The organism is Streptomyces akebiae (genome assembly GCF_019599145.1).
Lineage (GTDB): Bacteria > Actinomycetota > Actinomycetes > Streptomycetales > Streptomycetaceae > Streptomyces > Streptomyces akebiae.
Genome location: NZ_CP080647.1, coordinates 7,059,556 through 7,115,527, shown reverse-complemented (window position 1 = coordinate 7,115,527; position 55,972 = coordinate 7,059,556). Strand labels below are relative to the sequence as shown.

The window sequence follows — 55,972 nt, the reverse complement described above, 5'->3', positions numbered from 1 at the left end:
CGGACCTTGCGGGCGGGCACCGAGTAGAGGTTTCCGCCGAACGCGACCAGGCAGTCCTTGCCGACCGGCCGCAGATGCCGCTCGGCCACCAGATAGGGCGAGGGCGGCAACGGCTTGAGGGCGGCGTGATCCCGGGCGGCGCGGTGTCCGATGACCTCGTGGTGGGTGGCGTGGGTGCGGGCGCGTCGCTGCGGCACCCACGCCATGAAGGCGGCATCCAGCTCCTCGAGCGAGGAGAACGCCCGGCCGGCCAGCACGTGATCACGCACGATCAACACCTGGCGTTCGACCCGGCCCTTGCCGGTGGGCCGGTAGGCGGCCAGCACGTCGATATCGAAGTCGTAGTGGCCGGCGAAGCCGACCGCTTCCGGATGCAGCAGCACCGCCTCGCCCGGGGCGACGTGCCGGCGCACGACGGTCTTGGTCCGGTCGTAGACGATCGACATCGGCACCCCGCCGAAGTGCGCAAACGCCCGCCGGTGGCAGTCGAAGAAGGTCTGCAGGTCCTGGCTCGTGGTGAAGCAGCAGAACGGATCGCGCGAGTACGACAGCACCATATGGAACGAGTAGACCTTCGGGATTCCCAGGTGGGCGAGGATCTTGCCTTCGTCGCCCCAGTCGACCTGAGCCTGGGCCCCGGGAACCACCTCGAAGCGGCGGTGCATACCCGCCAACTCCCGCGGCTCGATGCCCAGTTCACCCGCGATCCGCGGCCGTGCCTCCTGCAGATAGAGCTTGACCCGCTGATAGTTGATCGTCGAGCCGTACTCCTTCACCAGACGCTCGTGCACCACGGCGCCCTTGATGAGGATCTCTGCCCGCAGCATCGCGTCGATCAACGGGGCAACCTCGTCGACCACTTTCTTCCGGGGCCGGCCGTTCGACGTCCGCCTCGGCGGCACCGACGCCGCCGTGCTCGACAGATACTTGCGGACCGTCTTGCGGTCCAGCCCAGTCTCCTTGGCCACCTCCGTCAGACTGACCGCTCCTAACTCGACCAGAGCACGGAACCGCCGCAGTTCCAGCCAGCGCTGCGGGTCCAAAACCACCGCGTCACCGCCCTCCGCCACCCTTCACCGGACGAGCAGCAGACTGCCGGGCACCACGATTCACCGCACCATCAAACGGCCCTTTTCACTCGTACGCGACCGGGGACGATCGTGTGTACGCCGACACGCCGGCCGACTGCCTTCCAGAACTACCTCGACCAGCGCGAGATCCCTCGCCCGAAGTCCTGGCGAACCCTGGGCAGTTGACTCCGCCGAGTCCAAGATTCCCGACAGAGTCAAGCTCAGAAGCTGTTGTCTTTTCGATCTTGCGGGATGCGCGTCGAACGGGAGTCCCGATCGGGTGGTCGCGGGACGCTGGGCGCATACGGACAGGGCCTCCTGAACAGCTCGTTGGTGTCGAATCACCGAGCAGCAGGAGGCCCTGGTGCAGCAGTCTTGCGTGCCGATGGCCGGGCAGTCCAGCGCGGTCACCTGGGAGTGTGACTGCCTGGCTCACCGGTTCGGAAACGCCGCCGACAACGGGACGCGGCAGCCTCGCTATCCGACGGACATGACGGACGGGGAGTGGGCCGTCATCCGCCCGCTGCTGCCGGTGCCGGGCTGGATGCGTGGCCGGGGCGGCCGGCCGGAGGCGTACTGCCACCGGGTGATGCTCGATGCGATCCGGTATCTCGTGGACAACGGGATCAAGTGGCGAGCGATGCCCGTCGACTTTCCGCCGTGGGACCGCATTTACGCATTCTTCCGCCGCTGGCGCGACAACTTGCTGGTCAAGGAGTTCCACGACCGGTTGCGCGCGAGGGTGCGCGAGGAGTTGGGGCGGGATGCGGAGCCGACGGCCGCAGTGATCGATTCGCAGTCCGTCAAGGCGGACGCCGTCGTCGGTGGGGACAGTCGGGGCTTCGACGGCGGCAAGCTGATCAACGGCCGCAAGCGGCACGTCGTGGTCGACACGCTCGGTCTGCTGCTGGGCGTAATGGTCACCGCCGCGGACACCGGCGACCGCATCGCCGCCCAGGTCCTGCTCGGGCAGCTCGCCGACGTGCACCACCGCCTCGAACTGGTCTGGGCCGACGACGGCTACACCGGCAGCCTCGTCGAGTACTGCCTGGCCACGTTCACCCTGGTCCTGGCGATCGTCAAACGCAGCGACGACCAGAAGGGGTTCGTGGTGCTGCCAAAGCGGTGGATCGTCGAGCGCCTCTTCGCCCACCTGATGCGAAGCCGCCGTCTGGTGCGCGACTTCGAGCGGCGCACCACCAGCGCCGAGGCGATGATCTACTGGTCGATGACCCTGCTCATGACGCGCCGCCTGGCCCGGTCACGCCTGCCGCGAGGTGAACCGGCCCGGCTGCCGCTCGGCCAGCCAACCCCGCGCGACCAGGCGTTTCGCCTTCGACCGCAGTGCCTCCACCCGCGCCGGCACCACGTCCATGCCGAACAACGCGGCCATCTCCTGGCAGGTCAGCGGCCCTTGATGGAGCCGGTCCCGGTCTGCGAGCGCCGTGAGGATGCGCTGGTAGTCGACCGACAGCGCCGACCAGGCCAGCCCCTGGCGCCACGCCGACACCTGCGACTTCGGCTTCGCCGCGTCCCGGGGTTCCGTCGGCGCGTCCGCATCCCGCCGATCGCCGGTGGCCTCCGTGCCGGCGGTGTCGCCGCTATCCGGAGCCAGCACCGTGTCGACCCGCCTGCGGGCAATCGCCCACTCCTGCCATTCCTGCTCAGCCGCAGCCAGCTCGGCCTGGATGCGGCCGGCCTCCTCCCGCAGCCCGTCGACTCGACGGCGAGCTGCGAGCTCGTGCTGTTCCAGCAGTCCGACAACCGACGGCATCCGTGACCTCCCGGGGAACGACGACCCGACAGGCCACGACTCCCACGGAATCACCACTGCTATCCCCGACCAGCGGAAATGCACCCATCACGCCCGAAAAGACAACAGCTTCTCATCTATGCCTGTGGCCCCCCTCCTCGCAGCAACGCGGCTGGACAAGGACGGGCTGCTGCCGCCGGACACCACGGTCTGGCTGCACCGCGACTGACGGACCCGTGACAGGGGTCGGCGCCCGACGTCCGCCCGCGCCCCCAGACCCCCAGTATCCACCAGGGCCTGTCCGGTGTTCCTCCCCGCCCACCTGGTGGGCCCTGGTCCAACCGCGCAAAGCGAAACTCACAGCTCCGCCGCCGGGACGGTGCTCCGGCGCGAGCGCCAAGTCAATCGTCCGCACCGGCTCGTCCGGACAAAGCAGCACATCGCGCAACTCGAGCAAGGTGGCGACCGAGCCTGCGGCGGAGATGATGCGGTCGTGCCCTCCGGGGAGTTCGACGAACCTCCAGTCGGCTCGGCTTCGCGCATAGGCGGCGTACAGTTCGACACCGGGGAACGCGGCATGGCGTACGACGTTGCCGACGAGCTCGCTGACCAGGAGTTCGGTGTGGTGACGAGGTCGTCCGAGCCCCACGACGCCAGTTTCTCGCGGACGTATTCGCGTGCCTGCCCTGCCGCCCGGAGATCGCTGGGAAGACTGCATGTCGCCACGTCATCGGGAGCGGTGGGCCGGGTATGGGCGATGAGCAGGACCGCGTCGTCGTCAGTCTGCCCTACGCCGCCGGATCTTCCCGCTGTGCGCGGCCAGAGCGGTGGACTCGGCGTAAGAGGTCCTAACAAAGGCGTTGGACGTGGCGGTGGGTGATCAGGCAGGTGGCGAGGCCGAGGAAGGCTTCGTGGATGTCGTCGCGTCGTTCCCAGCGGATCCGTAGGCGGCGGAAGCCGTGCAGCCAGGCGATCGTGCGCTCGACCACGTAGCGGAAGATGCCCAGGCCGGAGCCGTGTGGCTGGCCTCGCTCGGCGATGACCGGGCGGATGCCGCGCGCCCACAGCAGCCGGCGGTACTTGTCGTGGTCGTAGCCGCGGTCGGCGAGGAGTGCGTTGGGCCGGCGTCGGAGCCGGCCGACGACGCCGGCCACGGCGGGGACCTTGTCGAGCAGCGGCAGGAGTTGGGTGACGTCGTTGCGGTTGCCGCCGGTCAGGGAGGCTGCGAGCGGGATGCCTTGGCCGTCGGTGAGGACGTGGTGCTTGCTGCCCGGCCGTGCGCGGTCGACCGGGCTGGGCCCGCTTTTGGGCCCCTTCGGGCCGCCCTGACGTGGGAGGAGTCGATCACCGCCCGCGACCAGTCCAGCTTCTTCGCCGCCCGCAGCTTCTTCAGTAGCACCAGGTGCAGTTTGTCCCACACGCCTGCTTCGTTCCACGCGGCCAGGCGCCGCCAGCACGTCATGCCGGAGCCGAAGCCCAGCTCCTGCGGCAGGTACTCCCACTGGATACCGGTGTGCAGCACGAACAGGATCCCGCACAACGCCTGCCGGTCCGGCACCCGAGGCCGGCCCTCCACCAGCTTCGGACCCGGCTCGGGCAACAACGGCTCGATCAGCGACCACAGTTCATCCGACACGATCCATGGCCGCGACTGTCGCTTTCCCACGACCAGACCAACGACCACCCACACCGAAAGTCACTTGATCAACAACTTCTGTTAGGGCCTCTAAGTCCGGCTCTCCCTACGTTGCTTGCGGGCGCGCGGGCGACAGGGACGCCCGAGGCAGCATCCGTGTTCCTGCGTCGGGTCACCCGGTGAGGCGCGCCCCAGACGACCACACGTGGCGGGATACTTCCCCCATGAGCCCTTCCCCTGCCTCGCCGATGCCGGGGCGCAGGGGCGCGCACTTTCGCGTGCTCGTCGTCTGCACGGGAAATCTGCACCGCTCCCCACTGGCCGAGCGCCTGCTGACGGCCCGGCTCGCCGCGTCTCCAGAAACATCGGAGAGTTTCCGGGTGAGCAGCGCCGGCACCGCAGCCATGGCGGGAACGCCCATGGACCCGGCCGCGGCAACCCTCCTCGTCGAGTTGGGCGGGGATCCGTGCGGCGCGCTCGCTCGCCGGCTGACGGCAGCACTGGTGGAGGACGCCGACCTGGTGCTGGGGGCTGCCACGGAGCACCGCGAGGCGGCCGTGCGACTGTCTCCGCTGTGGGCCTTGCAGCGGGCTTTCACCTTGCGTGAGTTCGGCCGGTTGCTGAGTCCGGAGGACGCCGCGGGTGCGACGGACCCTGCCGAGCGAGCCTCAGCGCTGGTCAGGGGCGCCGCGGCACGGCGTGGAACTGACGGCAACGGTGCGGACGACGATGACGTGGCTGATCCCTACGGTGCCCCCATGCGGGTGGCGCGGGAGACCGCGGCACGCATCGCCGAGCCGGTGGAGCGGATCGCCGCAGCTGTACTGGGCCTGCCCCTTGACGGTGAGCACCTCACGCTCGAATCCCGAGCCTGAGGGATCCCCGAGGCGGCAAGGCGGCTGGAAGCCAAGAGCGAGGAACAAGCCGAGCAGTCAGTCACCACACGCCGGGTACGGCCGCACCGTGGCCCGCAAGGGCCGCACCATCGGCTGGCGCAGCAGCAACGGAGGACGGCTTGAGGGGCTCTCCAGCAGGCGCAATTCCAGGGTGCGGGTGGAACCTGCGGGCAGCTCCAGGTCAAGGGTGTAGACCGGGTGACCGCGCTCGGCAGCTTGGTTCACCATGACCGGTCGCCCGTCCAGAGCCGCCTTGGCCAGCCTCGCCCCCTTACTCGCGTAGTACGAAACCAGCAGACGGTTGTCGCCGGGCCGGGTCCGGTAAGAAGGGGCGTCCACTCGCTGGGTGACATACAGGGGGAGTCCGGAGGCCGGTGCTCTGTTGGTGAGGTCCACGGTCACGGTGACCTCACGACCGGCCGCGGCGCACCGGCCAGGAGCCCACTCCAGACGCCGGTCCAGGTAGTAGTCCAGCTTGGTGCCGGCCGCGTTGTTGACGACCAGTCCGGCGAGCGGGTCGGCGGTGTCGGGCAGGGTACCGCCGAACGGGCGTCGCCGGAGTTCACGCTGCTCGGACGGGTGAGCACTCCACATCTTGACCCGTCCCGACCTCATCTGCCCGCTCAGGGCGGCGAACAACGCGGTCCGTCGCGGCGAATCGTTCGCAACCCCCAGCAGCCTCCCCGCGACGGCGCGAGCCACGTTGAGGAAGAATGCCTTGCGCTCCCGAGTGTCCGCGTAGGCCGCGTAACTGCTGCGCTCGGTGAGATCCACGACATTGGCTGCGGTGACCGCGGTACCGTCGGGCAGACGGGCGGGGCCGGATGCGGTGAGCAGCCCTGCCAGAGCACTGGGATCGAGGGCGAAGGCGCCGTCCACCTTCTGACCTGTGTGATCCTCCCATGCGGCCGTCCAGATGCGGGCGGCGTACGGGAAGTGCGGACTGAGGTTGGAGTTGACCCAGGTAGTAGTGGGTGCGTTGTGCCCGTGCGACGCGGCGTACTCGTCGCCCGGGTCGACTGCCGCGACGGCGTCCGCCATCTCGGTGTCGTTGCCGAAGTATTCGAACGCCAGACGGCCCCGGTCCGCGGTGAGGACCGCGAACGCTCCGGGCAGCCCGCCGGTGCCACGCGCCTCGGCCGTGTTCTCGAACACCACCACGTACCGCCGTGGGCTCCGCTCTCCCAGCATCGACGGCAGCACACGCGCCGCCGCGGCGGCGTCGCCCGTGGCAGGGACGATCCGGTCGAGTTTCCGGGCAAGCTGGGCTCGCGCCCGGTCGACGGCGGGCAGCCAGGTATCGCGAGGCAACTCGTTGACCTCGCGACGCACATCGGAGGCGCTGCGCGAGGCCTGATCGAGGACCGGAGCGGCGCGGCGGAGCGCGGGGAGACTCAGGTGACCACCGTCTTTGGCCGTGTCGGCGGTGAGTTGGGGGGCGGTGTCCGCCAGCGGGGAGAGCACCTCGCGGGTCAACCGCTCAGCAGCCTCCGCGGCCCCGCGCACGGTGCGGACGGGACCACCGAGGACAGGCACGTGCGCGGCGGAGTACCAGGCCGGACCGGTGGTGAGACTGTGTGCTCGCGCAGCATGTGCGGCGGCTGCGCGCACGGCGGCGTCGGGCTTCTGCTTCACCGGCACGGCACCTCCCGCGGACACTTCCGCGAGGGGACCTGCTGCAATCTGTTGCCGCAGCGAGTTCAAGGCCTGTTGAGAGGCCAGCAGCTCGTCATGGGCGAGCAGGCCGGTGACGACGATCCACCCGGCGCCGGCCAGAGGCAGGCCCGCGAGGGCGGCCACGAGCAGCCCGGCACGACGGTGACGGAGCCACCGGACCAGGCTGTCGGCATAGTTCGGCTCGGTGGTTCTCCTGAGGCGCGGCATTCGCATGCTGCAGGCCGGCTCAGCCCTGTTCGGTGCGAGTGTGACGGCGCCGTACGACCGTGACCGCCTTGACAGCGATGGCGGCCAGCCCGGCAGCTCCGCCCGCCAGCGCCCAGCTCGTACCCGGGCCGGTCTCCGCCGGCACCGTGCTGCCACTCACCGGACTGGTCGCGCCGTAGCCGGCCAGAGCAAGGTCTCCCTGCTGACTCGTCGTCCCGACGGAGCCGGGCTGCTCCCCGGCGGCACCGGTACTCAGGGCGAGGGTCTTTCCGTTGCCGACGACCTTGACGGTGCCGGGTCGACCTTCGGCGCCACCTTCCAGGGGGAGGCTCGCCCCGTCCGCGCTTCCCTCCCGGGGGCCGTGCCCGTTCCCGGGGCCGTTCCCGTGCTCATTCCCGGCCCCGTTCTTTGCCGTCACCGTCACGGGTGCGGAGACGCTTCCCGACTCCTCGCCGGTGAGCGTGAACAGGTAGGGTCCGGGAGGAGTGTTCTTGGGCACCTGGAAGCACCCGAACACCGTGCCCCTCGCGTTGGCCTGGTAGGTCGCGTCCTGGTCCTTGCACTTGCCCCCGCCGCCCCCGCCGCCTTCACCGTCCCCGCTGCGGGGCGATCCGCTGAGGGTGGTCGAGGACTGCGGGACGAGCGCTGCGGTGACCACCTCGCCGGACTCGAACCCCTCTGCGACGAAGTAGATCACTCCGCCCGCGGGCACCGTGGTAGTGCTCAACTCCGGTGGGTAGGGCTGGTAGACACTCGTGGGCGCATCGGCATACGCGGCCTGGGCGGTCGCCAGCGGTACGGCGGCAACGAAAGTGACGGCTGTGGCAGCCAGGGCGGCCCGCCACGGCGAGGACTTGATCATCTTGCACCAATCTCCCAGCTGATCTCGCGTCCGGATGGCGGCGCCGCCAATAAATGCCAACATTCTTCCATATGTCCATATCCCCTCGGGAATTAACGTGAGACGCCTCAAGTTCCCCCCAATGGCGCACTCCCAAGATCCACGCGGCCACACCGGATGCGGCGGCGGCTCGGCGCCGGCGGTGTCAGTACGCACCGTCGCCGCGCAGTACGACAGGCAGCGTCCTCGCAAGGATGACCAGGTCCTTCCGGATCGACCAGGTGTCGACGTATTCCAGGTCCAGGCGCAGGGCCTCCTCCCATGCGAGGTCGGACCGGCCGCTGATCTGCCACAAGCCGGTGAGCCCCGGCCGGACCAGCAGGCGACGCCGGGCCTCCCCAGTGAACACCGAGTCCTCGACCGGCAACGGCCGAGGGCCGACCAACGACATATGCCCCATCAGCACGTTGAGCAGCTGCGGCAGCTCGTCCAGGGAGTAACGACGCAGCCAACGCCCCACAGGGGTGACACGGGGGTCCTCGCGAATCTTGAACAGTTGCCCGCCGGCTTCGTTTCGGTCGGCCAGCGCCACCCGCAATCCCTCGGAGCCGACCTGCATGGTGCGCAGCTTGAGGAGCTTGAACTCCTTGCCGCGCCAACCCGTGCGCCACTGACGGAACAGTGCGGGCCCCGGAGTGTCGGCCCGCACGGCGACGACGGCCGCGAGGAGCACCGGCGCTGCCAGCACGAGCAGCACTACGGCCCCCACCACGTCGATGGTCCGTTTGGCCGCCCGCCCCGCCCATCGCCGCAGGCGGCACGCGTTTGACCAGCAGCGAGTCGTCTCCGCAGCGGGTGCCGACATTCCGCGACCCTTCTCCTAGTGCGACAGACGAGTGAAAGGTGCTCCACCGCGAGGTGTTTCCACGCACTTGTCGTCTCATTTAACTCATGTCTGGCTAATAGATAGAAACACGACATGTGCCTGATTTTCGCCAATGACACTGCGGCTTGCCCCGTCCACCAGCTTGGGCAGGGCCTACCGAGAGGACCTACATGCGAGCGGTAGTGACGGGCGGGGCCGGGTTCGTCGGCTCCCACCTGTGTGAGCGACTGCTCCACGCGGGCCACGACGTGGTCTGCGTGGACAACTTCATGACATCCAGCGTCGACAACATCGAACATCTCATGGGCGAGCGACACTTCCGGTTCTGCCGCTGGGACGTCACTCAGGGGCTGGACGTGCCGGGGCCGGTGGACGCTGTCCTCCACCTGGCCTCGCCCGCCTCACCCGCGGACTACCTGAGACTGCCCCTGGAGACACTCCGTGTGGGCTCGGCCGGAACCTGGCACGCCCTGGACCTGGCCGCCGCGAAGCATGCTCGATTCCTGCTGACCTCCACCTCCGAGTCGTACGGCGACCCCCTGATCCACCCTCAGCCAGAGGACTACTGGGGCCATGTCAACCCGGTCGGTCCACGGTCGGTGTACGACGAAGCGAAACGCTTCGGCGAGGCACTGACCATGGCCTACCGCAGGAGCCGCGGCGTCGACGCCAAGATCGTGCGCATCTTCAACACCTTCGGCCCGCGGATGCGCCTGGACGACGGTCGGGCCATCCCCACCTTCATTCGCCAGGCACTGCGCGGAGAGCCGATCACCGTCACCGGAGACGGGAGTCAGACCCGATCCCTGTGCTATGTCGATGATGTGGTCGACGGGTTGATGCGGATGCTCGCCAGCAGCCATGGAGGGCCGGTCAACCTGGGCAATCCACACGAGGTCTCCATGCTCGAACTGGCCCAGTGGATCAGCAAACTCACCCAGTCCAGCTCCGACGTCACGCTGGTCCCCCGTCCTGAGGACGATCCGAAAAAGCGGCGTCCGGACATCACCTTGGCCCGCGACCTCCTGGGATGGGAGCCCACGACCCCGGTGGAGCGCGGCCTGTGCGACACCATCACCGACTTCCGACGCCGCCTGCCCTTCTCCGAGTTCGCCGAGCGCGACAACCGACCCGCCGCACTCCCGCTGAGCACCGAAGCCGCTTCCTCATGACCGCCCCACCAAGCTCACGAACGACAGGACCGACGTCGCCCGCTCCCGTGGTGGAGTGCCTGGGGGTGCCCATCACCGCGCACACCCGCGAGAGCGCGGCCCGCCACGTCGTGCGCCTCGCCCATCGGATCCACGCGGCACGCCATGGGGACACCGACGGACCGGACGCCCTCGGTGTCCCTCTTGGCAGTGATGTCCATCTGTCCAACGCGTACACGCTCGCCCTCGCGGACCGGGACCCCGAGCTGCACGGCATTCTGCGCTCGGCCTCTCTCAACCTCCCCGACGGACAGCCGGTCGTATGGGCCAACCAACTGCTCCACCGTGGTGCCACCCTGCCGAGCACGCGCGTCTACGGCCCCGACCTCCTGCTGGACGTCTTCGCCCTGACCCAGCACACCGAACTGAACCACTACCTGCTGGGCTCCACGCCCCAGGTGCTGGACGCGCTGCACCGGGAACTGCGACAGCGTTGTCCGGGGACGCGGATCGTCGGCACCAGTTCCCCGCCCTTCCGGCCGCTGTCCCCCGAGGAACTGCGGCAACAGATGGAGGACATCCGTTGCGTCGCCGCGGACATCGTCTGGGTGGGCCTCGGCACCCCCAAGCAGGATCGCTGGGCCGCCGACCTGTGTGCCGCACTTCCCGTGGTGGCCGTGGCCGTGGGCGCCGCCTTCGACTTCATCGCCGGTGCCAAGCGGCAGGCACCGCCATGGATACAGCGCAGCGGGCTGGAATGGCTGTTCCGACTGGGCAGCGAGCCGCGTCGGTTGTGGCGGCGCTACGTGTTCGGCAACGCGCGTTTCGTGCGCGGCGTGGTACGCCAGGCGAGCCGTCCACTGCGAACCGGCGGCGCTGCGGTGCACCCGGCGGCCGATTGCCTGAATTCGGGCCAACTCATCGGCCAGGAACGCGAGATTCCTGATGAGGTTCCTGGGGTACGGCCATGACGATCACTCCGGCGAAACCGTCTATGCGGGAGCTGCGAGAGCGTGAGCACCGAATCCGGCAAGAGTACGCAAAGGGCTCCCCGCATATCCGCCACCACACGATGCGTGACCGGCTGATCGGAAACCTGCGTGCCCTGGTGCAAGGGGTCATCGACCGGAATGGGCAATGCCGAGTGCTCGAACCGGGAGACAGGCACAGCAACTTCACCGATCATCTTGTGGCTGCACGAGCTCAGGTCATGTTGGCCGAGATGAGCGAACCGAGCGTCCGCTCTCTCCAGAGCCGATTCCGGCGCAATCCGAATGTCACCGTGCCGTACGACAAGGACGGCACCTCGCTCTGCCGAGCCGGGCCCGTCGACGCCGTCGCGCGCGTCTCCGTCCTGCGCCACCCGGACCGCCTGGGCACTGTCGAGCAGCTCATCGACCAAGTCGTTCCCGGCGGCGCGTTCCTGAGCGCCCAGGTTCCCCTGGCGTATCCCTGCCGCTCCCGGCTGTCCATGAGTCCGGACCGCAACGCGTACCTCCTCGGGCGAGGCTACGGCCGTGCCGCCCGCCTGCGCCGGCGGCGCGGCATCTACGACGAGGCCGACACGGTCGAGTACCACGTCGTCCGCGACGGCGCGGACGAGGAGGCCCTGCGCGACCTGCTCGACCCGGCCTTCCAGGACGTGGAGGTCAAGCTTCACCACCGGTCCGCCCGATCGGGACTGCTGCAGGCCGCCGGAGAACGGTTCTTCCCGACGACGGCCTTCGCACTCGTCGCCGGGAACCGCCGGTGACACGGTCATCACGCTTGTTCAACGACACGGATGCCGAGGAAGGCCGAGTGAACGAGACAGCTCACCTCCGGGCCGAGGGTCCGCCCGGGCGTCCCGCAACCTACCGAGTGGCGCTGGTGCACAGCTTCTACTCCTCGCTCCAGCCCAGCGGCGAGAACACCGTCGTGCTCGACCAGGCGGAGGCGCTGCGCGTCGCCGGGCACGAGGTGACCATCGTCGCCGCGCACACCGACGCGTTGCAGGCTGAGCCGGGGTATACCCTGCGGGCTGCGATCCGAGTCACGACCGGCCACGGTCGGTCGCCCCTGGCGGAACTGGAGCGACTGGCCCCTGATGTCGTTCACGTACATAACCTCTTCCCCAACTTCGGCACCAGCTGGCTGGAGCGCTGGCCTGGCGCCCTCGTCGCCACGGTGCACAACTACCGTCCGGCCTGCGCGGCCGGGACGCTCTTCCGTGACGGGAGGATGTGCACCGCATGTCCCGACGGAGAGCGGTGGGCGGGACTGCGGCACAGTTGCTACCGGAGCGCGCGCAGAGCGACGTTCCCCCTTGCGTGGGCCGGTAGAAGAGGTCCGGCAGCCCATCCCGTACTGCGTCGGGCCAACCGGCTGGTGGTGCTCTCCGAGTACAGCCGCGCCTTCTACCTTCGCTTCGGGCTGCCGGCGGAGAAATTCGCTCTGGTACCGAATTTCGTCGACGCCGCACGAGGCGTGCGCTCCCGGGACGCCTTGGAAGAACCGGGAACGGGCAGCCGGTGGGTCTTTGCGGGCCGGCTGAGCGAGGAGAAGGGCATCATCCCGCTACTGGAACACTGGCCGGCGAGCGAACGGCTGGACGTGATCGGGTCCGGACCGTTGGAGTGGGCTTGCAGGGAAGCCCTGCCCAAGGGGGGTCGAATCCTTGGCGCGCTCCCCCGTGAGCAGCTCCTGGGCCGACTGCCCCACTACACGGGACTGATCTTCCCAAGTGTCTGCCCCGAAATGGCACCTGTCATCTATCAGGAGGCCATGGCCGCGGGGGTGCCGGTGCTTGCCCTGAGCGGGTCAGCCGCGGCAGACAGTGTGCTTCGTGACGGTACGGGCGCGGTCTACCGGGGCGCCGGCGATTTGCCGCACGCGCTCACAGCGGCTCGCGACCTCTTTCCCGCACTGCGTGAGCACTGCCGGGAAGTACACGCCGAGCGGTACGCCGCAGCGTCGTGGACAGCCGCCATGGCTGCCGTCTACGAGAGCGCGGTGCAGCCGGCCGCGCATCGCCGGTCCCGAGGTGCCGGCACACCCTCGTCGCACTGACGCGGCGGCCTGGGCCCCACTCCGGCTCTCTTGACCGGCACTCGCCATCCGAGCGTGTCTCAGCGTGTCAATGTGCGGACGACAGGCTCGTCAAAAATAGGGTGGGCGCGGGCTCATCTCCGGTTATCGAGCCGCTTTCCGAGCGGGCATGGACAGGGAGAACCCATTGACAATCGGACGACCCACGATCGACATTCTCACGCCGAGTATGAACTATCGCCAATATATCGAGGACGCGGTGGTCTCGGTCGCACGTCAGTGCTACCCCGGTCTCAGACACATCGTGCAGGACGGGGCGTCCACTGACGGATCGGCGCAACTGCTGGAGGATCTTTCGCGACGGCACCCCCAGCTGGATCACAGGAGCATTCCCGATCGCGGGCAATCCGACGCGATGAACCGGGCTGCGGCCCGCGCCACGTCGGACTGGCTCGGCTGGCTCAACGCCGACGAATTCTACCTCCCGGACGCCGTCGCGGTGGTAGCCGACGTGATCGCCGCCGAACCGGAAACCGATGTGGTCTTCGGGGACTGCGTATTCGTGGATGCGCATGGCAGGTACCTGAGGCTCCTCCCCGCGCACCGCTTCTCGCACTTCACCTTGAGTAAGTACGGTTGCTTCATTCCGTCCTGCGCCACTTTCGTGCGCCGTCGCCGCTTGACGCAGACGTCTTGGGACCCACGGCTGCGCAGGGTCATGGACTGGAATCTGTGGCTCTCGCTGGCGGCCGACGGAGCACGTTTTCGCTACCTGCCCCGCCCGTTGGCGGCATATCGGGTGCATGACGCTCAAGTCACGCAACAACCCGCCGAGAGGTACCAGGCCGAGTTCGATCTCATGTCGTCGGTACACGGCCTGCCCAGAACAGCGCTAGCGCGACGCACCTCCCGTCTTGTGGGCATGTCAGTGCACGCCGCCCAGAAGGTGGCGAGCCATGGATACACCAGGCAGTTGCGGGCCAATCGGTTGGCCCGGAGCGAAGATCTTCGCTGGTGGTTGAACGAAAGTGCCCTACGTCGCGCCAAACAGCTGGTGGACGTACGGGTTTCCTCTTGAGAGGAAACCGAAATTCCCACTGTGACCGACAAGAAGAGGGTCCTGCATGATGCGTTCAGGCTGGAGCAACTATGAAACCAAGTTCGTCGACGAGGAACGGGTGGAACGTTACAATCGCCAGTACGACGAGGGTAGCTACGACGACCATGTGTGGCGTCTTGAAAGGCCTGTCCTCCTGGACGTGCTTCGGAGTGAGCGGGCACGTCGCGGATGCCTCAGGGTTCTCGACTTCGCCTGTGGAACCGGCCGCATTCTGCGAGGACTGGAAGGCGTGGCGGACGAGTTGACGGGCGTTGACATCTCGGCGGAGATGGCCAAGCACGCGGCCGAGGCCAGCCCCGAAGCACTCATCAGGACCGGCTGCGTACTCACCGAGAACCTGCTGGCAGGCCCGTACGATGCCGTCACTGTCTTTCGATTTCTTCTGAATGCGCCTGAAGAGGTCAGGGTGCCTGTTCTCCGCAAGATCAGGCAGCACATGGAGCCAGGTGCTCTCCTCATCCTGAACAACCATGGGCACTGTCCCAGTCTGCGGTCCATCGCCGTACGCGTGCCCAAGAGCAGGCCGGAGCGCCCGAACGAGCTGCGGCACAGGGACATCATCGAACTTCTGCACGCATCCGGATTCCGGGTCGAATCCCGCCGCGGCTTCTCGGCCTTCCCTCCCGTCCTGCACCGGAATCTGCCTGCTGCGGCTCTGAGAAGGGCCGATGCGGTCGCATGCAGGCCGCCTCTGCAGAGGATCACCGGAGGACTGATGGTCGAGCAGCTCTACATGGCGAGGGCTGTGAGATGACGAAGGTGGACGTTTCGCAGTTCACCTGGCAGCGCGGGCTGTTGCGCGCCGGCCCACTGGGCCGGCGTATCGAGTTGCGGAGCACGGGCGGACGACACGGCACGGCAGCCGCGCGCGTCATCGATCGGCCCTTGCGACCTGTCGGCCGTGCGGCCGCCCTCTTCGACCAGCTCATGATGCGCATGCAGATCGGGCCCAAGGTCGAAAATCCGCTGGCCTTCGCGGACACCTTCCTCCACGCGTTGCCCAAGGACGTCGACGGCATGGCCTTCATGCACTCGTCCACGCCGGGAAGATGCGTTGCCGCCCTCTCTGCTTCTGGCCGCCCTCGCTATGTGCTCAAGGTTGGCAACGGCGATGACCGGCGTCTCCAGAACGAAGGGGAAGTCCTCACAGAACTCCCCTCGATGGGGCTTCCGTTCAAGATCCCCGAACTCCTCTTCGCGGACTTCGTGGGGGACCACTTCGTGGTGATGAGTCGGGCCTGGTCGAACTGCCGCCAGGCGGGACTGCTCTCCCGCGACGAGCTGCTGGACATCACGGCGGCACTCGGCAGACCGGGCAACGGCACGTGCTCGTTGAGGCACGGCGACTTGGCGCCCTGGAACATCCTCAGAACTCCCCAAGGGCTGGGCATCGTCGACTGGGAGTGCGCGTCACTGGCCCAGCGTCCCTTGCGAGACGTCATTCACTACCTCGTCCAGGCGGGTGGGCACCTCCGATGGATCAAGGCGAGGGCTGTGGTCCGTGAACTGACCGAACCGCAGGGGACCTTGGCACAGCTTGCCACGCGTATCGGCTGCCCTCAGCCAGAGGTCGACCAAGCACTCCGGTCCTACTTCGCTTCGGCCCCCGCGGCGAGCATCCGACGGGTAGGCGAATTCCGCGACCACGTCGCCTCGAAGCTGGGCCTCAAGGTCACCTGACTCCACGCGCCCGCGGGACACCCGTGTGGACGCCCGAGGAATCCGTCAACGGCTCCGCCGAGGCATCGGGACGGCGTTCCGATGCCGGCACTACGCTGCCCTGCCACGACGACTGAAGACCCTGCGATGACAGGGGACGGTCACACACAGAAAGTGGGCACCGGCGGAGGCGAGCACAGGTCCTGCGGGTCCCATGAAGTAGGCCAGCGGAATCGACACCGCCAGGTTGACGACGGCTATGAGGACGGCACGCACAGCCTGGAAGCGGAGACCTGCCGGATCCGAGAACCACATCGCCACGGGGTAGTTCACCGCGTGGGTGAGGAGCAAGGCGGAAAAGGCAGCCATCAGCCCCGGCCCGACGGCAGCACGGTCGTGCAGCATCCAACTCGCCACAGTCGGGCCGGCGGTCACCAGCAGGACACTGATCACTAGGCCGCCCGCGGTGAAATACGCCGTGAGTTGCAGCAGTTGGCGACGCGGTGCCTGCGGGGAGGTACGACGATGCCTACTGAACATTCGCCACAGCGGCAGCGCCGCCGCTGCAACGAGCGCGGAGGCAGGAGCGTAGAGCTGGGCTCCCGCCGAATAGACGGCCACGGCGACAGGGGGCGCGACACTGCTGAGGACAAGGCGATCCGCACCATAGGCGACGGCGGAGGTCACCTTGATCACAGCCATAGGTCCTGCCAGTTGCATGATTCGGGTGCCTGGTGAGCGACGAAGCGGAAAGAGCACGACACGGAGCAAGCGCAGCCTCAGCATGCGGCCGGCCAGCATCAGGCTGGCCGCTCCGGCGGCACACTGTCCGACGAGCACAGATGCGACGAAGACCGCCGGAGGCGCGTCATACGCGGCACCGAGCAGTACGACGGTCAATGCGAGCAGCGTGCCGGCCCCTTGCAGCAGCACGGCGAAGTGATAGCGGCCCAGGCCCGCGAGCACCGATCCGCCCAGGCTGAGAGGCAGGCTGCAGCCGAACAGCACGGCAACGACGGCGATGCAGGGGGCGACATCCGCTCCGGACGCGCTGTCGAGCAGTGAGTCGGTCGCTCCCGAGGCGGCCGTCAGGACTCCGCACACGGCAATGGTTGAGCCTGCACACAGAAGTGTCCGGGCGCCCGCGGTGATGGTGCGGAGCATGTGCTCGCGGTCACGGCTGGAGAAGGCGTCGATCACGGCGGCTCCGACCCCGAGGTCGCAGACCGCGAGCAGGGTCGGCAACGTACTGACCAGGGCGACGAGCGCATAGCCGGCAATTCCGAGAGTCTCGACCACACTGCGCGCCGACAGCAGGGTGGCGGCTCCCCCCAGAACGAGCACAACGGCCTTTGCGGCTAACGATCTCAGGACGGCCTGTAGAGAGGGCCTGGATCCGACTGCGGACACGTCGGGGGCCTCGGTCTCCGAGCTTTCACGGGGCGATGAGCTCATCGATGTCACTTCCTGTGGCCGGTCACCGCTGATGTACAGCCCGTGCAGTCGGCTCCATGGGGAGGGGAGGAGCCGACTCGGCCACCACTGCCAGGGATCCGGCGCCCTCCGGAGGGGCTTCGATGAGGCGCCGCCCTCGGTATGGGACTGACGGGGCCACGTGAGCTGTTCTCGCCAAAGAGCGTCGCCGCCGATGGCTGCGAGCCAGGAGTACTCCCCCGGCCCAGAAGAAGGGGACTGCGCCGAACGGAGACTCCAACACAACGCCCAGCATCGCGATGACGAACAAGGACATCACCACGAGCACACACATGAACGTGAGTTCGTCCGGCTGATGTCGTGCCCACAGCTCCCTGATCGCGGCGGCGAGGACTGTGGCCAGAAGCGCGACGATCACGGTCAGTCCGAGGAGACCGAGCCGCGCAAAAACGGTCAGGAGGTAGTTGTGCGGGGAACGTACTCCCTGGTAGGTCTGCGAACCCAGCGCCACATCTGCATCCGCGTCCTTCAGAAAGTCGGGTCCGAAGCCGACACCGATCATTACCCGGGCCGGGTCGGCGAGCGTGAATCTGATGACCCTTTCCCACGCCACCTTCCTTGCGTTCGAGGTCCCTTCGGCACTGACGGCGAGCGTCTGAGAGGCTGCTGTCCGGTCCACAGTCGCGATCAGGCGCTGAGCGGCCGGGCTGCTCGGAAGCAGCACCATCAGCAGGATCACCGCCGACACACCGAGAGCCACCGTGCGAACCGAAGCCCTGGCGTTCCTGTTGGCACCGCCAGCCATAGCGGCCACGACGCAGATGCCGCAGGCAAGCAGACCTGCTCTGGAGTGCATGGTGAGAGCCAGAGCCACTGAGGCTCCGGCCAGCGATGCACTCATCCAGGTCCCCTCCTTGCGGCGGAACCGAAGGATCGACACTCCCGCCAGGATGCCGAGCAACGCTGTGTCGAGATCCGATCTCACTTCCGGGGTCGGACCGCTCCAGGACTCGCTGAGCGCCGATGAGAGGTCGGGCACCAGAACTACGCACGCCACCCAGCACAAGTGGATCACCAGTGCACCGTGGACAAGCCGGGCCGTCCGCCGCCGGTCGGGCTCACTCGCAAGGAGATATCCCCTTGCCGAGAGGTAGGCGACGGCCACATAGACGAAAGGCGCCGCGTCGCGTGCGATCAGTAGCGCCTCCCCCTCGGACGAGATGACGCGAACCAGCGTGGCGAGAACCACCAGTCCGACCAGGACACCGGGCCCCTGGTTGCTACCCGAGTGATGCTTGACCAGGAGGCGGGAACACACCGTGTGCAGAACGGCGGCAGCCAGCAGTACGTCGGCGATGTAGACGGGACCAATCGCGATATGGGATACCCAGCGTCCCCCGGCCAGGAGCAAAATGACGGCCATAGTGCCTGCGATCGCGTGACGTGTACGCCGGGAAGCCGATGAGAATGGCCGACTCGCAGGAAGGGTGTGAGCCGCTGAGGCATTCGCCTCCTCGGCGTCGACGGGAGCCGCCCTGACAGTCACGCTCACTCCCTACCGGTTGCGGCTCTGCCGGGTGCTCTGCTCAGCCATGCGAGCCGACACCGCAAGCCAGCATGACCGGTACCCCTGGTGCCGTCGGCGGCCCGGTGTGCAGCGACTGCGCTCACCGGCTGCCCGCACGGCACAGTGGCACACCGTCGTCCATGCTCCGCACGGCATCCAGCGCTGCCATCCTGTCGGCGAGGGTCGGAGCCGCCAGCAGTACGCAGCCGCGACGTGCGCCGGTTTCCTCGCCCGATGGACAGTTCGGCCAGAAGACCTTGTACTCCCCGACCGCATTGCCCAGGTACTCGACCGACAGCTGTGTCTCCGCGTATGTGTCGAACCCATAGCCGGGGTCATCGGGAACCTTGAAGTCGTCGATCAGGATCAACGAGTCCGTCCAACTGTCGGTGATGACAGCCACCTCTTCGCGGAGGGGCAGATCATCTTCCCAGTGGGCGTCGAGATAGAAGAGAACGCGGGACTTCGGGAACGAGGAGTTCTCGCGAAGTCCCTGGAGCGCCTTCCTGGAGTCCGACTTGATCACTCTGATGTCCGAGACGTTCCGGAAGCGTCGAGCTGCCAGACGAGCGAAGGCAGGCTCTTTCTCCACCGTGTACACGGGACGTCCGGAAACGTGCCACAGGAATTGCGTGGTGGCACCGCGGTAGGTTCCGGATTCGAAGACGGCCTGTGGCTGGAGCTCCTGAAGCAGGGAGCGGAACATCTCCTGACGGAAGCGCTGCCCGTTCAGGGCCGGCCATGCCGGGTAGAGCCATGGGTGCATCCTGCGAATTCCCGCAATCGGCTTGCGGATGAATCCCAGCAGAGGGACGGTGGCCGTTCGGGTCGTCTGCTCGCTTTGGTGGATTGTCATGGGATGCGCTACTCCCTCGCTCATTCTCTGCGTCATGGGCTGCGGACCGATTGGTTTGGGGTGTGGGACTCACCCGGGTTCGGAGAAGGGCTGACACCGTCGCTTTCCTCGCAACCAGCGATTTGGGAAGCCCGGCGAAGCGTTCGATCCAGATGCGGGAGGCGGGGAAGTAGGACCGCATCTCAGTCACCGACAGAAGCTCGACTTCCTGAACATGACGGAGCGCTTGCGCGCGTCCGGCGCGGGGGACGTGTCCGAACGGCCAGTGCTGGGAGACAGCGATACGAGCCCGGACCGGAAACCACTGGAGGCCGGGGAACAGCCAGTGCGGTTCGACAGGGAAGTACCGGTAGGGAGTCTGTACCCAGTGGTGGGTCCCGTGGCGGTGCACCGCTTCGGCGAACTGCTGCCGCCGGTAGTGGCCGCCGACGTGTTCAAGGACGGAGTTCGAGTAAACGAGGTCGAATCGCTCGGCCGACAAGTGGGCCGGCAGGAAGGGATCGCACGCGTCTCCCACGACCGGGATGACGCCGGGCTCTGCCTGCCGGGCGGTGTGCGGGTCGAGATTCACCGTCACCACATGCGCCAGCCGGACGGGTGCGCTGCGCCATGAAGCTGGGGTCCCGCCGAGATCCAGAACGCGCATCTCGGCCAGGTCGGGAAAGCAACGCAGCAGTTCGTGCCAGCGTTTGGCGCGAGCCGAGTGGGCGAGGGATCCGGGTCTTGAGGGGTCGGCGATGCTCGTCCGCATGCTGCTTCCTCGCTGCCCGCGTCTCCATGTGGCGATGCCGGTCACACGGGGTTCCTCTCTCCGGCAGTATCGGGGGCGGGCGCATCGTGGCAGAGCCTTTCCATCCGCAGCATCGGGGCGGGCGCGGGCAGGCTGTCCAGCGCGGAAGGCGCAGGTTCATGCGCCGCGATTTCGGCATCGACCATGAGACGGGCCAGCTCAGGGGCGCGGACTGTCGGGCACCATCCGAGGACCCGCTCGGCTTTCGTGGCATCACCGACCAGGTCGTCGACCTCGGTGGGCCTCAGATAACGCTCGTCGAACCGCACGTGGTCCTGCCAGTCAAGACCGACATGGGCGAAACAGTGTTCAACGAAGTCGCGCACGCTGTGGCTGGCGCCGGTGGCGACCACATAGTCATCCGGTTCCGCCTGTTGCAGCATCAGCCACATCGCCTCGACGTACTCGGCCGCGTACCCCCAGTCCCGTCGGGCGTCGAGATTGCCGAGGTAGACGACGTCCTGCAGACCCGCCTTGATGCGTGCGGCGGCCATGGCCACCTTGCGTGTGACGAAGGTGGGGCCACGGCGAGGGGACTCGTGGTTGAACAGAATGCCGTTGACCGCGTACATCCCGTACGCCTCGCGGTAGTTGCGGGTCGCCCAGTAGGCGTAGACCTTGGCGACACCGTAGGGAGAGCGAGGGTGGAAGGGCGTGTCCTCGTGCTGAGGCGGCGGCGAGGCTCCGAACATCTCCGAGCTGGAGGCCTGGTAGAAGCGGCAGGGAAGGCCCGTCGTCCTGATGGCCTCCAGCAGCCGCGTCGTTCCGAGCGCAGTGCTGTCACCCGTGAACTCCGGTTCGTCGAAGGAGACCCGGACGTGGGACTGAGCCGCCAAGTGGTAGACCTCGTCCGGCTGGACCTGCTCCAGGAGGCCGGCGATCCGGGTGCCGTCGGTGAGATCGCCGTAATGGAGGAACATGCGCGCCTCGGGATCGTGCGGATCCCGGTAGAGATGGTCGATGCGCTGCGTGTTGAAGGTCGAGGCGCGACGGACCATTCCGTGCACCACATAGCCCTTCTGCAGCAGCAGCTCCGCGAGGTAGGAGCCGTCCTGGCCGGTGATACCGGTGATGAGCGCCTTCTTGACAGTCACATGCACTCCTTGCTGCAGGGTGACGCAGATGAGCGGAACACGCCTCGTACGGTAGCCAAACCGGTTAATTCGCCTATGTAGCGATCGCAGCCATCTTTACTTGACTTAATGCGTATGCCTCTCATTTCACCATTGGTGTCGTACGGTGAGGGCGGCACTCTCACTTGATCCGATCAGGGACGGATGTCTTGGACCTGCGCGACTACCTACGAGTCCTCTCTCGCCGCTGGCGTGCCATCACCGTGCTGGCCCTGCTCGGAACGGCGGTCGGTGCGCTCATCACCTACACGGCGAACCCCGAGTACCGGGCCACTGCGAAGCTCTTCGTGTCCGTGCGGGAGGGGTCCGACACCCTCCAGCTCGCGCAGGGAAATGTCTTCACCCAGGCTCGGGTCCGGTCGTACGCGGAGGTGGCGGCGAGCCCTATGGTGTCCCGGCACGTCGTGGAGACACTGGGTCTCGACATGACGCCTAGTCAGCTGAGCCGTCGCATCAGTGCGACCGCGCAGCCCGACACGGTGCTGCTCCGGCTCACCGTCACGGACACCCGGCCGGAGCGGGCTGCGCGCATCAGCAACGCTGTGGCCGAGCGCTTCGCCGAGGTGGTCCGCGGCCTTGAGCGCCCGGACGACGCGAGGACGTCCCCGGTGCGGCTGAGCATCACCCAACCGGCCTCCGTGCCCTCCGTGCCCTTTTCCCCGCGCCCGGCGGTGAACCTCGCCATCGGGCTGATGGCCGGGCTGGCCCTCGGGGCCGGTTTCGCCGTGGCCAGGGAGTCGATGGATCGCTCGGTACGCAGTCTTCAGAGTCTCACCGAGCTCCTGGCCGGGTTCGGCGGCCCTCCCGTGCTCGGGAGCGTCGCGCACGACCCGCGGACCACCCGCCATCCCGTGGCATTGCTCGACGACTTGCACGGACTGCGCGCCGAGGGCTTCCGGCGGCTGCGCACCAGTCTGCGGTTCGTGGACGTGGACCAGCCGCCGAAGGTGATCGCGGTAACCAGCCCGCTGCCTCGTGAGGGGAAGACCAGTGTCGCGATCAACCTGGCTGCGGCGCTGGCCGAGACCGGTGCCTCGGTGTGCCTGGTCGACGCCGACCTGCGCCGGCCTTCCACTGCCCGCGTCCTGGGGCTGGTGCGGGACGCCGGGTTGACCACCGTGCTGATCGGCCAAGCCGAGGTGCACCAAGTGCTGCAGTCCGTGGGCTCCTTCTCGGTGCTGACCAGTGGCTCGGTGCCGCCCAATCCCACCGAGCTGCTGGGCAGCGACCAGTTGAGGAGCGTGCTGCGCAGCCTCGCCGACAAGTTCGACCATGTCGTGGTGGACACCCCGCCGGTGCTGCCGGTGGCGGACGCGTCCGCGATCGCCACCGTCGTGGACGGCTACCTGGTGGTGGTGCGGGCTTCACGCACCAGCCGCGACCAGGTCGGCGCAGCCCTTCGCACACTGCAGCAGGTCGGTGCTTCCGTGCTCGGTACGGTCCTGAACATGACGTCGTCGAAGGAGGAGGGCAGCACATATGGCTATGCGTACGAATACCGGCCGCAGCACCGGACAGCCGGCCTATTCTCCAAACGACGCGGCAGCGGGCACATGCCGCCCGCCGGTGGCGCTCCGGCCCTGCCGACTCCAGGCGGAGAGCAGGATGCCCGGGCCACGGGCACGCAGGAGGCACTCGACGGCGAGCCTCACTCCATGACCGCCGACCGGAGCGCTCAGCGGTGAGCTCCCCAGCCTCAGCACCGTGCGGGTACATTCACCGCCCCCTCGACCGCTCCGCGCGCGTATTCGTGGCCGGAAGCCGTGGACTCGTCGGTTCCGCGGTGTGCCGGCATCTGGAGCGGGAGGGCTTCACCGACGTGGTCGGACCCGGCTCCGCCCAACTGGACCTGCGCGAGCGCCGTGCCGTCCTCGACTGGTTCGCGGCCACCCGGCCGGATGTGGTGGTGCTGGCCGCCGCACGGGTGGGCGGGATCAAAGCAAATGCCACCCGTCCCACGGAGTTCCTCTCCGACAACCTGCGTATCCAGGTCAACGTGCTGGACGCGGCCCTGGAACAGGGGGTGGAGCAGCTGCTGTTCCTGGGCTCCAGCTGCGTCTATCCGAAATTCGCCGACCAGCCCATTCGAGAGGAGGCGCTGCTGACCGGTGCATTGGAGCCGACCAACGACGCCTACGCCATCGCCAAGATCGCCGGGCTCCTGCACGTGCAGGCGGTGCGGCGGCAGCACGGTCTCCCCTGGATTTCCGCCATGCCGACCAACCTTTACGGCCCCGGCGACAACTTTCATCCCGAGCACTCCCATGTCCTGGCATCGCTGATCCGGCGCTTCCACGAGGCCCGAACGGCAGGGGCACAGCGAGTGGTGAACTGGGGTACCGGAACACCTCGCCGGGAGTTCCTGCACGTGGATGATCTGGCCCGGGCATGCCTGTACCTGCTGGAGCACTACGACGCGGACGGATCGGTGAATGTCGGCACCGGCACGGACCTGACGATCCGGGAGGCCGCCGAGCTGGTGGCAGAGGTCGTCGGCTACCAGGGGGCCATCGAGTGGGACGCGGCCCAGCCGGACGGCACTCCACGCAAGGTCCTTGACGTCTCCCGGATCACCACTCTGGGATGGGCCCCGTGTATCGGCCTGCGGGAGGGAATCGCCGAAGCGTACGCCTGGTACGTGGAACACCGAAGGTCCGCTGCCCTGTGACACCCCGCGCCGCTCCGCGCGCGAACTCGGCACCGCACTGGCACTGGCATCGGGAGGACTTTCGTGATGCGGTGCTGATCGACCAGTGCGAGCGCACGCTCGGCGCAGTCGGATCGCGGTGAGCACACCATCGCCCACTTCCTACAAGTGGACCGCGAGCGGGAGGTCGGCAGCCAGCCGCGCACGGCCGGGTGCCACCTGCTCCTGTGGCTCACTGTGTTATCGACCGTCGGCACTCCGTGCACCATCTGCACCCGCCGCACCTGCGGCCCGTAGTCCACGTGACCTCCCAGATGCCGGGCAAGTCGATCGTCCACAGAGGCTCCCCCAACGTATGGAAGGTGCTGATCAGCTGTTTTCAGGGCGGGCTGACGAGGTCTCATGACGGCGGCCATGGCAAGCGGTTCTGATCCACTTTTTGTGAGGCGGTGACACGGCGTCACAACCGGCTGGAAGGATGGCCGTTCGTGTGATTGCAGCGTGTTCTCGACGTTCGCCATGGCGTTCTCTCATCTGTCCTCTGTGGTGGTGGACGAGGTCAGAGCGGATGGCGGCGGGGTAGCCCTCACGGCGCGGACGGCGACGCCCGAGGCGGCATGTCCGGACTGTGGCACCGTGTCCGGCCGTCTCCATGGTGGCTATCGGCGGCGCCTTGCCGACCTCTCGGCGGCCGGACGGCAGGTCGTGATCGACCTGCTGGTGCGGCGGTTTCTCTGCCCGGCGGCTGCGTGCGGTCGCCGCACGTTCGTCGAGCAGGTGGACGGGCTCACCGAGCGGTTCGCGCGGCGCACGCCGCTCCTGCGCCGCTCGCTGGAGAAGATCGCGCTGGCGCTCGCCGGGCGTCCTGGCGCCCGGCTGGCCGCGCATCTGTCCATCCCGACGAGTGCGAACTCGCTACTCAGACTGGTACGCAGGCTTCCGGACAAACACATCGGCGCCGCGCCCCGTGTGCTGGGCGTCGATGATTTCGCCCTGAAGAAAGGGCACGTCTACGGAACGATCATTTTGGACATGGAGAGCGGAGAGCGCGTCGACGTCCTGCCCGACCGCACCGCGGAGACCCTCACCGCGTGGCTGCGCGCACATCCCGGAGCGGAGATCGTCTGCCGGGATAGGGCCAGTGCCTACGCCGAGGCCGTACGCACCGCCTGCCCCGACGCGATCCAGGTCGCGGACCGCTTCCTTTTGTGGAAGAACCTGTGCGAAGCCGTCGAGAAGTGCGTTGCCACGCACCGCAGTTGCCTCGCCGATCCTACCGAGGACGCGCCTGCTGAGGCCGCTGTCGAGCAGGAGGTGTCGGGGCGGCCGGACGGGATGCGTGTGATCCGGCGCCGCGAGCGCCACACCGCCGTGCACGACCTCTACGACAAGGGAGTCCCAATCCAGGCGATCTCCAAGGCTCTCGGACTGGACCGCAAGACGGTACGCCGCGACGCACACGCAGCCACGCCCGAGGAGGCGTCGCTGGGCACCGGATCACGCCGCTACGGCCAGGTCCACGCCTACTCGCCCTACCTCCACCGGCGCTGGAACGAGGGCTGCACGGACGCGGCGCGGCTCCACGCGGAGATCGTCGAACTCGGCTTCACCGGCAGCAAGCGGACCGTGCGCCGGCACCTGCAGGAGATCCGGGCCAGCGGCAGGCCCACACCCGCCAGACCCAAGGCACTGACGGTCCGCACGGCCACCTGGCTGATCACCTCGCACCCCGACCACCTGGAGGAGAACGGCACGCTCAAGCTCAAGAAGCTCCTGTCCCGCTGCCCCGAACTGGACGCGGTCGCCGCGTGCGTCCGCTCTTTTGCCGTCATGATGACCGCCCGCCGAGGCGGCGACCTGGAGAGCTGGCTCTCCTGCGCCGAGGACACTGGGATGAAGCCGCTGCAGAGCCTGGCCCGCGGCCTCCGCCAGGACTTCGACGCCGTCACCGCCGGCCTCACCTTGGAATGGAACTCGGGCAAGGTCGAAGGCAACGTCAACAGAGCGAAACGGATCAAGAGGGACGGATACGGCCGCGCCGGATTCGACCTCCTCCGCCTGCGGATACTCCTCGCCGGCTGAAGACCGTAACCCTCCGCAACCGCCCCACAAAAAGTGGATCAGAACCGAACGAAATGGCCGTTGACAGTCTCAGGTCCGTTCGTTCGGTCGTTGCCCGCTCGGCGTAGTGCCTCTCCTCAAACTCGACGGGGCTGAGGTAGCCGAGCATTTCTGGATGCGCCGACTGTTATAGAAACCGTCGCGGGCAGCGCTGCTGCCTACTACGCCAACACCGGCCAGGCAGCGCCACGGCCCCTCGCTGAGCCTGGCACATCGTTGACGCTCCCCGGCACTGACGGCAACGCCCAGGACCCAGAGCCGAGCACACCCGCCGACCACCGCACGGACGCCACGCCCGACACAGCGGCCCGAGGGAATGACGGCGCCCCCTCCCTGTCAGACTCTCGTGAGACATGAGGACAATCGAGTCTTCTGTTGCGAGTAGGGCGAGAACAGGATCTTTCGAACGTGACGCTGAGCAATGCTGACCTTGAGGCCGGTATGGCCGATGATGAGGTCGTGGGCAGGAAGAAGCGCGGTCCCCGCGCTGGCGGGCCGAAGCGTCGTTCCTTCACTGCGGAGTACAAGCTGCGGATCGTGGAGGAGTACGAGCGGCTGACCGAGCCCGGAGCGAAAGGCGCTCTGCTGCGCCGGGAGGGGCTGTACCACTCGCACATCATCGACTAGCGGTCCGCCCGGGATGCCGGCGCGCTGGATGCGCTGGCCGCCAGGACCTCCGGGCCGACGGGCAAGAGCTCGGCGGAGAAGGAGGCCGAGCGGCTGCGGGCGGAGAACGAGAAGCTGGCCGCCAGGACCTCCGGGCCGACGGGCAAGAGCTCGGCGGAGAAGGAGGCCGAGCGGCTGCGGGCGGAGAACGAGAAGCTGACCGCCGAGCTGGCCAAGTCCCAGAGGGCGCTGGCCATCCTGGGAAAAGCACACGAGCTCTTGGAACTGCTCTCCGGGAACGAGGACTCCGAGTCCAAGCGGACGAAGTGATCACCGAGGCGTTCGCCGCCCTAGAGCCGGTCGTCGGGATCAAGCCGGCGTGCGAGCTGACCGGCCGCTCGCGGGCCACCATCTACCGGCAGCGCAGCCCCAAACCCCGCGTGGCCGGGCCGCGGCGCCCGCGATCGGCGCATCCGGCGGCCCTGTCCGAGCTGGAACAGGCCCGGGTCCTTGGCGTGCTGCGCTCGCAGCGGTTCGTGGACAAGTCGCCGGCGCAGATCTGGGCAACCTTGCTGGACGAGGGCACCTACCTGTGCTCGGTCTCCACGATGTACCGGTTGCTACGCGAGCACGGTGAGGTCCGCGAGCGCCGCGCGCAGGCCACTCACCCGTCCCGGGCCAGGCCCGAGCTGGTGGCCACCGGCCCGAGTCAGGTGTGGACCTGGGACGCCACCAAGCTCAAAGGCCCGGACCGCGGGATGTACTATGACCTGTTCGTGATGCTCGACATCTACTCCCGCAAAGCGGTCCACTGGCTCGTCGTGCCGCGCGAATCGGCCGCACTGGCCAAGGAGTTCATCGAAGACGCCTTCCGCGCCAACGGCAGCGTCGTCCCGGACGTGGTCCACGCCGACCGGGGCACCTCGATGACCTCCAAGCCGGTCGCCCAGCTGCTCGTTGACCTGAACATCGTCCGCTCGCACTCACGGCCACGCATGTCGAACGACAACCCCTATAGCGAGGCGAACTTCAAGCCCCTGAAGTACGGCCCGGTCTTCCCCGACCGGTTCGGCTCACTGGCCGACGCCCGAGCCTTCTGCCAGCGGTTCTTCACCTACTACAACAACGTCCACCGGCACTCCGGCATCGGACTGCACACGCCCGCATCCGTCCACGACGGCACCGCCACGACGATCCGAGCCCGGCGGGCCGACGTCCTGGCCGACGCCTACGCCACCAACCCGCACCGATTCCGCCGAAGACCGACACCACCCCGCCTCCCCAAGGCGGCCTGGATCAACCAACCCGCCAAGGAGGAGCATCAGGAAGAACCCGCAGCCTGACGTGTCTCATCGGAATTGACAGGCACCGCCCCTCCGGCGCCCATCTCGCGCTTCCCCGCCCGGCCGACGTCACCGAGAAGATGACCACAAGGGCGACAGCGGACACGGCGGCCAGGACCGCCCCGGGACCAGCACCCCAGGCGAACCGTCCGCGCCGGCGCCCACACCTCCGGGCGCGACGAAGCCGCCCGCACCGCCCGCACCGGCGCCACCCGCGCCCAGCGAGCCGCCGCACACCACGCAGCCCCTCAGCAGCGACAGAGAATCTGCACCCTCCCCGACCTGATCAACCTCTGCGCCAGCATGGTGGGCGCACGCCCCTGACACGGGGCTCCTGACAGCCCGCCGCCGAAATGATTCGTCACGGCGACCCGACGGGCGACCCGCGGCCTCCGGAGTCCTCGAAGTGCACTGCCCGGCTGCCTGGCGCCCGGTCGTAGCTCCGGACCCTGGTGGGGGAGCAGCAGGGCGTTCGGGTTCACGCCGAGTGGCGCAACGAGGGCGGTCAGGTCGTCGATGTCGATACGCCGGACGTTCTTCGGCGGCTCAGCGCCGACCAGTCGCCATAACCGCGACAGTAACTGCCATACGCGAGAGGGCCCCTGGCACACAGCCGGAGGCCCTCTCGCCTTCTGCGCCCGCCGGGCCGCGCCCGAACTGGGCGGCTGGACCGTGGACGTGGCGGGTTCCCACTTCGGGCGAGCATCGGGCGAGCTAGCGATCTTGGAGGACGCAAAAAGGCCCCCGCAAAAGCGAGGGCCTTGACGTTTCCGCTGGTCACTGACGTCTGCCCGCGTAGCGCATGGTGGGGCGGGTGGGACTCGAACCCACGGCCGACGGATTATGAGTCCTTTGGGGATCTTGGCGGTCCTTGCCTATCTATGCCGATCCACGCCGTTCTTGCAGGAGGCGCTTGCATCTCTGTCAGCCTTGCGCGGTCCTTGTCGGTTGGTTCCTGTCCGTGCGGTCCCTCCGTGGTCCCTGCCGCTCCTTGAGAGACCTGCCCGATACGGAATCCTCGGCGTCGCTCCAGCTCAGCGGACGCGGTGGAACCATGGCGCAGCGGATTCCCCTTCCCACGCGCAGAGGCTCGGCCCCTCTACACCGGGCGGAGCCAGCCGCAGCAGCCCGACACCCCCGAGCAGGCGGACCGCTGGACCTGGCAGGTCATCGTGTCCTACACCCAACTTCGCCTTGCCCGGCCCCTGGTAGCTGATCACCGGCTGCCCTGGGAGAAGCCACTCGCCCCAAATCGCCTTACACCCGATCGTGTTCGTCGACGATTTCACTCCGTCCAGGCGGCAGCGGGCACCCCGGCCAAGTCGCCCCCAAGGCACCTGCACCCCACCATCCAGCGACAAGACGACCGGATAGCCGTCAGGGATAAAAGCGGAGCTTAGAGGCCGGCTCAGCCGGAGGCATTCTGGAGGGCCTCCTCGAGTTCCGCCACCCGCCGCGGGATGTCGAGGGAGCGGACCAGCTCCAACGCCTCGCCATACGCCTCCCGGGCGAGGGCAGGCCGACTGGCGTGCAGGTGGATGTCTCCCAGGATGGTCAGCATCGTCGCCAGCCCTGCCTGGTCGCCGCGGTGCCGGTGGAACTCGGTGGCCGGCGCGAGGGTCTCCTCTGCCTCGGCGCACCGGCCCATTTGGTCGTACACCAGGGCCAGATGCCACTGGCACCACACGATCTCGGCGGAGTCGCCCCGTCGTCCGCTCTCCTCCAAGGCGTCCGTCAAAACGCGTGCCGCGTCCTCCAGCCGGTCGAGCTGCCGGTACGCGTCGGCCATGTGGGCGGAGAGCCAGATCTCGGCGCCCTTGTCGCCCCTCTGCCGGTAGATGGCCCGGGCCTCGGCGTACCGGCGCAGTGCGTCGTCGGGACGCTCCAGGTCGCACTGGAGGTCGCCGAAGTGGGTCAGGATCCAGCCCTCCTTGCCCTCGTCGCCCCGCGCACGGGCGATCTCCAGCGCGCGCTCGTACAGCCCGGTCGTCTCCTCGCTGCGCCCCAGGATGCGCCGCGCCTCGGCGAGGTGGATGAGCGACCCCAGTTCGGCGGACTCGTCGTGCCGTGCTCGGGCCGCCTCGACCGCCATGGCCTTGACCGCTTCCATGTCCTCCCACTGGCTGCGGTAGAAGAGGAGCCCGTACAGCGGCTCCACCAGACGCAGCAGCAGCTCCCACTCGTGACTCTCAGAAGCCGTATTCCTATCGATCATGGGGGCGGTTCTGATCGAACGGGATCCCTGGCCGGGTGATCTTGGCCGGGTGGGGGCATGAAAGCAGGACCTCCGGTGCAGCACGAGGGTTGCGAAGCCAACTCGAGTGCAGGGAGGCCCTGTTGTTCCAGTCTTGCGTGATGTACCCGGTCGCGTCCAACTCCCGCGTGTCGTCGTGTGATTGTCTCGCGCACAGGTTCGGGAACGCGGCCGACCGGCCGGAGCGGGTGCGGCGGTATCCGTCGGACATGACGGACGTGCAGTGGGCCGTGGTGCGCGAGGCGATGCCGGTTCCGGCCTGGCTGGAGGGCCGGGGCGGTCAGCCGGAGGGCTATTGCCACCGCGTGATGCTGGATGCTGTCTTCTACGTCACCGACAACGGGATCAAGTGGCGCTCCATGCCGGTGGATTTTCCCGCCTGGGACCGCGTGTACGCGTTCTTCCGCAGATGGTGCGCGAACGGCCTGGTCAAGGAGCTGCACGACCGGCTGCGTGGCAAGGTCCGCGTCGCCGAGGGCCGCAAGGTGGAGCCGACCGCGGCCATCATCGACTCGCAGTCCGTCAAGGGCGCCGCCTCGGTGCCCGCCGTCTCACGCGGTTACGACGGCGGGAAGAAGATCAACGGGAGGCGCCGGCACGTCATCACGGACAGTCTCGGCCTGCTGCTGATGGTGCTGGTGACAGCCGGGAACATCACCGACCGGCAGGCCGCCCGCGGCATGCTGCCCTTGCTGCGGACCCGGTTCCCGAAGGTCGGCCTGGTGTGGGCCGACGGCGGCTACGCGGGCCGCGTGGTCACCTGGACGAAGGAGAAACTGCAGCTCACCGTGCAGATCGTCAAACGCAGCGACGACATGACCGGGTTCGTGGTACTTCCGAGACGGTGGGTAGTAGAGCGCACGCTGGGGTGGCTGATGCATTCGCGTCGTCTGGTGCGGGACTTCGAGACGCTGCCCGCGTCCAGCGAGGCGTTCATCTACTTCTCGCAGGTCATGCTCCTCAGCCGCCGCCTCGCCCGCCCGGCTCGTCACCCGGACCGGGAACGGCCAGGGTGGGCTGCCGCGGCGTGAACCGTCCCGAGGGCAACACGGTCAGCCAGCCCCGCCCGGCCAGACGCCTCGCCCGAGAGCGCACTCCCTCGATCTTCGCCGGCACCAGCGGCAGTTCCAGCCTGCCCGCGAGTTCCTTCGCCGAGATCCCTTCACCGTCGCCCGGCATGGATTCCACCAGCTCCACGATCCGCCGGTAGTCCGCAGAGAGCGCCTCCACCGTCACTCCCCGGTGCCACCGCGGCACGATCGAACCCGCGACCGGAACCTTGTCCTTCGCCACCGCCTCCTCGCGCGGGCCGGGAACGGGCACCTCGGCTGGTCCGTCCGGAGCGGCCAGGGCCTCGGCCAGCTCCGCCAGCGCAATCACCCGGCGTTCCAACACCACCTGCGCATCGCCGAGTTCGGCAAGAACCCGCTCCGCCTCCGCCTGAAGCCCCTCCACCCGCACCCGGGCAGCCGCCTCCCGCTCCTCCAAAAGCCCCATCACCGACGTCACCGGTCACCTCCGCATCGCCGAGCACGAACTGAACGCCCGAACTCTCCCGCAACGACATCGAAACCATGCCTGAACAGCGGAAACTCAACGATCACACCCGGAAAGACAACGGCTTCTCATACGCACGGCGGATATTGGCCTGGACGTTGAGGTGTTCCTCGGCGAACCAGTCGATCGTCTCAGCGGGCAGGTTCTCGTGGGCTCCCGGGCGGCTCATCCAGGTGTCCAGCCGGGTCGCGTACCAGTCCAGGGAGCGCCGGAGGGCCTCGTCCCGCTCGGCCTCCGTTTCGGTGCGCTCGGCGTGCTCCCGGGCGTACAGGCGCAACAGGTCGTGCAGCCGGTGGCGCTCGCCGGTGGGGCCGTCCACCTCGACCAGCTGTCGGTCGGCGAGCTCGCCGAGGAGACGTCCGGCCTTCTCCTCCCCGATGCCGGCGCAGCGCGCGGCCAGCCCGGGCACGAAGTCGGCTCCGGCGAGCAGGCCGAGATACCGGAACAGCCGACGGGTTTCCTCGCGCAGTGCCCGGTAGCTGATCTCGAAGCTGCTGCGTACTCCGATGTCCTCGCCGTCCAGTTGGCCCTCCAGCTGCGAGATGCGTCGCCGTTCGTCGGCGAGCAGTCCGGCGTGCTTGCTCAGTGGCTGTCTGCGCTGGGAGGGGGCGATGAGGTTCCCTCCGGTGATGCAGATGGCCAGGGGCAGTCCTCTCAGGAGGGTAACGATGGTGTCCGCGGCGACGCGCTCGCGTGCGACGCGCTCGGCGCCAATGGTGCGTTCGAACAGCCGCAGCGCCTCCGTGTCGGGCAGCGGTTCGACCTCCACCCGGTCCGCGCCCTGGACGGAGGGCAGGGCCGAGCGGCTGGTGAGGATCGCGGCGCTACCCGGTGCCGCGGGCAGCAGGGGGACGACGCGGGCCGCGTCGGCCACGTTGTCGAGGACGAGGAGACTCGGACCGGCTCGCAGATGATCCTGGAGCTGCTGCCGCCGCGCCCGCGCGTCGGGGGGAAGGCTGTCGCCGGACTGCCCGAACGCCTGCAGGAGCTCGATCATGGCCGCCTCGGTCGACACGTCGAAGCCCTCGCCGCCGAGGTCGATCCGGATGCGGGCGTGCCAGAAGGTGGGCGCCAGGCGGTGGGCAATCTGGGTGGCGAGTTCGGTCTTGCCGACGCCCGCCATGCCGTGGAGGACCACCACCGGGGCGCTGTCCTCGAGTGGATCGACGAGCAGGCCGGTCGCCCTCACGATGGCCCGCTCGCGATCGGTGAAGTGGGCGCGGGCCCTGCCCAGGTTCATGTGCCGGGTGGTGCGCGGCAGGGCGCCGGCGGGCATGCGTGGCAAGGCGACCCAGTTGTCCGCCTGCAGGTCCCACCACCACGGTGTCCCACGCCCCAGCTCGATCAGTCCCGTCAGGGGCACCACGGTCAGGGTGGACGCCCCCTCGGGGAGGTGGTGCTCGCTGATGACGCCCACGGCCAATGCGCCCAGCTGGGGGTCGTCACTGAACACCACCGCCCCGGACATGCCGCGCCATTGTGAGCCGTTCCTGCCGGGTGTTCCTTCGGGCGTCGACTGGGTCCGGAACTCCAGCAGGCCGCGCCGCAGATGGGAGCCCGGTGGGATGACTCCATTGATCTGGGAGCTGTCGCGCAGGGGGCCGTCGGTGCCAGACTGCGGGTGCTCGTTCCAGCCTGGGTAGCCCACAGCCCAGCACTCGACCAACGCGGTCCGTCGGCGGTCAATCCGGGCGTACCGGACGGCGGGAATGTCCGTGAGGGAAGAGTGGTCGGCGACCCGCAGGACAGCGAGGTCCTGTGTTGGGTCTGCGGCGAGGACCTCCGCGTCCAGTTCGAACCGGTCCCCGCGCCGTACGCTGATCACGTCGTCCACAGAGCCGTCGGTGAGGACGTTGTGTGCGGCGGTCAGGACCAGCCGGCCGCCGACAAGGCACCCGGAGCCCACGCTCCAGGGGCTCGTCCGGCGTCTGCGGAGCACTTCCACCGCGCGTTCGATGAAGGCGGTCACCTCGGACGTCCAGGGTGTCCGGGTCAGGGCTTGGCGAGGGAGTCACGCGTGACGCGCACCGGCTGTCCCGTACGGTCGGTCGGCGCCTCCAGCGTGATCAAGACCCGCTGGATCTCCTCCCTGCGGTACTGACCGTCACCGCCGAGTTCCAGCACCCAGAACTTGGCGCGGCCCGTACCCGTCACGTGGAGTGTGACCCCGACGCTCAGCTCCAGTTGCACCTCGCCGACACCGAAGCGGAGGTCCGCGTCCGAGCCGGCGGCGACGGCTTCGGCCAGTTCCTCCCGCAAGGCGGCGATGGTCTCGGCAAGCCCAAGGTTCCCCACGTGATCCCCCTGTGTCCGTGTTCCGCGCCGGACGGGCGCCGCGACGGAAGCGGGCCGCGGAGCGGAGAGAAGTCTCTCGCCGTGCTAGACGAGCATTCCCAGGCGGACGGCGGGTCACGCGAGAATCCCGGGAAAGCCCGCGGTGCGCCGCGTGCCGTGGTAACGCGCTAGATCCAGTCCACGCCGCCGGTGCTCCACCCCCTCCGCCCCGTCGTACTTAAGAGGTCGCGCAGATAGGCGGCCAGCAGGGACCAGCGGGTAGACAGGACAGGCAGAGGTTCCGTGATCATGGAGTTGCGACGCTCTGTGATCATTGGGGAGACCTGTGCCTACGCTGTCATCATGGCCAGATGCCGTCGACGACGCCGCACCTTCACCGATAGCCCAGCTGTCTTTCAGGCTCTGCCGACGCTATTTGCTGCTTTGCGAGCCACTCGTCGAACGTGGTCGGCGCGATGCGGGCACCCGTACGGGGCAGCAGTACGTCACCGGCCATCGCCGGGCCGAACAGCGATGACCACGTCGGCACGAGCTTGACCGCGCGGCCGCGCGCGTCGTTGGTGCGCCGGGCCATGTCCACCAGGTCCTGCGGCTCGGGACCGGCGACCTCGCGGTAACGCCCCTGCGGTGCGGCCGTGGCTATCTCGGCCAGGATGTCGGCCACGTCCGCGGGTGCGATCGGCTGGACGAGCAGTGGCGCGATGGCGGCGGCGCCGTCTTGCTCGGTCCAGTTCGTCACCATCGCGGCGAAGTCGTGGAACTGGGTGGCCGGAACGATCGTCCACTGCACCGGACCCTCGGTCACGAGGCGCTCCTGTTCGCGCTTGCCGGCGTAGTGGGCGTTGCCTTCGACGCGCTCGATGCCGGCGATCGAGAGCAGCACATGGTGGCGGACACCAGCCCATTTCTCGGCGGTGAGCAGGTTCCGGGTGGTGACGCCGAAGTACGCCACCGCTTCGTCCCTGTCGGTCGCCGTGCAGCTCGTGGCGTCCACGACGGCCTCGACGCCAGCCAGGGCGGCGTCGAGGCCGTCGCCGGTGGTCAAGTCCACGCCGAGTGAGCGGCTGATACGCACGACGTGGTGTCCGGCCTGTTCCAGGGCGGCGACGGTGAGGGCCCCGATGTTCCCGGTCGCTCCGGCAACGGCGATTCGCATGGTGTCTCTCCTCTGTCTCTCGTGCTGCCACCGGACGCTATCTCGGACTAAATCGATCCGCAATGCCTTGGATAAGATCAGGGGTATGAAGCTGCCTGCGAGTACGGAATGGCTGTTGCACTGCGCCACGTCGCTGGCGCAGCTCGAGACAGGGACCACCGCATCGGCGGCACAGCTCGCCCAGCACTTCGACCTGCCGGCGGCCTATCTCGCCAAGCAGCTGCAGGCGCTGGTCAAGGCGGGCGTGCTGGCCGCAACGACGGGCCCGCGCGGCGGGTTCCGACTGGCCCGCCCTGCTTCCGAGATCACGCTCCTGCAGATCGTCGAGGCAGTCGACGGTGCGTCCTCGCCGTACGAGTGCCGCGAGATCCGCCAGCAGGGACGGGGAGCACTGCCCGCCGAGGAGTGCCAGAGCCCCTGCATCCTCGCCGAGAAGATGGACGAAGCCCACGAAGCCTGGCGGCGCAGCCTCGCCGCGACCTCCCTCGCCGAGGTCATTGCCGCACTGCCCCCGTCGGCGCCGTCCCGCACCCGCCTACGCCTGACCGGAACGCCGTAGCGCATCCGGCGCCACGTGCAGCGTCTTGGAGGATGCGCAGACAGGCGGCTGGTCAGGGCTGGCGTCGGGGCGTGCGTCCCAGCGGTAGGCGGTCCACGCTTGGCGGATCATGCTACGCACAGTGATGATCGTTTCGGCTAGGTCGAAGCGGTGGTGCGCCGCTCGTAGCAGCGGGCGAGGCGGTGAAAGGCGTTCTGCCAACCGCTGACAGCCAGGCAACGGTTGCCGACTTCGCGGTGGCGGGGACGGGTGAAGTGACCGGCCAGTCGGCCGGCGCGGCGATGATCCCGAGCACGCCAACTCCCAGCAGGGCGCTCACCACCCCAAGTTGAACAAGGCCTGCTGGTGACCGGCCCACCGGCCCGACCAGTCGAACCGCAGGCCTCCACGCAAGAGGGCCGAGTATCCAATCGGGCCGTTTCCTCTTCGGGCCGTTTCCAGATCCATCGGCCATCGCCAGGACGCTCTCTCAGCGGCCACCTGCCGCCACTGAACACCAGGTGCACTATCGACACGCAGGCCGCCGACATCCCTGGACGACATCACTGATCGAGCGACACGAAGGCGACAGTGTCTCCACGGCACAATGAACAGCCGACGTCGCCCTCCCCGCGCCCACGCACCCGCCGTGCCGGTATCTGCACTGCCTCCGCTGTCGGCCCGGTACTCGACTGCCGCGCTGGGGACAACAACCCGTGCCCAGCAACCCGCAAATGGGACAGCGTGTCGGCGTGGAGACACCGTCGGACTGGACACGGCTGCGCCGTCCCGGTCCCTGTCCGGTCCCTGGACCTTGGTATCGAGCCTCAGGGCAGTCGCCCGGACGGCGAGCGACAACCACAAGAACCTACTTCGCCGCAGGTCAGAGGGGTTGGAGCTCCCCCGAGCGCCAGCGGTCTCCAAACTCGCGAGCAGCGGATTCAGTCCGTTCAGGCAAAGTTGACGATCCAACAGCCCAAAATGAGTGTTTCCGCAGGTCAGAGACCTGCACAAGTGGGGCGGGTGGGACTCGAACCCACGGCCGACGGATTATGAGTCCTTTGAGGATCTTGGCGGTCCTTGACGATCAGTGCCTGTTCGTGACGTTTTTGCTGGTCAGACGGGGTGCACTATGTCTCCGCTACTCAGCCTTTGCCGTTCTGTTCCCATCCTTGCGTCCCAACTGCGTCCCGACACCGTCCCGGACGGGCCAAGCACACCACCCTGTCGGGCGATTACGCCAGCTCGGAGGTGGGTTTCGAACCCGTCCGCAGCGGATTTCCATTCCAGTGCGAAGAGGCTCACGCCCCTGGCGCCGGGAACAGAGTTTCACCGGCTGTTTTCGCAGGTCACACATCATTCCGTCGCTCTATCAAGCCAAGCCTCCTCATCGCAGGATCAGTTGGAGGGCTGGGGCTCCGGCAGCTCAGGCTTCGGCCAACAACTTGGCTTCCGTTCCTCCTTGAAGGAGGTCGCGGCGCGAGGTGCAGGCTGTGGCCGCGCTCCTTGGCCACCTCAGCCTCGCTGCTATGACAACCTCACTCGTCGTCATGAGTCTTCTCCTCACGTAGTCGTAGCCCTTGTCCGCGTGCAGCTTGGCGGGCCGTCGTCTGCGAGGGCCGCGCCGCGATCGGATCGGCGGGATGCCGCGTACGAGCGACTCAAGTGCCTGGCTGTCGTGCAGGTTCGCGCCGGAGATCCCGATCGAGAGGGGTAAACCGGTCCGCTCGGTGATCAAGTGGATCTTCGAGCCCTTCTTGCCCCGGTCGACAGGATTCGGACCTGTCAGGTCCCCCTTTTCAGGGCCCGCATGTTCACGGAGTCGATCGCGCAGCGCGGCCAGTCCAGATCTCCGCGCGAACCCAGCTCGTCGAGGACGAGGCGGTGCAGCTTCGCCCAGACACGGGCGGCGGTCCACTCACATCGGTCGCCCCGGGACCCAGCCGACGACATCCTCGGCGACGACGCGTTCTGCTCCTCCCGCCGCGCAAGCTTCTCGTCGGCCGAGGAAACGGGCGAGACCTTGGCCTCGCGGGATGAGGTCATATCAGCGTCCCAGGGGGCTTCACGGTCACGCGCCGCGCAGGAGGATGTATGACGGCAGAGGCAGCCACAGGGCGTCCTGCGCTTTTTCAAGATCACCCCGAAGGGACACCAGCCCCTTCGTCGCCCGTGCGGTGCTTTCTTCCGAAATCACCCTCAGGAGCGCTCACCTGCATAAATGATCAAAGGAGTGCGGCCGCTGGGCCTGGCCGGATGGCCCATCTGTCCGTATGTGGGTTGCAGCCCTGACGGTCCGTCGGTTTCCTCATGAGCGGAGCACAACAAGACGCCGCGCACTCCGGCCGGCCACTGCTTCTCGGAGGAACTTCATGCGTATCAAGTGGGCAGGCGCCGGCATCGGCATCGGTTTCGTTCTCGGTACTGTCGGCCTCTCGAGCCCGGCCGCGGCAGCCGCGAACGGCCCCACCGGTGATCCGAATATGCACATCAGCCCGCGCCACGCCGCCCCAGGCTCCACCGTCACAGTCAGCACCAGAGCCTGTGGCTCGGAGACCTATGGGAAGGGCGAGTCTGAGGCAGGAGGCAAGTTTCACCTCCTTCCAGGCGACCGGGAGGGTGTACTGACCGGCGAATTCAAGGTCCCGGGCGGCACCGAGGCCGGCGGTTACACCGTCACCCTGAAGTGCCCGCCGCGCGTCAAGATCACGGGCACATACTGGGTCGGCGCCGGCAACCCCAGCGGCGCGATCGACGCTGGTTTCGGGGCGGCGAACGACAAGGGCACGCAACTTGCCCTCGGCACGGTGCTGCTCGCCGGAGCCGCCGCCGGCGGCGTGATCAAGATGCGCCGCTCCCCGACCGGTGCCCGCGTTTGACGCTCTGCCCTGCCGGCCCAGCTCCCATGCCCGTGTCCGGGGGCTGGGGGGATCATCGCGAAGCGGAGGCTCCACAGCGATGGAATCGAGGTACAAGCCCTGCGGCCCTTCCCCCTCGTCCACCCCGTCCGCCAAATTTCTCGCCTACGCTCTACTGGCGGGCATGGTGCTGGTGATCACGGCGCTCCGAGGCGAACGGCCTCCGCAACCTTCGGCCGCGCAGTCCTTCTCCTCCTCCGCGCCACCCGGGAACAGCAGCACCGCCTCGACCCGGTATCCCTCTGTGCCGCCCCTGCCCCCGTCGGCTCCAGTCCGGCTGCGAATTCCCGCCATCGGCGTGAATGCCCCAATGACGGAACTGAGCCTCAACGACACAGGAGCACTGCGCCCACCATCGGCCAATATGCCCGGCTTTGCCGGGTGGTATGGAGCCGGTACACCTCCTGGCTCAGTCGGCACAGCCGTCACTGCGGGACACGTGGACACGCCGCAAGGCCCCGGAGTCTTCCACCGCCTCGGAGAACTAGCCAAGGGCGACACCATCGAGATCATCAGGTCAGACCGGCGGACAGCCGTCTTCACGGTCGACGCTGTGGAGCTCTACGACAAGAAGGCGTTTCCGGACGAGAAGGTCTACGGCAGTTCCCACCGGCCCGAACTGCGCGTCATCACCTGTGGGGGTCCATACGCCGAAGAAACCGGCTACCAGGGAAATGTCGTGGTCTTTGCGACGCTGACCGCGGCGTAGAACGATGGCAGTGCCGCTGAGCAGGCCGAGGTTCGTCCTCGCCTGCCTCCGACTCCGTTCCTCCTCGCGCTCACGCACGGGCAGCCGCTCAAGGCGGACCCGGTCCGGTACATGCCGGTCGAGGGTGCGTGCGTCGATGACCGCGCGGCCGCCGTCGGGCATGTCCAGGGTCAGCCGGTCGCCCATGGCCGGGAAGCGGCCGAGACGGTCCACGATCAGGCCGGCCATCGTGTCGTAGTCGTCGTCCCCGGGCAGCTCGATGCCGGTGGCTTCGGCCACCTCGTCCAGGCGGCGCCCGGCGTCCACCAGCCAGCCGCCACCGTCGGCGACGGCGATCTCGGTCACGGTGTCGGTTTCATCGGCGATGTCGCCCACCAGTTCCTCGGCGATGTCCTCGTAGGTCACAATTCCCGCGACGCCGCTGTGCTCGTCGAGGACGACCCCGAACTCGTCGTCCCGCTCGCGCATCCGGTCGACCGCGTCGGGCAGGGGCAGAGTGTCCGGCAGCAGCAGTGGGCGCCGGGCGAGCGCACCCGCCGTGGCGGCGGCGAAGCCGTCGGCGGGCAGATGGGTCAGCTCGCGCACGCCCAGGACGCCCGCGACGTCGTCGGGGTGGTCACCGAGGACCGGGTAGTTGGAGTGGCCGTGCTTGGCGATCAGCTCGACCGCCTCGGCGGCCGAGGCGTCCCTACGGACGAAGACGGCGTCCGCACGCGGGACCATCACCTCGTCCAGTGTCCGACCGGAGAACTCCAGGACGTGGTCGAGCAGGTCGGCCGTGTCCTTGGGTACTGCCCCTGCTCGTGCGACTCGCCGATCAGGTGCCCGAGTTCCTCCAGGGTGGCGCCGTGGTGCAACTCCTCGACGGGCTCGATGCCCACCTTGCGCAGAAGCTTGTTGGCCGCGCCGTCGAAGACCACCGCACCGGCGGCGGCCGGCAGATGAAGGCCACATCGGCGAACCCGCCACCGGCCGCACCTTCCAGGACCTGCTGCCGTCCATCTCCACCCGCCTGTAGACCAGGGCATCCCCGCCACCCGGCAGCCCCCACCCGGCAGCCCCCAGCCGGCTCGGGCCGTACCGGTCCGGGTCGTACGCAGAAGACAGGGATCCGCATGTTCGGACTGAGCGAAGTCGCCGTCATCCTCATCGTCGTCATAGCCGTCCTCGCCGCCAAGAAGCTCCCCGACCTCGCCCGCTCCGCAGGCAAGTCCGCCCGCATCCTCAAAGCCGAGGCCCGTGCCATGAAGAACGACGAGACCCAGGCAGACGCGGCATCCCAGGTCGTCCAGGGCGAGACCACCAACGCAGCCGGCGGCACTGCCTCCGGCACGGACCAACGGTCCACCAGGGCTTCCGAACGCCCCGGTGGCACGGCGGGAACACCCGAGCAAGGCAGCAGGCCGGAGACCGACGGCGAGCTGCTCTGGTCGCGCGCAGCATCCGGGCGAGACCAGCGAGGCCATCGCGGAGAACCCGGGCTCGGCCTGACCGGGCGGGCCGGGGAACCTGCCGCGACCGTCCGTGATCGCGGTGTGGAGGAACTAGAACCGCCGGCAACCGCGCCGGTCCGGCCCGCAAGCTCCTGACGGCCTCGGTCCGGACCGGCCCGGGTCGCGGAAGGCCACTCGGCGCATTCTTCTTGCCGCTCCGGCACCAGAAAACCAGCTGACCAAAGGGCCTGCCGTCCGAAGACGCAACGATCGCGAGGCCACCGGAGGGAAGCGTGGCTGACGTCTGGATCCTGAGGCAGGGCGAGAAGGTACGCAAGGGCGAGAGGACAGCCAGGCTGATCCGTGCGGACGCCATCACATGTGTCACCACAACCATCGGTACCCAGGTCGTGGTGACGGACATGGTGTCGAGGGAAACCGTGGTGGTGGCCGACTGACAGGACGGCGTACACCGCGGCGGGCTTCCCCTGCCACCCAACCTCCACATCGCGCTGATGGCCAGGCTCGGTGAACTACGCAAGCAGACAGCGACCACCTCTCAGCACAGGGGAGGCCTGGCCTCGGTCGACATTGGCCAGCGTTTGCAGGACAGGTACAAGGCAGCTACTTCCGATTCCCTGCGTCCCATCAGCGTCCCGACATCCGCCCTCGCCCACCGATCAGACCGTCGGCTCCAGTCCTCGAGAGCAAGCGCACGGGGCATACCCGCAGGTCAATGAAGCACCCAAGTGCGGACACCACATCGCCGTTGAGCTCGCGAGCAGCGGATTCAGATTCGCCCAAAGTCCTGAATCCGCCAGCCCGCTGAGACGTTTCCGCAGGTCAGGGACCTGCACGGTGGGGCGGGTGGGACTCGAACCCACGGCCGACGGATTATGAGTCCTTTGACGATCTTGGCGCCCCTTGCCGATCCATGCTCATCTTGGCCGTTTTCCCAGGTCAGACGACGTTTGGCGCCTCGGTCCTTCCCGGCCCTTGTCAGTCTTTTCCGATCCTTGTGTCCAACCTGCGTCCAGAACGCGTCCCAGATGGGCACGCGCACCCGGTTCACGGACCCTCTCCCCAGTCGAGGAGAGGTTCTCAAAACCATGCGCAGCGGATTTCCTTTCCAACGCGCAGCGACTGAAGGGCAGGTGGATCGCCCCCCAAGCACGCGGGGATAGCTCGCCGACGCCCGTTCCGTTCATCAGAAGGTAGAGGTCGGCCCTGCGCACGCGGGGATAGCTCCGTGCAGGTACAGCAGCACGGTTGGGCCACGTCGTCGGCCCCACGCACGCGGGGATAACTCCACGTTGAGGCTGCCACGGATGTTCGTCTTGGCGTGAGCCCCGTGCACGCGGGGATAGCTCGCCGATGGCCGCCAGGCCCGGTAGGAACCGCCTTGGCCCAAGCGATCCCGCGATCCACGAGGAGGCCCGTGGCGCGCGGTGGTGCGTACAGCCGAACCCATTACCAGAAGGACGGCTGGTGCACTCCAGGAGACATCGATCACCGAGGTCAGAGGCCGACAGACGTGACCTGCCTTCGGAGATCAGGCTCGTGCGTCTCGCTGCTGAACTTCCTTGAGGACTCCCGCCACCGTCGCGAAGTCATTGTCCACGTGGAGGACGGTGTGCCCATGGTGTACAGCTGTCGCACACACCAACAGGTCGATCGCTCCCGCCGCCCGATGCTGGCCCCTCTGGGTCAGTTTGTACTGGGCGGTGTCGACCCACCGCCAGGCGTTCTTCGGAACCGGAGAGAGCAGACAGAGCGCGTCCAGTTCCTCGGCCAGCTCATCTCGGTGAGAGGGGCTGGTCGCCGAGTAGAGGAATTCGGCTCGTGTCGGCTCACAGAGGTGGAACACCCCGGCGGCGATGTGTCCCTCCCAGGGGCGCAGCGCACCTGGGGTACGGAACAGATGCCACAGAGCCGAGGTGTCGACCAGATACGTGATCACTCGAAGGCCTCGCACCGCGCACGCTTCTCGGCTTCATGCGCCGCTGCGGCCTGCTCAAACTCGCCGCGCTCACCTCGCGCGGCCAGCTTCTCCGCGGCCTCAAGCCTCCTGATCCGCGCCACGTAGTCCCGAAGGGCCGCATTGACGGTCTCCTTCTTCGTCGTGGCACCCATGAGCCGCATGGCCTCGGCCAGTGCCTCGTCGTCGAGATCAATCTGGGTGACGGACATCGCACACCTCCGACATCCACGATGTATGCACCCAGGATACATCATCAACATCGAGCGCGACCATCAATCACAAACAGACCACGCAGGGAAGGCGCGCCAGCGTCAAGGCGTTCACATGGACCCACTTCTCACTGCGGGACGAGCCAGCGGAGACTTGTCCGACGCCGACATGAAACAACCCATAAGCGCCATGCCCGACTTAACCGGAATCGGCGTCCAGACCTTGTCCAGACGATCAAGAAATCATGATCACCACGGGGCCGCCAGGACCCCCGGGCTCTCACCCTGACCAGGAAAACGCCTGGTCAGAAGGTTTCTCCTCGCGTAGCGAGTGGTGGGGCGGGTGGGACTCGAACCCACGGCCGACGGATTATGAGTCCTTTGAGGATCTTGGCGACCCTTGTCGATCCATGCTCATCTTGGCCGTTTTCCCAGGTCAGACGAGGTTTGGCGCCTCAGTCCTTCCCTGCCCTTGTCAGTCTTTTCCGATCCTTGTGTCCAACCTGCGTCCAGAACGCGTCCTGGAAGGACAATCTCAACCAGCTTCCGAGACGATCGCCCCAGCTCGGGAGTGCGTCTCGAACTCGCCCGCAGCGGATTTCCCTTCCAGCGCGCAGAGGCTCCGCCCCGGAACTCGGGGCGGAGCCTCAATGACCGTTCTCGCAGGCCAGACGTTGTCCCGTCAGCTTATCCGGCCCAGTTGTCTTCTTCCAGAGTGAGCTGGAGAGATCGGGCGGGCTGCGGCTTCGGGCGCGCGGTGTGGAGGATGAACCCTCCGCCGGGGGCTCGCCCGGCTTCGTGTCGGTCGAAGGGCGGATCTGCGTAAAGGCGGAGCGGCCCGCCGGCGTCGAACCATCCCTTGGGGTACGTCGCGGCCAGGTGGAGCGACCAGGTCTTTGAGCCTCTTCGGCTCCGCGCTGGATCGAGGATCGGCAGAGTGCGCCATACGGGGTGGGTGTGGTCGTGGGCGTCCTCGATGGCGGGGTCGCGGCGCGGTCGATCGGGGCCTTCCCAGGGGCAGGCGAGGCAGGCGCCGCGGTACATCCATCTGGTGTCGGTGACGATTTTGACGATAGAGGTTGCCGTGTGATGGGGGCTGGGTTCTGGAGGGGTTCCGAACTGGGTGGTGAACCCCGGGTCCGCGTATCCGATGGACCAGGTCTGGCGGAGGACTTCTCTGTCCACGTTCCGGAGGGTGGTGTAGTGGCGTTGGCGGGCGATGGCTCCGGTGTCGTTGCTCATGGCGCTCCGGGGGAGCGCGGCCCGGGCCGCGCTCCCTGGTCGAGTCGTACGTGGTCAGGTGGAGCTGGCCTTCGGGCGGCGCTTGGAGGTGCGGTTGCGGGGGCGCCGTTTCGTGCTGGGGCTGGTCTCGGCTGCCGGTTGAGCATCCGCTTCGCTGCCACTCTCGCCGGAGGGCCTCGGCGCCGAGGCGGAGTCGCTTTCGGGCTCGGAACTCGGAGGCTGCGCAGCCTCCGGGTCGGGTTCCTCGACGGATGACGGGCCTTCCTCCTGGACCTCGTCAGCTGCGGGGGTGTCGGCCTGCTGGTCGCCGTCGGGCGCAGGGGTTGGATCAGGCTCGATCGCCGGGTCATTGTCGACGACGGGGCCAGATTCGGTGTCGGTCGTGGGCTCGGCGTCTTCACCGACGTCGGGTGGTGTCGTGTGGGCTTCGGGGCCGCAGTCGCGGAGCGAGGTGCCCGTGGCCGGCGGGGCCTCTTCCATCACTTGCGAGAGTGCTTTGTCGAACAGGTCTTTCCAGGGTCGGTGGCCGACGTAGCGGGGTTTGTAGTCGAAGGCGGGGAGGAGGTCGTCTTCGAGGGTGCGCCGGATGATGAGCTCCGGATCTTCGTCGGCTTCCGTGACGAGGGTGGTCGCCTTGTTGTAGCGGTGCCCTTCGGCCAGGCGCGCGGTGAGTTGCGTTTCGCGGAGGGCGTGGTCGGCCAGGGTGGCGTCGTCGGGGAGCGGGGGTGCGGCGCTGCCGGTGATCCAGAGTTGGACGGTGGTTCCGCCGAAGATGGGGCGGAAGCTGATGCCTCGCCCGTCGCTGTAGACGAGGTGCGCTGCGCCGTCGGCGGGCGCCGTGGCGTCGATCGCCCAGTCTCCGCCGAGGCTTTGGGCGAGGTTGGCCGCGGCTTCTCGGACTGCGGCGTCGGTGATGAGCATGTGTCGTTCTCCAAGAGGTCTGCGGGTGAAGCGGGGCCCGCCCCTGCCTGGGCGGGCCAGGTGTGGCTACGCGGGGCGTACTTCGTCGCCGTCGTCGAGGAGCATCGAGAGGGTGGAGCCGCTGTCCCAGTTCACGGAGAGGATGGAGAGGTTGGCGTCGAACCGATGGACGGTGCCTTCGTCGTCGGGCTTGAGTTCGGTGTGCGGGTCGGTGGTGTGTACGAGGGCGACGCGGTCGCCCTTCTTGTAGGTCATGTGCGCTCCAGTCGTGATGTGTTGTGGAAGTCGTGGTGGGCCGACTGCTAGGCGTCGTGGTCGCACGCTTCGGTGGGGCAGGCTCCGCAGTCGAAGCAGTGGTCACAGGCGCATGCCTCGCAGCCCGGTTTCCGGCACCAGACGTCGTGGCTGCGGCAGTACGGGAATGTGAACGGTGGCTCTTCCATGACTCCCCCCTCCCCTTGTGGTTCTATTCTATATGCATTCAGGGGGGAATTCAAGATCGAATAAGACAATTTCCGCAGGTCAGGCCGCTACATCGCGTATCAGGGCTTCGGCCTTCTGGATGGCCGCGAGGAAGACGGCCTGCGAGTGCAGTCGATCACGGCGTTCCAGGGACTCCAGTGCCTCTCGGGCGGCCCTGGCGTACACGTTGCCTTCGTGCAGGGTGTCGCCGCACCCGATGAGCACGTGCGGGCCGAGGTCCCAGAGGATCGCGTTGACGGCGGCGCCCGCCGCCGCGAGGGGGTCGATGTCCGTCAGCGACCATCCGAACTGGTGCGGGTCGATGCCGCGTTCGCGCATGACCTGTACGGCGGCGCGGTACATGCCGCCGGTGCCGCCCGCGGGCTCGTCAAACTTCATGCCGGGCTCAAGCGGCATGTCGTCGAGCAGCATCCTGGCCATCAGATAGGCGACGTCCGGCGGCGTGTGTATCTCCGCGAGTGCGTCGTGAGCACCCTCGGAGCGCATGACGGCAAGGAGGGTTCCGATCACGTCGGTGGTGGAGCGGAGATCGGGGTCGTCGCTGGTGGTCAGATGCAGGAGTCCGTTGGTGATCGCGGCCTCGACGACGGCTCGTACGGCGGCGGCTCGCCGAGCATCGGGCTCCTCGTCGTCGACCCACTTGTGGAGGGGCGTGGCCCGGTCTATGAGGTCGGGGCGCATGATCCACATGCGGGCCCAGCACTCACGGAAGGCCGCCAGCAGCTCGGCATCGTCGAGGCTGAGCCACCAGTCGGCGGCGAGGTACGCGTCCGGGCCACGCAAGGGCCACAGGGCGAGCGCGGCAACCGTACCGATGGGGATTTCGATGCTGCTCCCCCCATGCGCGTGGTGCCAAGCCGAGCTGACGGCCTCCGCCAGGTCGAAGGCGTGGGCGTGCGGGTTCCTCTGTGACGGGCGGTAGTGGCCCAGCGTGCGCTTGACCGCGGCGAGCGCGGGGCGGGGCTGGGTGGCGATCGTGACGGGTTGGGGCGCCGGCGGCAGATCGGTGAGAAATCTGCGGGGCGGTGCCGCGGGGGCGGCTGGGGCGGGCTGCTCTTCGGGCTCGCCGGCGTCGGCGAACAGGTCGAGTTGGCTCATGCGGTCTCCTGGATTCGGTTCGATCGAGGCATCCCGTGGCGGCCCTCAGGCCGCCACGGGGGTAGGTCAGCGCGCTGCGCGCTGCATGCGCCGGAGCGTGGCGGCGGCCTCTTCCGTGCGCCCTGTCGCCGAGTGCGCGGCGTGCCGCAACAGCTCGGTCAGTTCCTCGGTGGTGACCTGGGCGAGCAGATCCGTGAGGCTCAGGCGCCATTGATCAGCGAGGCGGTAGGGGTACCCAAGCGCCAGGGTGAGCACGACGCCGGAGACGAGCTGGTCCGTGCATTCATCACAGAGGCCGAGCTGACGACCGATCCGGTGGATAGCGCCGGCGTCGGCGAGGAGAGCCGTCTTCGGTATGGCCTCGTGGGCAAGCCTGGCTGCTTCCTGCTCCCGCTGTACGAACGCCTCCCAGTTCAGACGGGCGTCAGCTTCTCGGCCCTCGGCCTTGAGGGCGGCACTCGCGAGGGTGGCCTCGAAGCGGGGGGTCGAGAGGGACCGCAGGACGTACTGATCGGGCGTGAGTCCGACGTAAGCCACGGCGGGGTTGCAGGATTCACCGCTGAAGTGGTGAAGGGTGACCAGTAGCGCGGCCTCGACCGTGGTGGGGCGCAGGCTCAAGCGGCGCACGACGCTCGCGCACAGGTCCTTCAACATGTCGGGGTTCATGTCATTCTCCAATGGGGTTAGTTGAGCCGCCGGTTGGCGGCGATGTACGCCTCTGCGGTGGCATGGCGTGCCGGATTGGTGACGAGTTCCTCGGCCCAGATCCGGCCGGCGATCTCTGCGGCGGCGTCTCGGTCGGGCGCGGCGATGACATAGGCGAGCTGGCCGGATGCCTCCAGTTCGGCGCACCGCTTGTCGTGGGCGGCGTCGTCGCTGGGAGGGGGCTCGACAGCGGTGATCGTCATCTCTACGGGGGTCGGTTCGTGATAGATGACCCACCACTGCGGGTCGGGTGGACTGGTCACGGTTCTCCTTCGGGGTACTGCACGGCCCAACAGGCGTGTCATGACTGGGGGTTCGGGGAGGGGTAGCGCGCGTGGACTTCCGCCATGACCCCGGCGATGTAGTCCATGAGGGTTCGGATCTGCTTCCTGTCGCCGCCCAGGAACAGGGCCAGGTCGAAGACCTCGGAGGCGGCGGTGTAGTCGAGGAGCTGCCGGTACTGCTCGACGGTGAGGGTGATCAGCTCCTCCGGACGCAGCGCCCAGGCGGCGACGGCGGCGTTTTCGGCGAGGCGCAGGGCAGCGCGCAGCGTCTCGTCGTCCGGCGAGCGGGTCATGAGGATCAGGAACATGGCGCCGAAGTGGTGTTCGGGCGTGTTGAGCGTCGGTATCGAGGGGCGGGCGGACATGGGTGCCTCCGGTTGGGGATGCGAACCGCCCCCGAATGCTTCTTTTCTATATGCATTCCGGGTGGGGGGCGGCCACTTCTCGGACAGATAAGGGGGAGGGTCAGGCCTGAGCGATGTCCACGACGAGCGCGGTGGCGTTGTCGGACGACTCGTCCGCGCTGGCGGTTATCGCGTCGTCGACGACCAGGGCGGCGGCGTCCTTCGCGTCGTCGGCGAGGTCGAGGATTCCGCCGACGTCCTGACCTCGTTCTTCGAGCGGCGCGTACGCGCCGTCGGTGCACAACAGCAGTCGGCGTGTGTGACCTCTCTCGGTGGTGGCCGTGCCGATGTCGCCGTTCATCAGGCACGAGGTGATGAAGTTCCGGTCGTACGGCCCGGGGGTGCGCCCTCGCCTGCGCAGGTCCTGGGCGTAGTTGTGATCGTGGGTGAGGAGCTGGGATATGCCGATCGGGGCCAGTCGGTAGGCCCGCGCGTCGCCGCACCAGGCGACGTGGATGAGGGGCGACCGGTGGTCGGCCACGGCCACGACGGCGACGGCGCTCGGGTCGGTGCGGGGGTCGAATTCCCACCGCAGTTCGTTGCGGGCCTGCACTCGCGCCGCCGCGAGGGCGCGGAGGGGGCTGCCGTGCTGGGCGGCCTCCCGGGCGATGAGGGGGGCGAACCTTCGGGCGAAGTGGCGGACTTGGGGCCCATCACCGATTCCATCGAGGACGGCGAAGGCCCACCGGCCGGTGTTCTTGCTCCGTTTGATCGCGTAAGCGTCGCACTGGTAGTTCCGGCCGCCGCGGTGCTGGACCGCGCTCACCTTGAAGCCGACGGTCGTCGCCCCGGAGAGCAGACCCGCTGCACGCTGGATTGCCTCGGCAGTGAATTTGGGCAGGGGCGTGAGGTCGCCGGCATGGTTGGTCGCGCCGGTAATCACGACGGGACCTCGCAGGAGGGGCGGTTGGCTTCCCCCGGTGATGCTCATCCACGCCTGCCGGGCGACGTTGTTCACCGACTCGGCGCCGCGTCCGGCGTGGACGACCGCCCGGCGGCCGAGTTGGTGTGCACGAGGGTCTTCGACGTAGAAGCCGATGCAGCGGAGTTGGTTGGCGTGGCGCGAGTCGAGCAGCAGTTCTTCGACTTCGCCGGTCGGGGACACGAGCAGGGCAGGTGTCGTGGCGATCACTGGAGGGGTCCAATCGTGCGCGGGGGAAGGCCCCGGGGGTTGGCGGGAAGAGGGACGGCGACGTCACGCGGGTCGGCCAGCGGGTGGACGTAGTAGTAGCCGGGCGGGTGCGTGCGCAGGTCCGCGAGCCGCGCGAGTAGGCACAGATCAGCGGTGAGCTTGCCCCAGATCGGGTCCGGCGGCTTTTGCAGGTCGAACCGGAGGAGGAGTCGTCCGTCATCGCCATGCAGACGCCACAAGGCATAGCCGGGGTCGTTGCGGGTGGCGATGAGAGTCCTGATGCGAGGCTCGATCGCTACCGCCGCCACGGCCATGCGTCTCAGCACGGCGAGAGCGAGGGTGCGGGTGGCCTCACACACCCGCCGGTCCGCGAGCGGGCAGGGGTCTTGCACTTCACGTGCCTCCTTGGCATAAGGCCGCCCGGCGGCCGGGATGCGGTGGTCACCAGTCGCCGGGCGGAGTCGTTGACGGCGTCAGCCGACGGGGATGGGACGGTTCTGCAGATCCAGGAAGATGCAGGTGGCTGCGGCGGTGGGCATGTAGGCGGCCACAATTTGACCGTCCTCGTCCCAGGTGAGGAGTTGGACCAGGACGTCGAGCAGCGGCTCGGGGAGCATCTGCCGCCAGTTGTCGTAGTCGGTGCCGGGGAACCACTCCTTGCAGGTCCGCTGGAGGGACTCCGCGATGGCCTCGGCCAAACGGTCCGCCTGGGCGGGGCTGATCTGCTCGACGCTCAGGCGCTGGCGGATGCCCTCGGGACTGAAGGGGTCTGTCACGGTCTCTCCTGACGGTTCAAGAAGGGGGCCGCTCCCCCTTCTTTCTGGTTCTATTCTATATGCATTCGAGAGGGGGGCAAGATTTTCGGCGGATTTTCTTGATCACCGGAGGACTTTATTTCCCCAGGTCAGCAGCCATCTCCGCAGGCGTGAGGTCGCGTATGTGGAGGACGAGCCGCGCTCCTGCGACCACGTGCCCCATGCGCATGTCCGGGCCGACGACGCGCGTGTGGTCGTCGTCGGCCAGGACGCCTTGGTCCACCAGCCCGTCGACGCACGCCTTGAAGCTGGGGTACCAGTTGGCGGGGTCTCTCCTCTGTCTGTCCTCGGGATGCAGGACGCCGATGATGTGGACCCGTTCCAGGGGCGGCACCGCACGCGAGGCGGCCCAGGCCGCGCGCCTCAGCACCCTGGTGATCTCCGCGCGCTTGTGGTGGTGGAGCCGCTGGTTGGCGTTCAGGAGCGTCAGGCGGGGCGGCAGTGCGACCCTGAACTGGCGACCGGGCATTCCCTCGAACCAGTCCGGTTCCTCCTCGCCCGGAACGCCGACCGGGGGCACTGCTGTGGGCGGCGCCGACTCTGTTACGTCGGGGGCGTATCCGCTCCGGCGCGGCACGCCGGCGGTGGTGAAGGCCGACGCGTGCAAGGCGGAGATCAGCATGAGGCGGCGTCTGCGGCCAGTAGCGGCGTCCGCGACCAGGGCGCGCATGTCCCCCGGCTTGTACTGCTCAATCCGTATGCGGATGCTGTCCCGCGGGTCGCAGGCAACGAAGATCCGTCCGGGCCTGATATGGGTCACCCGCGCCCCCGGTCGACGAGATCCGACAGGACCTTCGCCGCCACCGCCGCCGGCCACGCGACGATGACCACCGCGAGGTACAAGGCAACGGCGCCGGGCCGCAGTTGGCAGAGCAGCCGCAGGATCGGGTCGTGGGCCAGCAGCCTCCGGAAGGCGTCCGCCAGCATCACGGCTCCCGCTGCCCACGTGAGCAGCACAAGAAGGGCGAGCACGCTGGTCACGACTCCACCTTTCTGGCGTCGACGTGAACCCAGACGGTGCGAAGGACGCGGGCTCGGGCCAGGCGCAGGGCGAGGGAAGCGGCACGACCGTTCCGGTGCGCGGCGAAGCCCGCGCAGATGGCGGGGGCATCGGTGCCGAGTGTGGCGTGGCAGACGATGTGCCCCTCCTGGGCGATGGCGTTGGCGACCATCTCTGCCACGCGCCCCTCTTCCAAACGCATCAGGTTGCCCGGCCGGAAGATGCACGTGCCGCATCGCCCCGCGCAGATCCGGACGCTCCATGTCGCCGGGTCGGCAACGTCGTGGCGCAGTCCGTCGGGCGAGTAGGTGGCAGAGCTGGTCATCGATCGGCCCCCGGAGTGGCGGCGCGCACTGCCTCACCGGTCGCTGCGAGCAGCATCTCCAGGCAGTGAGAGAACAGTTCGGGGTCTGGCGCGGTGAAAGCGGCCCCGTAGAGGGCGAGCGTGGTCGCGGTGTCCCCGTTGGCGAACGCGGTGATGAAGCGTGCTGCGAAGAGGTGTGGTTGCGGGAGGAAGTCCTCGGGACGGCTGCCGTCGGTAGTCAGAATGATCCAGGACGCCGTGTCGGCATCGAGTCCCTGCATCTTCGCCAAGGCTGCCTTCGCCATAACTGCGAGTCCCGTCGCGACGCCGTACATCAGCGCGGGTGTCCCGTTCCGTGCGAGGTCGGCCAGGACTTCCCGGGCCTGGTCGTGGCGTCCCTCCGTCCAGTGGGAGACCGCCTCGACGAGGCGCTCGGCGACCAGCGGTGGCGTCTCTGGGGTGTCCCCGTTCGTCTGCATGACCGATACGGACCAGGTTCCGGGCTGGCTCGGGACTTCTCTCCATCCGTTCACCGTGTCCGGGGTTCGGGCGTCGGGTCGGATCATGTAGCCGTGCTCGATCAGACGGTGTCCGGCGCTGGCCGGGCGGAAGCTGTCCCAGTCGAAGATGAGGTCCACTAGATCGTCGTCGTGGTCCTCGGCCAGAACTCGAATCCGGTAGCCGTCCGGCGTGCCGGTGCATATAGCAGTCAGGTGCTTCACTGCGATTCCTCTCGGTTGGTCAGGGAACGTCGGGGAGTTCGAGCTGCTGCGCGGCCTGCTCCTCCGCGTCCAGTGGGTTCGGTCCGGGGCGGTGGTAGGGCAGGCACCGGGGGCACTGCTGCTCCACGGCCCGGCGGTGAGCGCGCGATCCGGCGGCTGTGCCGCAGGATTTGCGGATGACCGGGACTGGCAGCTCGGCGGGGTCGGCGTCCGGCAGCTCGTGGATGATCACGCCGTTGAGCCAGATCCGGCCGCCGCAGATTCCGGTGAACAGGCTCTTGGCTGGGACGACTTGCCGGATGCAGGCGGCCCGGTAGGGGCAGCCGCCGCAGACGTAGAGGACGGGTTCGCAGATGGCGACCAGTTCGATGCCGTTCTTCCATCTGTCGTCGGCAACGGCGAAGTCCTCGTCGCCGAAGCACGGGGCGTGGGAGGTGACGTGGGTGCCGATCTGGGTTCGTGATCCGGTCACAGGACGGGCTCCAATCGCTGGCCTATCCACCGGGCGACGTTGACCGAGACCGCGTTGCCTGCCTGCGCGGTCTGCTCGGCCTGGTTGCCGTAGACGACGTACTTCTTGGGGAACCGCTGCCCTTCGAGCTGTTCGCGGGGCTTGAGCATCCGGAAGTAGCAGTCGTTGATGTCCGGGGCGTTTTGCACCAGAGCGGCTGAGTCGCGAGTGGAGAGGGTGTGGACGGGTTCGGCGGCCGTCTTCACCGCGGCCTTGCGGTACGGCACGACGAGGGTGTTCCGCGCGCGGTCGGGCACTGTGCCGGCGTGCGTGACAAGGCCGTGGTGGTTGCCCTGGGCGGTGACGACGCTGAGCGGGTCGCTCGCGGGGCTGGCGGTGGCGTGGTTGCGGTACTCGATGATGAACGGGTCCATCGTCAGCAGGGCTTCGCTCTCGCGGGTGGTGCGAGTACGCATCGGCACGTCGAGGGGGACGGCGTCGGTGTTCCACGAGCCGCCGGTCGGCACCAGAAGCGCATCGCCCTGCTTCACCGTCCGGACGGACATCGGCCGGTCCTCGACGGCGTACGCCCTGTCCCCGCCGTCCTTGCCGTGAGTGAGCGAGATCGAGTACGGGCGCCAGGGGAACTTGCGGCGGCCTGCGCGGATACGGTCCATGGTGGTATCGGCGAGCGGCTTCTTGCGGTCGCCGATCCGCTTCCCGAGGTCGCTGAAGTCGATGACGTCGCTGGCCGGGCGAACGTACGGCTCGACCATGGCGTGGCGGCAACGGGTGTTGGGGCAACGGTAGATGTAGTCGCGCCGGTACTTCCCGATGCGCAGGCCATCGGTCTTGGTCCACGACTGGACGGCGTGCACGTCCTCACCGCAGTCGACGCAGGGAGCGAGCGGCCTAGGCTCCAGGTCGGGCTTGCGCATGGCCTTGAGGGTGAAGACCACGTACATCCGATCACGCCACTGCGGAGCGCGCAGGTTGACCTCGTCACCGACGTGGGCGCTGCTGACGCACACGATCTGGTACTGGTACCCGAGCAATTCCATGGCTTGGAGCCAGGTCGCGAACAGGATCCAGTCCAGGCCGAATTCGACGACGTTCTCGACGACGATGGCCTTGAACCGCTTCGCTTCAGCGGCTCGCACCACGCACCAGGCGGTTACCCGGGTTGCCTCGAAGGCGTCCTTGGTCAGGGACTCCCACTCATCGCGTTCCTCTTCGAGCAGGTCGAGGAGATCAAGTTGGTTGGATTCTCGGGTCCTGCCGCCCGCGGGGCTGATCTCGGTGCAGATGACGGATGCCCACAGGGCGTCAGCCTTGGGCAGCATGCGCATGGGGAAGCCGTCGCTGAGCGTCATGACGGCGTGCTCACAGTTGGGATGGTTGGCGGCGTGCGTTTCGATCGCCAGCCGCCAGTGGTTGATGCCGAGCAACAGCTCGTGCCCGGCTTCGACAAGTCCAGTGCTGCTGCCGCCCGCGCCACACAAAAGGTCAATCCAGGTGGCCATGTGGGTAGTTGCTCTCCAAGAGGTCCTGCGTGCCCGGCCCCGTATTGCGGGGCCGGGCAACGGCCGAGATCAGTAAGTGCGGAGGCCGCCGTGAGCCTGCGCGTGGCGCAGGAAGGCGATCCAGCTCGGCCATGTCGGGTCACCCACGGGCATCTCGGCGATGGCCACGCCCGGGTGGGCGTCATAGGTGGTGAGGGCGGCGGTGATCTCGGCGACCGTCACGAGGAAGCCGTCGTTCGAGTCGATCTTGTACCTGGGTATGCCGGTCGGCACTGTCTCGGAGGCGTCCTTGACGGCCTGGTAAGCGGTCCGAAATTCGGCGACGCGGTTCGTCGTGCTCGCGTCGTACTTGGTGCCGGGCCGGAGGTCCACGCCCGCCAGCCCGTAGGCGGACAGCTCCGGGTATGGCGGGACGGGCAGCTCGACGAGCATCCCGAAGTTCTTCATCGCGTCGAGGGTGCGCGGCAGCGCGGTGAAGGCGAACCGGAAGTAGGTCCCGCTTCCTTCGGCTCTCTTGCCGTCATAGGTCTGGATGTAGACGTCGTTTCCCACGGGGTGTTCTCCAAGAGGTCTGCGGCTACCCGGCCCGGAGTCGGGCCGGGCAGCGCGATCAGCGGTGGGCGGCGTGGCGGCGGTGGACTTCGCCGTACGTCGTGGGGCGCGGGGCCCAGCTCCGGGCCTCCCAGCGGCGCTCTTCGATGACGATCACGGCGAGGCCGGCACCAACACCGAGGGCGAGCACGAGCAGCGCGTACAGCACGGTCACCGCGCCACCACCTCGTAGCGAGCCGGGCAGGGCTGAAGGAGCTGCATGCACGCCACGAACACCCCGTGGGCGTCGTTGGTCGCGAGTCCGTTGTCCAATGCGGCCTGGGCGCGGGCTCGTTCGGCCTCGTCCTGCGGATGGGCGATGACGCAAGCGCAGCGGCGCTTGCCGGTCTCCTCCGCCGGATTCGGCGGGACCGCTTCGGTGCCCGCCATCAGACGATCGCCTGCCCGGCGGACGCGAGGTAGATGGTGGCGACCTCGTCGTTCAGCTCCCACACGGTGAGCGGCCAGTCCGTGCCGCCTTGCGCGTGGACGCACGTCCAGCCCTTCTCCGCCATGGCGCGCACGGCGTTGCCGTACTCCTTGATGGCCGCGTCGTTGTCAGCGAGGGGGCCATGGAGCAGCTTGGACAGCGGCTGGCGTTGCGCTGTCACGCCCTGAAACCTGACGGAGATCAGGTCGATGACGCGTGGCGCGAGGCCCCGTTCGGTGACGAAGGCCGTGATGGCCTGGATCAGCGGGACGGCGTTGTTGCCGTGTTCCGACTGCTCTCCGCTGTCGGTGGAGTCGTAGAAAACCTCGTCGATGTTCGGGTTGTCGTCGTGGAGGCGCTTGACCTGGAAGCCCTCAAGCGCGGCGGGGTCCATGGG

General features: G+C 67.9%; 54 protein-coding genes and 9 pseudogenes (2 of these 63 running past the window's edge). 22 read left to right on the top strand and 41 right to left on the bottom strand.

Annotated elements, in window-relative coordinates:
- Positions 1-1,049 (bottom strand): annotated as a pseudogene (gene istA, locus K1J60_RS30780) (IS21 family transposase) (its annotated part extends 115 nt beyond the left edge of the window); the annotation flags it as partial.
- A gap of 406 nt (positions 1,050-1,455) precedes the next feature.
- On the opposite strand from istA, the pseudogene K1J60_RS30775 reads away from it, so the two are divergent.
- Positions 1,456-2,283: pseudogene (locus tag K1J60_RS30775) on the top strand (IS5 family transposase); the annotation flags it as partial.
- A gap of 25 nt (positions 2,284-2,308) precedes the next feature.
- Here the strand turns inward: K1J60_RS30775 and K1J60_RS46795 are convergent.
- Together K1J60_RS46795 and K1J60_RS30770 are read right to left on the bottom strand one after the other, a co-directional pair.
- A pseudogene (locus tag K1J60_RS46795) lies at positions 2,309-2,844 on the bottom strand (hypothetical protein).
- A gap of 827 nt (positions 2,845-3,671) precedes the next feature.
- Positions 3,672-4,489 (bottom strand): IS5 family transposase gene (locus K1J60_RS30770; RefSeq protein ID WP_450166656.1). Its coding sequence is split into 2 segments (ribosomal slippage): positions 3,672-4,144 and positions 4,144-4,489, totalling 819 coding nucleotides; the frame shifts between segments, so codons are not numbered across the junction.
- Positions 4,490-4,683: 194 nt separating this feature from the next.
- Between K1J60_RS30770 and K1J60_RS30765 the strand changes: the two genes are divergently transcribed.
- The gene (locus K1J60_RS30765; RefSeq protein ID WP_259407993.1) at positions 4,684-5,334 is read left to right on the top strand and encodes an arsenate reductase/protein-tyrosine-phosphatase family protein; all 651 of its coding nucleotides are present in this window, start codon (positions 4,684-4,686) and stop codon (positions 5,332-5,334) included.
- Positions 5,335-5,391: 57 nt separating this feature from the next.
- On the opposite strand, the gene K1J60_RS30760 is transcribed toward K1J60_RS30765, so the two are convergent.
- The 3 genes and pseudogenes from K1J60_RS30760 to K1J60_RS30750 form a co-directional block, all read right to left on the bottom strand.
- Positions 5,392-7,245, bottom strand: a complete 1,854-nt coding sequence (locus K1J60_RS30760; protein WP_259407992.1) for a DUF4012 domain-containing protein — start codon at positions 7,243-7,245, stop codon at positions 5,392-5,394.
- Positions 7,246-7,258: 13 nt separating this feature from the next.
- The gene (locus K1J60_RS30755) at positions 7,259-8,101 is read right to left on the bottom strand and encodes a hypothetical protein (protein WP_220649053.1); all 843 of its coding nucleotides are present in this window, start codon (positions 8,099-8,101) and stop codon (positions 7,259-7,261) included.
- A 184-nt stretch (positions 8,102-8,285) separates the two neighbouring features.
- Positions 8,286-8,876: pseudogene (locus K1J60_RS30750) on the bottom strand (sugar transferase); the annotation flags it as partial.
- A 260-nt stretch (positions 8,877-9,136) separates the two neighbouring features.
- On the opposite strand from K1J60_RS30750, the gene K1J60_RS30745 reads away from it, so the two are divergent.
- The 7 genes from K1J60_RS30745 (at position 9,137) to K1J60_RS30715 (ending at position 15,944) form a co-directional block, all read left to right on the top strand.
- The gene (locus K1J60_RS30745; RefSeq protein WP_220649051.1) at positions 9,137-10,138 is read left to right on the top strand and encodes a UDP-glucuronic acid decarboxylase family protein; all 1,002 of its coding nucleotides are present in this window, start codon (positions 9,137-9,139) and stop codon (positions 10,136-10,138) included.
- A 65-nt stretch (positions 10,139-10,203) separates the two neighbouring features.
- Positions 10,204-11,088, top strand: coding sequence for a WecB/TagA/CpsF family glycosyltransferase (locus K1J60_RS30740; protein WP_259407991.1), 885 nt, complete (start codon positions 10,204-10,206; stop codon positions 11,086-11,088).
- 251 nt (positions 11,089-11,339) lie between these two features.
- Positions 11,340-11,870: an SAM-dependent methyltransferase gene (locus tag K1J60_RS30735; protein WP_259407990.1), complete on the top strand. Its 531-nt coding sequence runs from the start codon at positions 11,340-11,342 to the stop codon at positions 11,868-11,870.
- A 14-nt stretch (positions 11,871-11,884) separates the two neighbouring features.
- Complete coding sequence (locus K1J60_RS30730) at positions 11,885-13,165, top strand: glycosyltransferase family 4 protein (protein WP_220649049.1); 1,281 nt, start codon at positions 11,885-11,887, stop codon at positions 13,163-13,165.
- A 148-nt stretch (positions 13,166-13,313) separates the two neighbouring features.
- A complete protein-coding gene (locus K1J60_RS30725; RefSeq protein ID WP_259407989.1) occupies positions 13,314-14,222 on the top strand; it encodes a glycosyltransferase family 2 protein in 909 nt (302 codons plus the stop codon).
- Between the two features lie 46 nt (positions 14,223-14,268).
- Positions 14,269-15,018: a class I SAM-dependent DNA methyltransferase gene (locus tag K1J60_RS30720; RefSeq protein ID WP_220649047.1), complete on the top strand. Its 750-nt coding sequence runs from the start codon at positions 14,269-14,271 to the stop codon at positions 15,016-15,018.
- On the top strand, positions 15,015-15,944 hold the full coding sequence (locus K1J60_RS30715; protein WP_220649046.1) for a phosphotransferase: 930 nt from the start codon (positions 15,015-15,017) through the stop codon (positions 15,942-15,944). The genes K1J60_RS30720 and K1J60_RS30715 overlap by 4 nt, the downstream gene beginning before the upstream one ends.
- 90 nt (positions 15,945-16,034) lie before the next feature.
- Here the strand turns inward: K1J60_RS30715 and K1J60_RS30710 are convergent, their stop codons facing one another.
- From K1J60_RS30710 to K1J60_RS30700, 3 genes are all read right to left on the bottom strand, one after another.
- Positions 16,035-17,267, bottom strand: a complete 1,233-nt coding sequence (locus K1J60_RS30710) for a lipopolysaccharide biosynthesis protein (protein ID WP_220649045.1) — start codon at positions 17,265-17,267, stop codon at positions 16,035-16,037.
- Between the two features lie 133 nt (positions 17,268-17,400).
- Positions 17,401-18,780: an O-antigen ligase family protein gene (locus K1J60_RS30705; RefSeq protein ID WP_220649044.1), complete on the bottom strand. Its 1,380-nt coding sequence runs from the start codon at positions 18,778-18,780 to the stop codon at positions 17,401-17,403.
- A 244-nt stretch (positions 18,781-19,024) separates the two neighbouring features.
- A complete protein-coding gene (locus tag K1J60_RS30700) occupies positions 19,025-19,780 on the bottom strand; it encodes an O-methyltransferase (RefSeq protein ID WP_220649043.1) in 756 nt (251 codons plus the stop codon).
- Positions 19,781-20,159: 379 nt separating this feature from the next.
- Here K1J60_RS30700 and K1J60_RS30695 point away from each other — a divergent pair, with 379 nt between their 5' ends.
- Positions 20,160-20,393 carry a hypothetical protein gene (locus K1J60_RS30695; RefSeq protein ID WP_220649042.1) on the top strand — a complete coding sequence of 78 codons (234 nt, stop codon included), beginning with the start codon at positions 20,160-20,162 and terminating at the stop codon, positions 20,391-20,393.
- Positions 20,394-20,572: 179 nt separating this feature from the next.
- Here K1J60_RS30695 and gmd read toward each other — a convergent pair whose 3' ends face one another.
- Positions 20,573-21,664, bottom strand: a complete 1,092-nt coding sequence (gmd, locus tag K1J60_RS30690) for a GDP-mannose 4,6-dehydratase (protein WP_220649041.1) — start codon at positions 21,662-21,664, stop codon at positions 20,573-20,575.
- A gap of 188 nt (positions 21,665-21,852) precedes the next feature.
- On the opposite strand from gmd, the gene K1J60_RS30685 reads away from it, so the two are divergent.
- The 4 genes from K1J60_RS30685 to K1J60_RS47435 all read left to right on the top strand — a co-directional run bounded on the left by K1J60_RS30685 (position 21,853) and on the right by K1J60_RS47435 (position 27,098).
- Entirely contained in the window at positions 21,853-23,388 is a 1,536-nt protein-coding gene (locus tag K1J60_RS30685) for a polysaccharide biosynthesis tyrosine autokinase (protein ID WP_259407988.1), read from the top strand.
- The gene (locus K1J60_RS30680; RefSeq protein ID WP_220649040.1) at positions 23,385-24,371 is read left to right on the top strand and encodes a GDP-L-fucose synthase family protein; all 987 of its coding nucleotides are present in this window, start codon (positions 23,385-23,387) and stop codon (positions 24,369-24,371) included. The genes K1J60_RS30685 and K1J60_RS30680 overlap by 4 nt, the downstream gene beginning before the upstream one ends.
- Before the next feature lie 498 nt (positions 24,372-24,869).
- The gene (locus tag K1J60_RS30675) at positions 24,870-26,432 is read left to right on the top strand and encodes an ISL3 family transposase (RefSeq protein ID WP_220651771.1); all 1,563 of its coding nucleotides are present in this window, start codon (positions 24,870-24,872) and stop codon (positions 26,430-26,432) included.
- 480 nt (positions 26,433-26,912) lie between these two features.
- Positions 26,913-27,098 carry a hypothetical protein gene (locus tag K1J60_RS47435; protein ID WP_220649039.1) on the top strand — a complete coding sequence of 62 codons (186 nt, stop codon included), beginning with the start codon at positions 26,913-26,915 and terminating at the stop codon, positions 27,096-27,098.
- Here K1J60_RS47435 and K1J60_RS47430 read toward each other — a convergent pair.
- Positions 27,095-27,334 (bottom strand): hypothetical protein, encoded by a 240-nt coding sequence (locus tag K1J60_RS47430; protein ID WP_220649038.1) that lies wholly within the window; start codon positions 27,332-27,334, stop codon positions 27,095-27,097. The genes K1J60_RS47435 and K1J60_RS47430 overlap by 4 nt on opposite strands.
- Before the next feature lie 69 nt (positions 27,335-27,403).
- On the opposite strand from K1J60_RS47430, the gene K1J60_RS30660 reads away from it, so the two are divergent.
- The gene (locus K1J60_RS30660; protein ID WP_220649037.1) at positions 27,404-28,420 is read left to right on the top strand and encodes a DDE-type integrase/transposase/recombinase; all 1,017 of its coding nucleotides are present in this window, start codon (positions 27,404-27,406) and stop codon (positions 28,418-28,420) included.
- 1,133 nt (positions 28,421-29,553) lie between these two features.
- Positions 29,554-29,748 (top strand): annotated as a pseudogene (locus K1J60_RS46170) (NF041680 family putative transposase); the annotation flags it as partial.
- 80 nt (positions 29,749-29,828) lie between these two features.
- Here K1J60_RS46170 and K1J60_RS30655 read toward each other — a convergent pair.
- A complete protein-coding gene (locus K1J60_RS30655) occupies positions 29,829-30,635 on the bottom strand; it encodes a tetratricopeptide repeat protein (RefSeq protein ID WP_220649036.1) in 807 nt (268 codons plus the stop codon).
- A gap of 248 nt (positions 30,636-30,883) precedes the next feature.
- On the opposite strand from K1J60_RS30655, the gene K1J60_RS30650 reads away from it, so the two are divergent.
- On the top strand, positions 30,884-31,705 hold the full coding sequence (locus tag K1J60_RS30650; protein WP_220652013.1) for an IS5 family transposase: 822 nt from the start codon (positions 30,884-30,886) through the stop codon (positions 31,703-31,705).
- On the opposite strand, the gene K1J60_RS30645 is transcribed toward K1J60_RS30650, so the two are convergent.
- The 4 genes from K1J60_RS30645 to K1J60_RS30630 form a co-directional block, all read right to left on the bottom strand.
- Positions 31,635-32,183 carry a hypothetical protein gene (locus K1J60_RS30645; protein WP_220649035.1) on the bottom strand — a complete coding sequence of 183 codons (549 nt, stop codon included), beginning with the start codon at positions 32,181-32,183 and terminating at the stop codon, positions 31,635-31,637. The two genes, K1J60_RS30650 and K1J60_RS30645, sit on opposite strands and share 71 nt — an antisense overlap.
- A gap of 91 nt (positions 32,184-32,274) precedes the next feature.
- The gene (locus tag K1J60_RS30640; protein ID WP_220649034.1) at positions 32,275-34,200 is read right to left on the bottom strand and encodes an NB-ARC domain-containing protein; all 1,926 of its coding nucleotides are present in this window, start codon (positions 34,198-34,200) and stop codon (positions 32,275-32,277) included.
- Positions 34,201-34,223: 23 nt separating this feature from the next.
- Positions 34,224-34,526 (bottom strand): trypco2 family protein, encoded by a 303-nt coding sequence (locus tag K1J60_RS30635; RefSeq protein WP_220649033.1) that lies wholly within the window; start codon positions 34,524-34,526, stop codon positions 34,224-34,226.
- A gap of 373 nt (positions 34,527-34,899) precedes the next feature.
- On the bottom strand, positions 34,900-35,682 hold the full coding sequence (locus K1J60_RS30630) for an SDR family oxidoreductase (protein ID WP_220649032.1): 783 nt from the start codon (positions 35,680-35,682) through the stop codon (positions 34,900-34,902).
- A gap of 85 nt (positions 35,683-35,767) precedes the next feature.
- Between K1J60_RS30630 and K1J60_RS30625 the strand changes: the two genes are divergently transcribed.
- Positions 35,768-36,241, top strand: a complete 474-nt coding sequence (locus K1J60_RS30625; RefSeq protein ID WP_220649031.1) for an RrF2 family transcriptional regulator — start codon at positions 35,768-35,770, stop codon at positions 36,239-36,241.
- Between the two features lie 54 nt (positions 36,242-36,295).
- Here the strand turns inward: K1J60_RS30625 and K1J60_RS46165 are convergent.
- A pseudogene (locus tag K1J60_RS46165) lies at positions 36,296-36,441 on the bottom strand (IS5/IS1182 family transposase); the annotation flags it as partial.
- Positions 36,442-37,787: 1,346 nt separating this feature from the next.
- A pseudogene (locus K1J60_RS30620) lies at positions 37,788-38,140 on the bottom strand (transposase); the annotation flags it as partial.
- 452 nt (positions 38,141-38,592) lie between these two features.
- Here K1J60_RS30620 and K1J60_RS30615 point away from each other — a divergent pair.
- Together K1J60_RS30615 and K1J60_RS30610 are read left to right on the top strand one after the other, a co-directional pair.
- Entirely contained in the window at positions 38,593-39,099 is a 507-nt protein-coding gene (locus K1J60_RS30615) for a sortase (protein WP_220649030.1), read from the top strand.
- A gap of 163 nt (positions 39,100-39,262) precedes the next feature.
- Positions 39,263-39,847: a class F sortase gene (locus K1J60_RS30610; protein ID WP_220649029.1), complete on the top strand. Its 585-nt coding sequence runs from the start codon at positions 39,263-39,265 to the stop codon at positions 39,845-39,847.
- A 60-nt stretch (positions 39,848-39,907) separates the two neighbouring features.
- On the opposite strand, the pseudogene K1J60_RS30605 reads toward K1J60_RS30610, so the two are convergent.
- A pseudogene (locus K1J60_RS30605) lies at positions 39,908-40,764 on the bottom strand (transporter associated domain-containing protein); the annotation flags it as partial.
- Between the two features lie 198 nt (positions 40,765-40,962).
- Here K1J60_RS30605 and K1J60_RS30600 point away from each other — a divergent pair.
- Positions 40,963-41,148: pseudogene (locus K1J60_RS30600) on the top strand (twin-arginine translocase TatA/TatE family subunit); the annotation flags it as partial.
- Positions 41,149-41,573: 425 nt separating this feature from the next.
- Positions 41,574-41,738 carry a hypothetical protein gene (locus K1J60_RS30595; RefSeq protein WP_157873168.1) on the top strand — a complete coding sequence of 55 codons (165 nt, stop codon included), beginning with the start codon at positions 41,574-41,576 and terminating at the stop codon, positions 41,736-41,738.
- A 1,094-nt stretch (positions 41,739-42,832) separates the two neighbouring features.
- On the opposite strand, the gene K1J60_RS30590 is transcribed toward K1J60_RS30595, so the two are convergent.
- From K1J60_RS30590 to K1J60_RS30485, 22 genes are all read right to left on the bottom strand, one after another.
- Positions 42,833-43,240, bottom strand: a complete 408-nt coding sequence (locus K1J60_RS30590; protein ID WP_220651769.1) for a PIN domain nuclease — start codon at positions 43,238-43,240, stop codon at positions 42,833-42,835.
- Positions 43,237-43,470: a type II toxin-antitoxin system VapB family antitoxin gene (locus K1J60_RS30585; protein ID WP_220649028.1), complete on the bottom strand. Its 234-nt coding sequence runs from the start codon at positions 43,468-43,470 to the stop codon at positions 43,237-43,239. The genes K1J60_RS30590 and K1J60_RS30585 overlap by 4 nt, the downstream gene beginning before the upstream one ends.
- Before the next feature lie 687 nt (positions 43,471-44,157).
- Positions 44,158-44,712, bottom strand: coding sequence for a DUF6349 family protein (locus K1J60_RS30580; RefSeq protein ID WP_220649027.1), 555 nt, complete (start codon positions 44,710-44,712; stop codon positions 44,158-44,160).
- A 54-nt stretch (positions 44,713-44,766) separates the two neighbouring features.
- Positions 44,767-45,633, bottom strand: coding sequence for a dihydrolipoyllysine-residue succinyltransferase component of 2-oxoglutarate dehydrogenase complex (locus K1J60_RS30575; RefSeq protein ID WP_220649026.1), 867 nt, complete (start codon positions 45,631-45,633; stop codon positions 44,767-44,769).
- A gap of 66 nt (positions 45,634-45,699) precedes the next feature.
- Positions 45,700-45,888 (bottom strand): DUF4314 domain-containing protein, encoded by a 189-nt coding sequence (locus K1J60_RS30570; RefSeq protein WP_220649025.1) that lies wholly within the window; start codon positions 45,886-45,888, stop codon positions 45,700-45,702.
- Positions 45,889-46,155: 267 nt separating this feature from the next.
- The gene (locus K1J60_RS30565; protein ID WP_220649024.1) at positions 46,156-47,214 is read right to left on the bottom strand and encodes an SAM-dependent methyltransferase; all 1,059 of its coding nucleotides are present in this window, start codon (positions 47,212-47,214) and stop codon (positions 46,156-46,158) included.
- A 66-nt stretch (positions 47,215-47,280) separates the two neighbouring features.
- A complete protein-coding gene (locus K1J60_RS30560; protein WP_220649023.1) occupies positions 47,281-47,880 on the bottom strand; it encodes a hypothetical protein in 600 nt (199 codons plus the stop codon).
- Between the two features lie 17 nt (positions 47,881-47,897).
- Positions 47,898-48,182: a hypothetical protein gene (locus K1J60_RS30555; RefSeq protein ID WP_220649022.1), complete on the bottom strand. Its 285-nt coding sequence runs from the start codon at positions 48,180-48,182 to the stop codon at positions 47,898-47,900.
- A gap of 38 nt (positions 48,183-48,220) precedes the next feature.
- Positions 48,221-48,568 (bottom strand): hypothetical protein, encoded by a 348-nt coding sequence (locus tag K1J60_RS30550; protein ID WP_220649021.1) that lies wholly within the window; start codon positions 48,566-48,568, stop codon positions 48,221-48,223.
- Positions 48,569-48,668: 100 nt separating this feature from the next.
- Positions 48,669-49,739, bottom strand: coding sequence for a PP2C family protein-serine/threonine phosphatase (locus tag K1J60_RS30545; protein ID WP_220649020.1), 1,071 nt, complete (start codon positions 49,737-49,739; stop codon positions 48,669-48,671).
- On the bottom strand, positions 49,736-50,131 hold the full coding sequence (locus tag K1J60_RS30540; RefSeq protein WP_220649019.1) for a hypothetical protein: 396 nt from the start codon (positions 50,129-50,131) through the stop codon (positions 49,736-49,738). The genes K1J60_RS30545 and K1J60_RS30540 overlap by 4 nt, the downstream gene beginning before the upstream one ends.
- 81 nt (positions 50,132-50,212) lie before the next feature.
- Complete coding sequence (locus K1J60_RS30535) at positions 50,213-50,515, bottom strand: hypothetical protein (protein WP_220649018.1); 303 nt, start codon at positions 50,513-50,515, stop codon at positions 50,213-50,215.
- 115 nt (positions 50,516-50,630) lie between these two features.
- Positions 50,631-51,224 carry a hypothetical protein gene (locus tag K1J60_RS30530; protein ID WP_220649017.1) on the bottom strand — a complete coding sequence of 198 codons (594 nt, stop codon included), beginning with the start codon at positions 51,222-51,224 and terminating at the stop codon, positions 50,631-50,633.
- Between the two features lie 86 nt (positions 51,225-51,310).
- Positions 51,311-51,535: a hypothetical protein gene (locus tag K1J60_RS30525; protein WP_220649016.1), complete on the bottom strand. Its 225-nt coding sequence runs from the start codon at positions 51,533-51,535 to the stop codon at positions 51,311-51,313.
- A complete protein-coding gene (locus K1J60_RS30520; RefSeq protein ID WP_220649015.1) occupies positions 51,532-51,879 on the bottom strand; it encodes a hypothetical protein in 348 nt (115 codons plus the stop codon). The genes K1J60_RS30525 and K1J60_RS30520 overlap by 4 nt, the downstream gene beginning before the upstream one ends.
- Positions 51,876-52,580, bottom strand: a complete 705-nt coding sequence (locus K1J60_RS30515; protein WP_220649014.1) for a hypothetical protein — start codon at positions 52,578-52,580, stop codon at positions 51,876-51,878. The genes K1J60_RS30520 and K1J60_RS30515 overlap by 4 nt, the downstream gene beginning before the upstream one ends.
- A 19-nt stretch (positions 52,581-52,599) precedes the next feature.
- Positions 52,600-53,052 carry a hypothetical protein gene (locus K1J60_RS30510; RefSeq protein ID WP_220649013.1) on the bottom strand — a complete coding sequence of 151 codons (453 nt, stop codon included), beginning with the start codon at positions 53,050-53,052 and terminating at the stop codon, positions 52,600-52,602.
- The gene (locus tag K1J60_RS30505) at positions 53,049-54,554 is read right to left on the bottom strand and encodes a DNA cytosine methyltransferase (RefSeq protein WP_220649012.1); all 1,506 of its coding nucleotides are present in this window, start codon (positions 54,552-54,554) and stop codon (positions 53,049-53,051) included. Before K1J60_RS30505 ends, K1J60_RS30510 begins: the two co-directional genes overlap by 4 nt.
- A 69-nt stretch (positions 54,555-54,623) precedes the next feature.
- Complete coding sequence (locus K1J60_RS30500) at positions 54,624-55,106, bottom strand: hypothetical protein (protein WP_220649011.1); 483 nt, start codon at positions 55,104-55,106, stop codon at positions 54,624-54,626.
- Positions 55,107-55,164: 58 nt separating this feature from the next.
- Positions 55,165-55,320 carry a hypothetical protein gene (locus K1J60_RS30495; RefSeq protein WP_220649010.1) on the bottom strand — a complete coding sequence of 52 codons (156 nt, stop codon included), beginning with the start codon at positions 55,318-55,320 and terminating at the stop codon, positions 55,165-55,167.
- Complete coding sequence (locus K1J60_RS30490; protein WP_220649009.1) at positions 55,317-55,535, bottom strand: hypothetical protein; 219 nt, start codon at positions 55,533-55,535, stop codon at positions 55,317-55,319. Before K1J60_RS30490 ends, K1J60_RS30495 begins: the two co-directional genes overlap by 4 nt.
- Positions 55,535-55,972: the 3' portion of a hypothetical protein gene (locus K1J60_RS30485; protein WP_220649008.1), read on the bottom strand. Its footprint extends 213 nt past the window's final position; only the last 438 of its 651 coding nucleotides appear in the window; its start codon lies beyond the right edge, outside the window — the gene reads right to left on this strand; its stop codon occupies positions 55,535-55,537. The genes K1J60_RS30490 and K1J60_RS30485 overlap by 1 nt, the downstream gene beginning before the upstream one ends.

Excerpts from the sequence above, each read along its gene's own strand:
- K1J60_RS30765 (WP_259407993.1), top strand. The coding sequence starts at position 4,684 with ATGAGCCCTTCCCCTGCCTCGCCGATGCCGGGGCGCAGGGGCGCGCAC.
- K1J60_RS30760 (WP_259407992.1), bottom strand. The coding sequence starts at position 7,245 with ATGCGAATGCCGCGCCTCAGGAGAACCACCGAGCCGAACTATGCCGAC.
- K1J60_RS30755 (WP_220649053.1), bottom strand. The coding sequence starts at position 8,101 with ATGATCAAGTCCTCGCCGTGGCGGGCCGCCCTGGCTGCCACAGCCGTC.
- K1J60_RS30745 (WP_220649051.1), top strand. The coding sequence starts at position 9,137 with ATGCGAGCGGTAGTGACGGGCGGGGCCGGGTTCGTCGGCTCCCACCTG.
- K1J60_RS30735 (WP_259407990.1), top strand. The coding sequence starts at position 11,340 with ATGAGCGAACCGAGCGTCCGCTCTCTCCAGAGCCGATTCCGGCGCAAT.
- K1J60_RS30725 (WP_259407989.1), top strand. The coding sequence starts at position 13,314 with ATGGACAGGGAGAACCCATTGACAATCGGACGACCCACGATCGACATT.
- K1J60_RS30720 (WP_220649047.1), top strand. The coding sequence starts at position 14,269 with ATGATGCGTTCAGGCTGGAGCAACTATGAAACCAAGTTCGTCGACGAG.
- K1J60_RS30715 (WP_220649046.1), top strand. The coding sequence starts at position 15,015 with ATGACGAAGGTGGACGTTTCGCAGTTCACCTGGCAGCGCGGGCTGTTG.
- K1J60_RS30705 (WP_220649044.1), bottom strand. The coding sequence starts at position 18,780 with ATGGCCGTCATTTTGCTCCTGGCCGGGGGACGCTGGGTATCCCATATC.
- K1J60_RS30700 (WP_220649043.1), bottom strand. The coding sequence starts at position 19,780 with ATGACAATCCACCAAAGCGAGCAGACGACCCGAACGGCCACCGTCCCT.
- K1J60_RS30675 (WP_220651771.1), top strand. The coding sequence starts at position 24,870 with ATGGCGTTCTCTCATCTGTCCTCTGTGGTGGTGGACGAGGTCAGAGCG.
- K1J60_RS47435 (WP_220649039.1), top strand. The coding sequence starts at position 26,913 with ATGGCCGATGATGAGGTCGTGGGCAGGAAGAAGCGCGGTCCCCGCGCT.
- K1J60_RS47430 (WP_220649038.1), bottom strand. The coding sequence starts at position 27,334 with ATGGCCAGCGCCCTCTGGGACTTGGCCAGCTCGGCGGTCAGCTTCTCG.
- K1J60_RS30655 (WP_220649036.1), bottom strand. The coding sequence starts at position 30,635 with ATGATCGATAGGAATACGGCTTCTGAGAGTCACGAGTGGGAGCTGCTG.
- K1J60_RS30650 (WP_220652013.1), top strand. The coding sequence starts at position 30,884 with ATGACGGACGTGCAGTGGGCCGTGGTGCGCGAGGCGATGCCGGTTCCG.
- K1J60_RS30630 (WP_220649032.1), bottom strand. The coding sequence starts at position 35,682 with ATGCGAATCGCCGTTGCCGGAGCGACCGGGAACATCGGGGCCCTCACC.
- K1J60_RS30625 (WP_220649031.1), top strand. The coding sequence starts at position 35,768 with ATGAAGCTGCCTGCGAGTACGGAATGGCTGTTGCACTGCGCCACGTCG.
- K1J60_RS30615 (WP_220649030.1), top strand. The coding sequence starts at position 38,593 with ATGCGTATCAAGTGGGCAGGCGCCGGCATCGGCATCGGTTTCGTTCTC.
- K1J60_RS30610 (WP_220649029.1), top strand. The coding sequence starts at position 39,263 with ATGGTGCTGGTGATCACGGCGCTCCGAGGCGAACGGCCTCCGCAACCT.
- K1J60_RS30585 (WP_220649028.1), bottom strand. The coding sequence starts at position 43,470 with ATGTCCGTCACCCAGATTGATCTCGACGACGAGGCACTGGCCGAGGCC.
- K1J60_RS30580 (WP_220649027.1), bottom strand. The coding sequence starts at position 44,712 with ATGAGCAACGACACCGGAGCCATCGCCCGCCAACGCCACTACACCACC.
- K1J60_RS30575 (WP_220649026.1), bottom strand. The coding sequence starts at position 45,633 with ATGCTCATCACCGACGCCGCAGTCCGAGAAGCCGCGGCCAACCTCGCC.
- K1J60_RS30570 (WP_220649025.1), bottom strand. The coding sequence starts at position 45,888 with ATGACCTACAAGAAGGGCGACCGCGTCGCCCTCGTACACACCACCGAC.
- K1J60_RS30565 (WP_220649024.1), bottom strand. The coding sequence starts at position 47,214 with ATGAGCCAACTCGACCTGTTCGCCGACGCCGGCGAGCCCGAAGAGCAG.
- K1J60_RS30560 (WP_220649023.1), bottom strand. The coding sequence starts at position 47,880 with ATGAACCCCGACATGTTGAAGGACCTGTGCGCGAGCGTCGTGCGCCGC.
- K1J60_RS30550 (WP_220649021.1), bottom strand. The coding sequence starts at position 48,568 with ATGTCCGCCCGCCCCTCGATACCGACGCTCAACACGCCCGAACACCAC.
- K1J60_RS30530 (WP_220649017.1), bottom strand. The coding sequence starts at position 51,224 with ATGCGCGCCCTGGTCGCGGACGCCGCTACTGGCCGCAGACGCCGCCTC.
- K1J60_RS30520 (WP_220649015.1), bottom strand. The coding sequence starts at position 51,879 with ATGACCAGCTCTGCCACCTACTCGCCCGACGGACTGCGCCACGACGTT.
- K1J60_RS30505 (WP_220649012.1), bottom strand. The coding sequence starts at position 54,554 with ATGGCCACCTGGATTGACCTTTTGTGTGGCGCGGGCGGCAGCAGCACT.
- K1J60_RS30490 (WP_220649009.1), bottom strand. The coding sequence starts at position 55,535 with ATGGCGGGCACCGAAGCGGTCCCGCCGAATCCGGCGGAGGAGACCGGC.